A 57,671-nucleotide genomic window follows, 5' to 3' on the forward strand; every position below is an offset into this window, starting at 1 on the left:
TTTTAGTTTAGTTTGGCTTTTAGCATAAGCGAGGCTATATGGATATAATATTTATGTTGGTGTTTAAGCTCCTATATTTTTTTGTTTTATTTCCTAAACCCAGGCTTTATTTTAAGATTTTTTCTCTAGATTCAAAGATACTTAAACCCTCTTTCTCGCGCAAATGTGTCGCAAACTCCACGATCAAAATCGCATTTTTCGCGCTCAAGGCAATCAAAAGCAAAAGCCCCACTTGAAAATATATATCATTATCTAGCCCGCGTAAATTCGTCGCCACTATCGCACCAAACACGCCAAAAGGCACCGCAGTAAGCACCGCCAAAGGCATAAGCCAGCGCTCATATTGTGCCACCAAAATCAAAAACACAAACAAAAGCCCAAAGACAAAGGCGAGATTCCCACTTCCGCTACTTGCCCTCTCTTGATAGCTTGCCCCCGCATAGGCTATCTCAAATCCAGCGGGTAGCACTTCTGCCGCGACTTCTTCGAGCGCTTTCATCGCTTCGCCGCTAGAATAGCCGATGTTTAAAAATCCAGTGATTTGCGCGGCGGGGAAAAGGTTAAAGCGGCTTATGACTTCTGCGCCAATCACGCGTTTATAAGTCACAAGCGCGCTTAGTGGCACGAGATTGCCATTGTTAGATTTTACAAAGACATCATGCAGATTCTCTGGATCTTTGCGATAGTCTTGCGCGCTTTGAGCTATCACGCGGAAAGTCCTATCATAAAGCTCAAAATTATTCACATAATAGCTCCCAAAAGTCACTTGCATCGTGCGGAAAACATCATTTATATTTACGCCCAGCGCGCTTGCTGCCTCGCGGTTTAGGCTTACTTCATATTGTGGCGTCTCTACTGATAGGCTTGTGAAAATCCTGCTAAATTCTGCCCGCTCACTTGCGCGCTCCACAAGCAAATCTACATAATATTTCAGCTCCTGCATACTCGCGCCCTCGCGACTTTGCAGATAGGCATTCACCCCGCTAGAATCTAGCCCGATGATAGTTGGCCATTGCCCTAAGATAAAAGTGGCGTTTGGATATTCGCTTAGCTCTTTATTAAGTGCGGCGATGATTTCCCTATCGCTTTGCCCCTTGCCTTTGCGCTCACTCCAGTCGATTAAACGCTCAAACGCCACACCCCCATTTGTTTTGAAACTTCCCACCAAAAAGCTATATCCGCTGATAGTCGTTTGCTCATCGATAAGCGGATTTTGCTTTAGGGTGCTGATGAGATACTGCTGCGCTTCTATGGTGCGCGAGAGCGAGCTGCCCTCTGGCAAAATCGTATGCACGGTGATTCCGCCCATGTCTTCATTTGGCACGAGAGATGTGGGCGTTTTTATGATAAGCCCCCAAGTCGCAAAGACGATAGCCACAAAAAGCGCTAGCATCAAAAGCCCGCGCTTGAGTGCGCGCGAAAGGGTAAGCGAGAATCTAAAAGTGAGCTTCTCAAAAAATTCGTTAAATTTTTGTATCGGCAAGATTGGTTTGCTATGCCCGCCTTTTAGGAAAAGCGCGCAAAGTGCGGGCGTGAGCGTCAGCGCGACACAGCCAGAGATGACGACAGAGATGACTATCGTGATAGCAAACTGCTTATACATCTCCCCGCTAAATCCGCCCATAAAGCACACCGGCAAAAACACCGCGCTTAAAACTAGCACGATGGCAATGACAGGGCTAGTGATTTCTTTCATAGATTCTATGGTGGCTTCTTTGGCTTTTAGGTGCTTTTCGTGCATTATCCGCTCGACATTTTCGATGACGATGATAGCATCATCCACGACGATGCCAATGGCAAGTATGAGCCCAAAAAGCGTTAAGAGATTGATTGAAAATCCAAAAGCATAAAGCCCGGCAAATGTGCCTATGATAGACACAGGGATAGCGATGACTGGGATAATCGTCGCGCGTAGATTCCCCAAAAACACATAAATCACTAGCACCACAAGCACGATTGCCTCTATAAATGTTTTCATCACTTCATTTATGGAAGCGGTTACAAACTCGGTAGGGCGGAATGGATTTGAGTATTGCAAGCCCTCGGGGAATTTCGCGCTTAGTTCTTGCATCGCCTTATTGACATTGTTTGCGACATCTAGCATATTTGCGCCGGGTTGCAAAGTCACGCGGATTGGCACAGAGGGGATGTCATTGTAATAATTATCTGTGAGATAGTCCTGCGCGCCTAGCTCTACGCGCGCAATATCTTTTAGGCGCAGTGCCGAGCCATCGTAATTTGCGCGGATAATGATATTTTCAAACTCCTCGACACTTGTTAAAAGTCCCTTAGTGGTGATAGTGTAGGTAAAAGCGCTTTTGTCAATTGGTTCTTTGCCAAACTGCCCGGGCGCAAACTGCGCGTTTTGCTCCTCGATTTTGGCGATGACTTCTAGCGGAGAGAGTCCAAAGCTAGCGATTTTAGCCGGGTCTAGCCAGATTCTCATCGCATAGTCTTGCAAGCTCCACAGCTCGACATCGCCGATGCCTTGGATTCTCTTTAGCTCATCGATGATATTTAAAATCGCGTAGTTTGCGATAAAAAGCTGATTATGCGCTGGATTATCCGAGTAGAGATGATAGAGCCCCACAACTGCGGTGCTTTGCTTTGCCACCGTGATGCCCGAGCGCTGCACTTCTGCGGGCAGCTGGCTGATGACAGCTTGCACGCGATTATTGACATTGACAAGTGCCATATCTGCATCCACATCATTGCCAAAAAATACGCTGATAGCGAGATTCCCGCTGGCACTTGAGCTTGATTGCAGATAGAGCATGCCCTCCACGCCATTGATGCTATTTTCTAGGATGCTTGCCACGGTGGTGGAGAGCGTTTTGGCATCAGCGCCGGGGTAGCTTGCGCGCACCATGATTTGGTTTGGCACGAGTTTTGGATACTGCTCGATGGGGAGATTAAACATACACAAAAGCCCGGCAATCACGATAACGATGCTAACCACCGCGGAAAATGCGGGGCGATTGATGAAAAACTTTGAAAACATGGTAGTCCTTTGGTGTTTTTGTGGTTTATTTTGTCGTCTGTTTTGGCCTACGCGGGCTGGCTTAGGTGGCGCTGCTTTAGTGGCGTTGCCTTTGGTAGCGTTGCCTTAGCAGCATTTTGGCATCGCCGCGCGAAAAATAAAGGCGCAATTATAAAGGATGATAGTAGCTATCTGTCAAGGGGTAAAACGCAAAAATTTATAAAATCTAAAAATGTTGTGGGGTATAATGCGCCTTTTGCGCTTTTGTGCGCGGCGTGCTTTGTGAAGCGCGCTTTTGTGTATTGTATCGGCGCGTGTTTCTGGCGCGCTTTTGTCGTATGTGCTTTTGTGGCGCGACAAACTAGAATCTAAACGCAGAATCCAAATGAATTTCTAAGGAAAACAAAATGCCAAAAACGCTTTTAAATCCGCCAAGTCCAAAAGGTTTGCGAGCCTCACAAGCCTCGCAAATACTGCCAAAACTCTTTGTCCTACTACCTTGCTACAATGAAGAAGAAGTGCTGCCAAAAACTTATGAGGTGCTTAGCAAGAAGCTTGGCGCGCTTATGGAGCGAGGGAGTATCGCGGCGGATTCTCGTATGGTGTTTGTCGATGATGGGAGCAAAGATAGGACTTGGGCGGTGCTAAAAAGCCTAGTGGCGCACGCAGAATCTAGCGCAAACGATTTGGATTCTCGCGCGGGCGACAAACTAGAATCCAGCCCCTCTTCTCTTTTGCCCCCCCCCCCATTAAATGCTGCCTATAAGCCCAAAATCACAGCACTTAGACTATCAAGCAACAAAGGACATCAAAACGCCCTGCTGTGCACCATGGAATACGCCAAAGACAAGTGCGACTGCGCGATAAGCATCGATTGCGATTTGCAAGATGACATCGAGGCGATAGATGACTTCATCGCGCATTTCACGCAGGGCGCAGAGGTGGTGTATGGCGTGCGCCAAAGTCGGCAAAAAGACAGCTTTTTTAAGCGCAACACGGCGCTATTTTTCTACAAACTCATGCATATTATGGGCGTGAATATCATCTACAATCACGCCGATTACCGCCTGCTCTCAAACCGCGCGCTTGGCGCACTGTTGGAGTTTAAAGAGGTGAATTTATTTTTGCGTGGCATGGTGCCGCTGATTGGCTTTGAGAGCGCGCAGGTGTATTATGATAGGAATGAGCGCGAGGCTGGCGTGTCGAAGTATCCGCTACGCAAAATGCTATCATTCGCGTGGAATGGTATCACTAGCTTTTCTGTGATGCCGCTGCGTATGGTGAGCGTGCTGGGGCTTGTGTTTTTTGCGCTTTCGATCGCGCTGGCACTTTTTGCGCTGTATGTCAAGCTTTTCACCGATGATGCGGTGTATGGCTGGGCGTCGATGCTGATTCCGCTTAGCTTTTTTAGCGGCGTGCAGCTGCTTAGCCTTGGCGTGATTGGCGAATACATCGGCAAAATCTATATAGAATCCAAACACCGCCCGCGCTTTTTCATCGCGGAGGAGATAGGCGAAGGATGAGATGGGCGAGGAATAGGCGGTTTTAGCACAAATTTTGGTGGTTTGATTTTTGGATTCTTGCGCGTGTATGTTTGGTGTGCCTTGTTTTAGCGCGGTTTGGTAGCCTGCTAAATTATCAAGAGCGTGAAAACTTATCGCGTGGATTTGGCGTGATGTGCTATGTAGCGCGAGAGGATTTCACAGGCGGCGAGAGAATCTATGCGCCCATCTTTGTGCGCGCGTGCTTTGTCCTCGCGCGCCAGATGCGCTAGCCGCTCGCTTGCGATGTGGCTCGAGTAGCCCTCATCGACATAGACTATCGGCTTCTCAAACTCTAGCAATGACACAAAATGCCGAATCCTGCGCACCATCGCCTCGTGCTCATCTTGCGCGGATTTTGGTTTGCTAGAATCTATTTTGTCAGAATCTTGTTTAGCAGAATTCGCCCCTTTTGCAAAATCCCTTTCTTTAGAATCCGCTTTTTTAGAATCTATTTTGCCAGAATCTACCTCCACAAAATCCGCGCTTTTGGATTCTAAGTTTTGTGGCGCGCTGGTATTTGCGCTAGATTCTGCGTTTTCTATCTCCTCTATTTTTCGCGCTTTTTCACTCATCGGCAAGCCTACGATGAGCATATCGGCGTTTTGCTCGCGCAAAAGGCTTGATAAATCTCTGGCGGCTTGGTTGCGGTTTTTGCGAAGGATGGCTGGCAGTGGCAATGCGATGCCTTGCAGATAGATAGCCACGCCGATGCGCTTTAGCCCCACATCGCAGGCGATTATGCGTTTGGATTCTGCAATTTTAGATTCTCGCTCGCTGGCAGAATCTAGCTTTTTGGATTCTGCAATTTTAGATTCTCGCGCGGGATTCAAAAAGGCAGAATCTACTTTTAGCGCGGCGTTTGATGTGGCGTTTTTGCTAGAATCCATATTTTGCCTTATTGGCTTTGCACGACTATGCGCCCATTTACGCGCGCGACTTTGCCCTCTAGCTCGTATTCCAAAAGCGCATCGCCAAAGCGCAAATACGCCTCTTCAAAAAATGGATTGCCTTTGCAAAACTCTATAATCGGATCGCTAGAATCTTTAGATTCTGCATTTTGTGCGCCGCGCGCATTTGGAGTGCTAGCGCCGCTATTTTCCGCGCTCGCGCTTATTTCTTGCAGAAAGGATTCTATGCTAAATATGGGCTTCGCGCGCCCTTTTATAAGCAGCTCTTGCGTGCCGAGCGATTCGTTTATGCGGTGTGTGAGCACAAAAAGTGGCTTGGCTATTTTGGCGCAGATATCCGCGCTATACAGCGAGCCGCTGGCAAGGTCGGCTTGTGGTATCACGACAAAATCGCTCAATGCCACGACGATGCGATTGCGATGCAAAAAGTCGTATTTTTGGGGCTTTGGGTTGCGCTCGTATTCGCTTAGGATGAGCCCATTTTGCGAGATTTGCGCGATGATTTTGGCGTTTGTCGCGGGGTAAAATGTCTCTAAACTGCTAGGCAGCACGCAAATCGTGCGCGGCAGGGCGGCTTCATGCGCGATGATGTCTGTGCCTAGCGCACCTCCGCTGATGACGACGCCTCCGCGCGCGATGATGGCTCTAGTAAGGTTTGCGGTTTGCATCTGCGCGTAGGTGTTGGGGTGGCGCGTGCCGATGATGGCGACTTTTGGCGCAGAATCTAGCAGGCTCGTATCGCCTATGTAAAATAGCTTTTCTGGCGGTTTTTTCAGCGCAAAAAGTGAGGCTGGGAGATTTTCTAGTGTGGGGAAACTTTTTTGGTTTGATTGATTTGGCTGGCTAGGTTGGTGCTGGCTGTTTTGGTGTTGGTTTGTAGCGGATTGCATTAGCGCAAGCCTTGATTGCTAAAGTTGCTAAAAAAATTTGGCTGGAGTGGCGCGAGCACGCGCGCTGTTTGTAGATTCTGCGATATTTTTAGATTCTGCAGTTTTTGTATTATTGGATTCTGCGCTGGTAGATTTGGCGCTGATAAGTTTGAGAGTATCAAGCGCAAATCACTCGCTTGTCTTGATGAAATCATCAGAATCCAAAAAATCCCTCGGGCGCTTACCCGGCGCGCTAGAATCTTTATCATTTGGCGCGCTCCATTGGATATCGACGAAACCTTCTTGATTTTTGATAGGCTTTCTATCGCTCACGCACCCAGAGATAAAGGCTTCTGCTGGGCTTCTAGAGCATGTGTCATCGTTGGCGCCAGAGTTAATAGGACTTTTGCCAGCAGAATCTTTGCTAGCGCCACTTGATTTATCAGCAGTTTTGCCTTTTTGCGTGGGCTTTGTTATCGCTTTTTGCGCGCTGGCGTTTTTGCTAGCATTTGCTTTGGCATTGCTAGCTTTGGCGCGTTTGACTTCTTCAAACATAGTTTTGTCGATTTTGGAAGGTTTTGGCTCTTCTTCAAACTCTAGCTCGGAGATAAACATCGCATCGCCATTTTGCGCTGCAAACGCGCTGCTATCTAGCGGGGGCAGCTCGATGCCATTGCTCGCCAAAATCTCGCGCGCGATAGGCAAGTCTCTGATATACACCAGCTCGACATCTTTAAATAGCGTGTTTCTAGCCTGTGCGAGTGCCTGAAATGTGCTTGTATGCGGGTGGCATATCGCTATGGCATAGCCATTTTTCTTGGCAGTATCGACGGCTAGCTTTAGCTGTCCTAGGGTGTAGGGCACGCTTGGCGTGTTGTCTAGGAAGATGTTGCGCTCTAGCAGCTTCCTGCCCTGCTGCTCGTAAATGATGGGCACGATAGTATCCGCACTCGTGCGAGAATCCACAAACTCGATATTCGCCTCTTTTAGCACAGCAAGCAGATTCTCCATATCTTTCATACTTGCGGTGAATTTGCTTCCTGTGTGGTTGTTTAGGAAAAGCAGCGAGGGGAAGTCGCGCTTGATGGCAGCGATATTAGCACGCATGGATTCTATGGAGTCGCCTGTCATTATCCATTTGTGCGCGGATTTTTGCGGGATCATCGCCTCTAGCGGAAGGTGTATCATGTAGAATCCCACCTGTTTGGCTAGATTTGGCGTGTCTGGCGTGTCGGCACTGCGCGGGAAAAATGAAGGCGTGATAGGCAGGCGCAGCTTTTTTAGATTCTGCAGCTGGCTATTGTAGGACATATCATCCATGATTATCGCTAGATAGGGCTTTTGCGTGGCGATGGCTTTGATTTTGTCTGCGTTATATGGGTTTGTGCTGGTGGCGCTAGAATCGGATTCTGCGAAAATCTTTGATATAGAGGAGTCGCTGGCGTTTGTGTTTGCAGTGTTTGCATGCCCGGTGTGTGCGTTGGCATAGGGGTTTTCTTTGGCGCTTGATTTTGTGCTAGGCTGTTTGGCGCCGCTTGTCGCGCTTGCTTGCTTGGCGCTGGTGGATTTGTCGGTTTTGGCGCCTGTGTTTGCAGAATCTTTGGGATGCTTGGCGTTTTTGGCATCTGCCATTATCCCATCCCAGTCGATATCTAGCTCATCTTTATTAGAGTCTTTGCTGTCAGAATCTTTGCCAGAATCCGCGTTTGGGCCGCTTGCGCCATTTTTACCAGCTCCAGATTCTGCGGTGGCTAGTTTGTCGCCATTTGCGCCTTTGTCGCTAGAATCTAGGCTAGATTCTGCGCGCTTTTGCATCTCTTCTTGGTAGAATCCATAGCCAAAATACCCCCCCACGCCAAGCAGCGCCAAAATGACAAGAGTGGAGAGGATTTTTAGGGATTTGAAAACTTTGTTTGTCATGATGCTTCCTTTTGCTTTTTGTCCTGTTGCTTTTTATTCCAATCAGTTTCGATCGGCTTAGATTCTGCCTTAGCCCTTACGCCTAGCCTAGCAAAGCCCGGCCAAACCAGAATCCATTCGCCTAGCCCAGCGTGATTTCTATCTCTAGCGTGGAGATGTCTTGGTTGGAATCCGAGTTTGGGCGGACAGAGATATTATCAGATTGGGTGTATTTACGCACCACCTCGATAATCTCGCGCTTCATATCATCCATATATGGGATTTTCACGCTTCGCTCATGCGCTAGCACCAGAGTCAAGCGATCCGCTGCGGTTTGCGCGCTGTTTTTCTTGGAGAACATATCGCGCCAGCTCATTTAAACAACCTTTTGAAGGTTTTTAGGATGCTGCCTTGTGTTTTGAACTCGACAAACTCCACCTCTTCGCCAGCGATTCTGCGCACGATGCGTTTGTAGCACTCGCCACTTATGCTTTTGTCATCATAAATCACTGGCTCGCCGCAGTTGGTAGCGGAGACGACTTTTTCATCCTCTGGCACAAGTCCTATAAGCGGGATGGCTAGGATTTTTAGCACATCTTGTGAGCTTAGCATCTGTCCGCTTTCGACTAGCTCGGGCTTAATGCGGTTGATGATGAGGTGTTTTTGCACTTTTTGTCCGTGGGCTGCTTTGTCGGATTTCGCATCGATGATGCCGATGACCCTGTCACTATCGCGCACCGAGCTAACCTCTGGCGTGACGACGATGAGCGCGCGATCCGCCCAAAATATCGCATGCTCAAATCCCCCTTCAATCCCCGCTGGAGAATCTAGCAAAATATAGTCAAAATCCGCTTTTAGCTCCTCTATGAGCGCTTTTACTTTGGCTTTGTCTAGGATCGTTTTGTCTTTGCTTTGGCTTGCTGGCAGGAAGTAGAGCGAGGGTGTTTTTTTGTCTTGGATGAGTGCTTGGGAAAGCTTGCATTTGCCCTCCATCACATCGACTACATCATATACGATGCGGTTTTCTAGCCCTAGTATCATATCAAGATTTCGCAAGCCTATGTCAAAATCTATCGCGACTACTTTTTGCCCGCTAAGCGCTAAGCCTACCGCGATGTTTGCTGTGGCGGTGGATTTACCCACGCCGCCTTTGCCTGATGTGATAGTGATGACTTCTGCCATTTATTACTCCTTGTTTTGCTATATATTTATGTGCGTTATTTTGGCGTGATTTTGCTTATTTAGCGATTATGAAGCAATTTATATTCCTTAGCAGCTTTATAAAGCGTGCGCCTTATTTGTGCTCAAGCTTATTATCAAGCCCACTATTATTGCCCGCTATTATCAAGCCCGCCAAACACCTCATCGCATACTTCTTGCGAAGCATTGCTATGTGTTATCATCGAGCCAAAGCGCATATTTTCTGGCACCTCGCCACATACCAAAATTTCAAACTGATGCGTATAAGATTTTGGCTCACCTTTTTGGATGATGCTAAAAATAAGCCTTGGAAACGCGATAATCTCGCCCTCTTTGACACTGATAGATAGCATCGCCTCGCCGCGCTCGCTATCCCAGCCATCGCGCTTGGTATAATCGCCCGCTTGCGAGATAGCGATATTTCTAGGCGCTTCTACCTCAAAAGAATCCAAATAATACACGCCCGCATCAAGCCTTAGCGTCTCATCGCGCACTTTGCGGAAGCGAGAGGTATTCATCGCGCGATTAAACGCATTTGCGCCACCTATGGCAAATCTATCGCCCCTGCTGCCATCCTCTCCTAGTTTGCGCCAGTAGGTGAGCGCTGATTTGATGATGGCGCTGTCTGTCTTTGTGTCATATATCGCGCCGGCGATGTTTATGGTGATGGTGGCTGGATTAGCGGCTTTGGGCTTGGGCACGATAGCGCAAGATACCAAAAATAGCGTGCTAAATGCGGCTAGTAGCCAGATTTTTAGCCATTTTTTATAAAAGTGTTTTGGCATAATCATCCTTGAAAATAAAAATAGCATTATAGCCAAAAAGCCAGCCAAAGCTACAAACTTTGCGCGCCAAACATAAATTCTGCCAAACTTGGATTCTAAAGCGCTAGAATCTAAATCTATGCCGGAATCTAGAATCTAAGCGCGCGCAAAACCCAGCAGATTTGGACTGCAAAGATTTTACGCCAAAAAAATTCACATGCCAAGCAGCAGCACTTGATACGCGCGCTCCACCTCATCATCGCTAAGCTCTATCGTGCTAGCGCTACTTAGATAGGATTCTAGCTTGGCATAAGTCAAAATCTGCCCGCTAGCACAGACTTTGTGCGCGCTCAAAAATCCGCGCAAAATGGCTATCTCCATATTTTTATCTATCGATTCTACTGCTTTAGATTCTGGTGATTTGGATGCTAGCATATCAGAATCCAGCGTGCTAGGCAGCGGCTCTTTGTCAAGGTATTGCTCGCATATAAGACAGCGCATAGTTAGCGGATTGCGCCCCTCATGATGCAAGATTTTGGCATACATTTCTAGGGCTACGCGCTTTGGATTTTGCACTTCTAGCCGCTTCGCGCCCTCATCAAGTATCTCCATATAGCGCGCATCCAGCGCAAAAATATCGCGCAAATGATAGTGCAAAAGCTCCATAAACCGCTGCCACACATACACGCGCGCGACATCCCGCTCCCATTTAAACCCCACATGCAGCACCTGCCGAAGCTTTGGCATAAACACGCCATTGCTCTCTTGTATGAAGTCGATTTTGCGCCCGATATGCACGATAGAATGCCGCGCGCCATAGAATCTATACAACGTTTTTATCTCTTCACTAGTAAGCACGCGCACGATGAGGTCTTCGTTTTTTTGGCTTTGCGTCCATATGATGTAGCCTTGCATTTGTGGCGTGTCCTTTGGTTTGGCGTGCTTTGATGTGCTGGATTCTGGCGCGCTTTGCGCGTTGTTGGATTCTGGTGCGCTAGAATCTAGCTTGTTTGGATTTTTGCGCGCTTAGATTCTGGTGTTTTGGCGCGGATTGTTCCTAAAGTTTGCTTAATCTAAAACTAACTACAATACGCGCAATTTTTCGCGGCTAGATTCTAGTTTGCGGCGCGTTTGTGCTTTAAGGAGGCATGATGAGCAAATTTTTACAAGGCGTTATAAATGCTTCTTGCGAGATTATCCCCATACTTCGCAGCAGAGAAAGCAGGCTTTTCACTCGGCATGGCAAGGGCGCTGGGGGCGATGTGAGTATGGGCGCGGATTTGCTATGTGAGGAGATATTTTGCGCGCATTTGCTAGATATGGCGGATGTGGATTCTGAAGAAAGCGGGCTTATCAAACCAAAAGCGCGCGAGAATCTGGCGCATGAGAATCTAAAAGGCGAGAATCTAAAAGGCGGCAAATCCAAAAGCTCCAAAAAATCCAAAAAACAAAAATTCGCGCGCGATTGCATCGTGCTAGACCCGCTTGATGGCAGTGATAATTATCTTTCGGGTGTGCCATATTTTGGCGCTTCTTTGGCGCTTTGTGATGCAAAGGGCGCTATCAAAGAGGCTGCGGTGGTGAATTTCTGCACGGCAGAAGTTTTCTATGATAGCCACACGCAAAACAAGCCTCAAAAAATAGATATTTTTAGCGGCGCAGAGGTTGCATTGCAAGGTGGCGAGGCGAAATGTGGCGTGTTTGAAAAAGCCTATAGCAACCCAAAAATCGCCAAAAAGCTCTACAAGCACAATATCAAATTCCGCTCGCTTGGTGCTAGCGCGCTGTCTTTGGCGTATGCGCTAGAGAATAATTTTATGCTTTTTGGCGGAAGTATCCGCAGATATGACGCAAAAGCGGGGCTCTTTCTCTGTCGGAATCTAGAGATAATACACAAAAAAGATTTTTTGCTTGTAAGTCAAAACAAGGAAGTTTTTGGTATCATCTCACGCATTCTTTTGTGATAGCCAATAGCAAGCGCGCAATAATAAGCGATAAAAACGCGCAAAAAGCAATCAAAGCTAGGCTATAAGGAGCAAAAATGGGCTTTGTAGATTTTCTAAAAAACCTCAAACGAGACGAAGAGCGCAGCAGCAAAGACACGAGCAGCCACTGGGTGAAATGCAAAAGCTGCGGCGCGCTCATGTATTATAAAGAAGTCATGGCGATGGGACAAGTCTGCCCCAAATGCAACTACCACTTCAGAATCTCTGCCAATGACCGCATAAAGCTACTATGCGATGAAGGCAGCTTCGTAGAGTATGATAAAAACCTAGCGCCCATAGACCCGCTAAACTTCGTCGATAAAGAAAGCTACAAACAGCGCGTCAAAAGATACGAGCAAAAAACCGGGCGCCCTAGCTCTGTCATCGCAGGGGAGGGCATCATCGAGGGCGTGCCGATGCAAATCGTGGTGTTTGATTTTGCCTTCATGGGCGGGAGTCTTGGCAGTGTGGAGGGCGAGAAAATCGTGCGCGCGGTAAATCGCGCCGTGGATAAACGCCAATCGCTAGTCATCATCTCCACAAGCGGCGGCGCTAGGATGCAAGAATCCACCTATTCGCTTATGCAAATGGCAAAAACCTCTGCCGCGCTAAACCGCCTAGCCGAGCATTCACTGCCATTTTTTTCTGTGCTAAGCGATCCTACTTTTGGCGGGGTGAGCGCTAGCTTTGCTTTTTTGGGTGATATCATCATGGCGGAGCCCGGCGCTATGATAGGATTTGCCGGTGCGCGCGTGATAAAGCAAACCATCGGCACCGATTTGCCAGAAGGATTCCAAACAGCGGAGTTTCTCCTAGAGCATGGGCTTATCGATATGGTCGTATCTAGGAATGATTTGCGCAAAACACTTAGCGATTTGAGTATGTATCTAAACCCTTATAGTCATGAAAATTCTGCTTTACACCATATCTAAACCCGCCTCCAAATCCGCGCCTTTGCTTCCGCTAGAGGAACATTATCAAAAGCTTTGCCGCTCTTTTGGCGCGGAGATAGTATGCAAAAATATCTTCTCAAACCACATCGCTACCGCACAGAAACAAAACCCAAAATCCGCGCAAGAATCCTACACCAAGGCGCTTTTGCCTTTGCTTGTGGGCGCGGGTGCAAATGGTGTATCTGGTGGTAGCTCGCGCGGCGCTGGCGGATCTGGCGCAAATGGCGCATCCGGCGTTTCAAACGCTTCAAGCCGAGCCAGCATAGATTCTGGCGCTTTTATCATGTCAAATATCGCCCTGCACCCAGCGGGCAAGCGCATAGATAGCGAGGGCTTTGCCAAGCTTTTGGCAGAATCTTTCGCGCATCGCGCACAGCTGGCGTTTTTTGTCGGCGGGGCGTTTGGCTTTGAGGAGGCGTTTTTACGCCACACGACGCCTATCAGCCTAAGCCCCATGACTTTTAGCCACACTATTATAGGGGCGATGCTATTAGAGCAAATCTATCGTGCGCTTAGCATACTGGCAAACCATCCCTATCACAAATAGGCAAATCTCACAAGGAGGCATTCTCACATGGATATACAGGAATTTGAGGCGATTTTGCTAGCGCGCAAGCAGAATCTTTTGGAGATTTTAAATGCGCGAAACTCAAACATCAAAGAGCTAAACTCTAGCAGCATCAAAGATGATAGCGATTTGGTGTCAGCGCATATGCAAGGGCAGATAGACTCGCTTATGATGGAAAAGCACATGCAAGAGCTGCGAGAAGTCGAAAAATCGCTGCAAAAAGTGCAAGATGGCATCTATGGGATATGCGAAATGTGTGATGAGGAGATAGATGAAGGGCGACTGCGTATCAAGCCGCACGCGAGATTTTGCATCAACTGCCGCGAAGTGTTTGAAAAAAGCCAAGCGAGGTAGCGCTGTGTTTGGCCCTTGACCCTGTGGGGGGATTGCCGAAAGGTTTTGGGCCATCGTTTAAGGCGTGATTTGATGCACTATTTGTGTCATTTATTGCATATAGGCAAGCAACATTATTCACAAAATTCCTTAGTGTTGATTTTATTCTGCGACTACAAAACAAAATTTTGCAATTTTATCTAAAAAAATAGCGGTTTTCAAAGATTAAAAAGGATTAAACATGTAACAACAACATGTATTTTTTAAAACCCAAAAGATTAATATTTAAAGAGTGATCACCAAGGCAGGATTGTGTGTCTCCAATGGTCAAAAACTTTTAGAATAATTACTTACGTGGGTTTAATCCAGACAAGATGCCAACTAGGGATAAGGCATCCGCTTAGGATATATCCATTTGTGCCCCTGGTTTCGAGATAAGGGGTTGATCTTTTTGGCGCGCAAGATCTTATAGACTCACAAATCACTAGGCATTAACCCCTTCGCCCTCGCCGTATTTTTTGAAAATATCTTGCGTGATTTTGTAGCTGCAAAATTTCGGTCCGCACATCGAGCAAAACTCTGCCTCTTTAAACACCTCTTGGGGCAGCGCTTCATCGTGGTATTCGCGCGCACGCTCTGGGTCAAGCGCCAGCTCAAACTGCCTATTCCAGTCAAACCCATAGCGCGCATCACTCATGAGATCATCGCGCACACGCGCATTTATCCTGCCTCGCGCTATGTCAGCGGCGTGCGCGGCGATTTTATACGCGATGATGCCCTCGCGCACATCTTTGGCGTTTGGCAGTCCTAGATGCTCTTTTGGCGTGACATAGCAAAGCATCGCCACGCCCTTCCACGCCGCCACGCACGCACCTATCGCGCTCGCGATATGATCATACCCAGCAGCGATGTCCGTCACCAGCGGTCCTAGCACATAAAATGGCGCATCATCGCAATACTCCCTTTGCAGCTTCACATTACGCTCGATTTGGTTTAGCGGGATGTGTCCGGGTCCTTCTATCATCACTTGCACGCTCGCATCTCGCGCCCTTTGCGCCAGCTCGCCTAGCACTTTTAGCTCGCTAAACTGCGCCTCATCGCTCGCATCCGCCAGACAGCCCGGACGCAGAGAATCCCCAAGCGATAGGCTCACATCATATTCTTGGCAGATTTGCAAAATCTCATCAAACGCTTCATAAAACGGATTCTCGCGATGATAGTGCATCATCCAGCTTGCCATGAGACTGCCACCGCGCGAGACGATGCCCATTTTGCGCTTGGATACCGCCGGCATATGCTTTAGCAAAAATCCACAATGTATCGTAAAATAGCTGACCCCTTGTCGCGCTTGCTTACGAAGCACCTCTAGCATCGTGTCAATATCAAGCTTTAGCACATCATTTTGCACATCATGCAGAATCTGATACATAGGCACGGTGCCAATAGGCACGCTAGAGGCTTTGATGATAGCCGAGCGGATTTTATCCAAATCCCCGCCGGTGGATAGATCCATCACCGTGTCCGCGCCGTATTTGATAGAGGTTTGCAGTTTTTCGACTTCCTCATCGATAGAGTTTATTATCTGGCTAGAGCCGATGTTTGCGTTGATTTTGGTGCGTAAGGCGATGCCTATACCCATGGGTTTTAGGTTGGTGTGGTTGATATTGGCAGGGATGATGAGTCGCCCTCTAGCCACCTCATCTAGCACGAGTTCGGGCGTCACTTGCTCGATATTTGCGATGTAGCGCATCTCTTCTGTGATGATGCCTTGCTTTGCGAAGTGAAGCTGTGTTTTTATCTTTTCATTAGGATAGCGCGCGCTGCGCTCTTTTAGCCATTGTGTTCTCATATTGACTCGCTTTATTTTGTGATGAGGTGGCATTATAGCAAGTTTTTGGATTTTGGCGATACTTTGGGCGGTTGTATTATTTGTTTTTTTGTTGCGTTTTATAGAATCTATACAAATAGCGCCTTCTTAGTAATCAAGTTAGAATCCAAATGCCACAAAGAACCGAGCCTGGTTTATTGCAGTTTGGATTCTGACATTTTAAGCTTTGATGTAGTGAGTCCCAAACGCCTGCGCCTCTAGAGACATCGGGCGCCTCTACACCTCATACAGCGCTTTGATAAACGCTGCGTTGCCCTTGCCATCAAACTTTCTAAGCCCTAGCGTATCGAGGCTAAGCTCTAGCGCATTTATCACAAAGCTCGCTTCAAACGCGCGCACCAGCCCCATGTGATTGATGCGGAAAATCTTTTCTTTGATATGATCCTGCCCGGCAGCGACATTCACGCCATAGGCTTTCATCTTTTGGCGGATTTGCGCGGCGTGCGTGTCGTGATGTATCGCGCTCATCGCAAGTGCCGGCGCGTGCGGATACATAGCGATGCCGCTTGGTTTGCCAGCGCTATCTTTGCTTAGCTCTTTTACCGCTTCGCGCGTGGCGAGGGCTAGTCTCTTAGTGTGCGCGTAGGCGGATTCTAGTCCCTTTGCTAGCGCGGCTTCTTGCAGACTAGATTCTAGCGTGGTAGAATCTAGCGCACTATCCAAATCCATGCCATTCCCCATAGCCTGCACTATCTCAAAATACCGCACCAGCCCGCAGATAATCGTAGTCGGCGCCGTCCATGCGGTGGTGTTTTTGCGCTGGTTTTTTAGCTCGGTGGCAAAATCAAAATAAAGCCCGCTATTCCACGCCCTAGTGCTTTTCACGCCCTCACTTTTCTCGCCTTCGCAAAGCTCCAGCGCATAGCTAGAAAACCCCACGACACTAAGCCCCGGCGGCAGCATAAACGCCTTTTGACTCCCGCTGATGAGCGCATCAATATGTGTCGTATCGATAGATTCTACACCCATTGCTGTGATAGCATCAGCGATGACTACGATGTTTTTGTCATGCGTTTTTATGGCTTTGGCTATCTCTTCGGCTGGCTGGCGCAGTCCGCCGGCTGACTCACACACTTGCAGCGCCACCGCATCGATACTAGAATCCGCTTTTAGCGCGTCTATCACTTCTTGCGCGCTGGCTGGCGTGTCCCACTCATGCACTATCTCTGTGAATGGCATGCCATTTTTTTGAGCTATTTTGCCCCAGCGTTGCCCGAATTTCCCGCAATTGACACTCAATAGCTTCGTGCGGCAAAGCTGCAAAACGCTCGCTTCCATAGCGCCTGTGCCGCTGCTTGCTAGCATCAAAACTTCTGGCATTTTTAGCATCGTTTTTAGCCCCAAGCGCGCCTTGGCAAAAATCGCTTCAAACTCCTTGGTGCGGTGATGAAGCGTGGGTGTTGCCATCGCTTGGCGGATGGATTCTGGGATGGGGGTGGGTCCGGGTGTGAAAAGTAGCATGCGCTCTCCTTGCTGTATGCATTGATATGCATTGGCTTGTGATGTAAATGCGCGATTATACCACAGAATCCACCCACTCTTTCAAGCTATTTAAGCACGCGCAAGGTATAATCCCAAATCTTATTAGAATCCACGCTAGAATCTAATCTCGCAAATCCATCACAAAGGACAACCCATGAAAAAACGAGCGCTTCTAAGTGTGAGCGACAAAAGCGGGCTCATACCATTTGCAAAAGGACTCATCGAGCTTGGCTATGAGATACTCTCCACCGGCGGCACACTCTCCGCGCTAAAAGCGCAAAATATCCCAGCCACAGAAGTCAGCGAATACACGCAAAGTCAAGAGCTTTTTGATGGCAGGGTGAAGACGCTACATCCTAGAATCCATGGCGGGATTTTGTATCGGCGCGATTTGGATTCTGATGTGGCGCAAGCAGCGCAGGCTGGCATCGAGGCGATAGATATTGTGTGTGTGAATCTCTATCCGTTCTATGAGACGACTTTGCGCACGAGCGATATGGATGAGATCATCGAAAACATCGACATAGGCGGTCCTAGCATGGTGCGCGCGGCGGCAAAAGCGTATAAATATGTGCTAATCATCACTTCGCCAGATGACTATGAAAGCGCGCTAGATGCGCTAAAAAGCGGCAACAACACGCTAGAATTCCGCCAAAAAATGATGATAAAAGCATTTTCACACACAGCGGCGTATGATAGCTATATCGCTAATTTTATGAATGAAAAATACAATGGCGGCTTTGGTGAAGAGGTGTTTATCGTGGGTAAAAAGGTGCTACAAACGCGCTATGGCGAGAATCCACATCAAAAAGGCGCGCTGTATGAGTTTGTGCCGCCAGCACCGGTGGATTCTGGAGCAGAATCTAACTTGGATTCTGCGGATTCTGCTTCTGTGCGCACGCCAGAATCTAAACTAGAATCCGCGCCAGAATCTAGCCCAAAATCCGCCAAACCAAAATCTCCAAAAGGCTTCTACACGCACCAGCTACAAACGCTAAAAGGTGAGCCAAGCTTCAATAACCTAACCGACATCAACGCAGCGATAGCGCTTGCCAGCGATTTTGGCGATAGGGCGGCGGTCAGCATCATAAAGCATGGCAACCCTTGCGGCTTCGCGCTAAAAGACACGCTGCTGGATTCTTATGTGGCAGCGCTTGCTTGCGATAGTGTGAGCGCGTATGGTGGCGTGGTGGCGGTAAATGGCGTGGTGGATGAGGCTCTAGCGCAAAAGATGAATGAAATATTTATCGAGGTGCTGGTGGCTTGCGATATCACGCCGCAAGCGCTAGAGATTTTCGCGCCCAAAAAGCGGATGAAAATCTTTGTGACAAAGCAAAAAACGCTTGCATTGCCAAAAGATAAATACGACTTCAAGCGCATAAGCGGGGGCTTTGTCTATCAAAACACCGATAAAGTGGCGAGCGATGAAGTGGCAAACGCCAAATGTCAAAGCGCGCGCCAAGCAAGCGAAAAAGAGCTGCTAGACCTAGCCATCGCGTATAAAATCGCCGCGCGCACGAAGTCCAACTGCGTGGCGTATGTCAAAGACCAAGCGCTCGTGGCGATAGGCATGGGCATGACAAGCCGCGTAGATGCCTCAAGAGCAGCACTTGCCAAAGCAAAGGACATGGGGCTAGACATAGAGGGCTGCGTGCTGGCTAGCGAGGCGTTTTTCCCATTCCGCGACAGCATCGATCTAGCGGCGAGTGCTGGGGTAAAAGCGGTGATAGAGCCCGGCGGAAGCTTGAGGGATGAAGAAGTAATAGTCGCAGCAAACGAGCATAAAATCGCGCTATACTTCAGCGGCATAAGACACTTTTTGCATTAGTTTGGCGCCGATTTTGTATTGGTTTTGCGCCATGCCGCGCTGATTTTGTATCGACTTTGTGTCTATTTTGCGCTGATTTTTATGCGGCGCAGAATCAACGCGGATTTTATCACAATAGCAAAGCAGAGGACGAGCTTCTCTAGTAAAGTGTCGGCCTCTTTAAAGCAACCCACACAAACCACAAATTAGATTCTGGTCCAAAATCCAAAATCCAAATCCCCAAAGTCCAAAAATGCAGAATCTAAATATCTAGAATCTAAATCCGCAAAATCTTGTATAATCCCGCTTGTTTATTAGTTTATTTTAAGGAAGTATAATGTTACCTTTCAGCGATGAAGAGCTGCTAGAGCCCGTGCAGATGTCGATAGACAAGGTGCGCCCCATGCTTTTGCGTGACAATGGCAACATCACGCTGCTTCGCATCAAAGATGGCAAGGTGTATGTGCGCCTAGAAGGGGCTTGCAGAGGTTGCGCATCATCGCATATGACACTAAAGCTTGGCGTAGAGCGCCAACTAAAAAGCGATATACACCCTGACATAGAAGTGATAGAATCCACATAAATAAAGGACAAATATGACGCAAATCCCTTCATATAATCCACAAAAACGCAAATATATCAAAAAAGGTTTCAAAGCACTTAGCGAGAAGCGATATGACGCGGCGATCGCGCTTTTTGGCGAGGCGCTTAGCATGGATCCTAGCGATTTGGAGGCGAGGATTGGCGTGCTTATCGCGGATATCGCCGATGATTTCCCCAAAAAGGCGGAAGTATTCTGCGAGCTATACCACATCCTCACTTCCTCTAGCACGCGCGCCAAGCGCATAGATACGCAGCGGCAGATGCTTGAGATACTGGAGGGTTTTGATGAAAGCATCAGCCAAATCTCGCAAATCGTCGAAAAAGAGGAGAATCTAGAATCCGAGCAGCTAAATGGCATCTCTTATCGCGATTTTATGAAGCTGTGCGAGGAGCGCGGGTTTAAAGAGATGTTTGAGAACCTTATCTTTAGCAGCAAAATCATTTTCACCGAGCGCGATGATTTTTATCAGTTTTTGAAAGATCTCGTGGCGCATGGATTCGAGCATATCGCGCTGTCGTATCTCGAGGATATACCGCAGTTTGCGTATGATGATGAGATTTTGGAAATCATACAGCGCGCGTGCAAAAGTAAGGCGTGAGGGGCGGGGTGCGAGAGGCTGGGGCATGAGAGGTTAAGGTGCGAGAGGCGCAAGGCTGGCTAGAATCTGCCTGTCAGAATTCGCGCGCCTAGAATCTAGAAGTAGATTCTGCATAAAATCCGCGCTAGAATCCACCTCTAGAATTTGTCGCGCCCGCTAGAATCCAAGCTAAATGAGGAAAGATGAAAATAAAAAAGCACATAGTCTATGAAGGCAAAACATACGAGTTTTTGAGCGATGATTCTAGAGAGCTAGATAGCAGCACGCTTTTTGTGCGAACTAAGCGCAACGCGGCGTTTATGCCAGCCTCTAGCGCGCGCGCGGATTTGGATTCTGCCAAACTCGCGCCAGAATCTAGCATTACCGCAGAATCCAGCGCCCCAGAATCCGCCTCGATACCCTTCATAGACGCGCACGATTTAGCGCAGTATTTCGCCCCGCTGCCGCGCATCATAGGCATCACCGGGACCAATGGCAAAACCACCACCGCAGCCTTGATATACTCGCTTTTGCTTGATCTCGGGCACTCCTGTGCGCTACTAGGCACGCGCGGCGCGTTCAAAGACGAGGCGCGCATCCGCGAAAAAGGCTTGACGACGCCCGGCGTGCTCGAGCTATACGCGATCCTTGATGAGGTGAGGGGGTGCGAGTTTCTCGTCATGGAGGTGAGCTCGCACGCCATAGACCAAGAGCGCTGCGCTGGCATCGACTTCTACGCCAAAGTGCTGACAAACATCACCAGCGACCACCTCGACTACCACAAAACCATCGATGGATATGTCCGCGTGAAAAACAGCTTTTTCGCCGATGCCGCGCTAAAAATCATCAACGCCGATGAGCCAAAAGCGCGCTACAATCCCACCAACGCCCACACCTACGGCATCGAGCGCGCCGCCAATCTGAAAGTAGATGCGTATAGCTTAGATTCTGGGATCTACGCGCATGTGAGCTATGCGGATGCGGGCTGTGCTGCGGGCTATACTGGGGGGCTGGCAGGGCGTGTGGGAGCGGGTACAGACGCTGATGTGAGCGCGGCACCACGCACAGCAGAGCGCGAGCAGAGCGTCATCGAAGCCAAACTCTATGGCAAGCACAATCTTTATAATATCCTAGCCGCGCTTTTGTGCGTGAAAGAAGTTTGCAAAAAAAGGGCGGGGGAATGTGGCGCAGAATCTAAAAAAGTGGATTCTAGTGAGGCGGATTTTGAAAAAGCAGAATCTAGTTTGGATTCTGGTATTTTAGATTCTCGCGTGCGCGCCAAATCTGCGCCAAAAGCGCCACACATAGCCGACATCGCCCAAGAGCTGCTAAATTTTGGCGGCGTGGAAGGGCGCATGGAAATCATCAGCGAAGAGCCTTTGATAATCGTGGATTTCGCGCACACGCACGATGGCATGGAAAAGATTTTTGAGAGCTTCAAGGCGCGCGATGTGGCGGTGGTGTTTGGCGCGGGCGGGGATAGAGACGCTACCAAACGCCCCAAAATGGGCGCTTGCGCCTACCAATACGCGCGCAAACTCTACATCACAAGCGACAATCCGCGCAGCGAAGACCCGCAAAAAATCATTGATGAAATCCTCGCAGGACTGCCAAAAGAGCGCAAAAAACGCGTGGTGTGCGACACTGACAGGCGCGCCATCATCGCACGCGCAGTCGCCGAGCTAGAATCTAGCGAAGTGCTGCTAATCCTTGGCAAAGGCGATGAAAAATACCAAATTATCGGCGATGAAAAATATCATTTCGACGACAAAGAAGAGACGCTAAAAGCATTAAATACGCTAAAAACTACCAAAAATCGCTAGCGTCAAAATCGCCAACACCAAAAAACACTAGTGCTAAAAATCGCTCGCTAAAAAGACAAAAACGCAAAAATAAATCTCGGCAAACAAAACGCCGCAAAAGCAAAGTGCTAAAATTTGCTTGTTATTTTTGAAAAAGCACCACAAGACAATCTATGTAATCTATCTATTTAAACGCCACAAGATAATCCACAAAAGACACCATCTATAAGATTCCATAAAAACACTACAAAAACGCCACATAAAGCGCCACACATCACAAATTTACACCAGCACAATAAAGCACAAATTTAGAGCATTTAGCCTATTGTTTAAAATCCAAGTTTAGAGGGAATTAAACTTTAAACTCTGCGTGATATCTTTAATAAATTATCAAAGAAGCTGGTGCTTTACTTCGGATTCTATAAATCCTCGCAATGATGAAAATAAATCAATTGGATTCTGCAAGCAATTTAGTATCCGTAAATCGTCATTGCGAGGAGCGGAGCGACAAAGCAATCTATAAAAAGAAATGTGAGCTCTCAATTTATGGCAGAATCTAAATTTTTGCGATTTTATGGGTATCATAAAATGGATTGCTTCGCCGATAAATCAGCTCGCAATGACGAGCACCAAATGGGCACCCTGCGAGCAAAGCTAGATTCTAGTGCGCCAAAGCGCAATCAATTGCAGTGCCGCAGTAAGCGCACTAAAAATACATTACAATATAAAAATACATTGCAATAATATAAAAACACATCGTGAGCCACGACAGCGCACTTAAGCGCGATCTACTTGCGATGCCAGCGCAATCGCGACGCAATTACAACGCCACTAAAGCACATCAACGCATCGCCCCGCGCCCCAACGCGCATCAGCATGCAAGGCAGAATCTAGCAAACTCACAGCGTATTAAACAAATCCGTGGAGAGGTAGCGCTCTGCGGTGTCATTTAGCATAGTTAGCACTTTTTTGTCCGGGTTTGCCTGCGCGATTTTGGTGGCGATAGCGACATTTGCGCCGCTAGAGATGCCTACCATCACGCCGATTTTGCCAAGTGCTTGCGCGGTTTTTATCGCCTCATCATTCTCCGCGCACTCGATTTTATTGATGATATCGCGGTTTAGGATTTGTGGGATGAAGTTCGCGCCGATGCCTTGTATTTTGTGCCCTGCGGCTTGTCCTTTGCTTAGCAGTGGCGATGCGGCGGGCTCTACGCCGATGATTTGGATGCCCGGGATTTTTTCTTTTAGCACTTCGCCTACCCCGCTTATCGTCCCGCCTGTGCCAAATCCAGCGACGAAATAATCAAGCTTGCCTTCAAAGCTTTCAAAAATCTCGATAGCTGTCGTTTTGCGGTGCATCTCTTTGTTTGCTGGGTTTTCAAACTGGCTTGGCATGAAGGCGTTATCCATAGATTCTAGGATTTCTTGCGCCTTGTTTAGCGCGCCTTTCATCCCTTCGCTCGCAGGAGTTAGCTCAAGCTTCGCGCCAAAAAACGCCATCATCTTGCGCCGCTCGATACTCATAGATTCTGGCATAGTGATGATGATTTGTAGCCCAAGACTTGCGCAAATCATCGCGAGCGAGATGCCCATATTTCCGCTGGTGCATTCGACTATGGTGGTGTCTTTTGTGATTTTGCCTTCATCTATGCCTTTTTGTATCATGGCGTATGCGGGGCGGTCTTTTACCGAGTGGCTCGGGTTTAGGAACTCGCATTTGCCATAGAGGTTTGGTGCGAATTGGTGTAGGTGCAAAATAGGCGTGTTGCCGATGATGTCGGTGATGTTGCTTGCGATTTTCATGGTAATCCTTGTAGATGATGTGAGTGGCTTGGTGTAAGCCTGTTTGGGCTAGAAGCCAGCGCAGAAATTAGCACTATTTTTGTTTAAAGTCAATATTTACGCGCTTGAAATGCTTCAAAATCCCAGAATCCAAACGCCGCGCAAGAATCTAGCGCCAGAATCTGCCGCAATCCTACGCCAGAATCCACCGCCAAAAATGCGCGCACCAGAATCAAAAAGTAAAAAATCTTTTTAACTTTATAAAAAAATAATCCAACTTGGGCTATGATAATCCGCAACCAAATGCTTTCAAGGAGCATCTATGCAAGCAAACAACACAACAGATTCTGCCAGCGCCACCAAAAAGCCAAAAGTGCTCATCGTCGGCGGCGGCTATGGCGGACTAAAAGCAGCACTCGGACTACAACGCAAGCTAAAAACAGACGCGGACATCACGCTAATCAGCAAACACGACTACCACTACCAAACGACGCTTTTACACAAAGTCGCTATCGGCACGCTAAGCTCGCGCAAAGCCAGAATCTTCTACCGCAAGATTCTCAACCCGCGCAAAGTCCGCTTCATCAAAGACAAAATCACCAAAATCCTCCCCGATGAAAACAAAGTAATCGGCAATGGCGGGGAATACGCGTATGATTATCTGATAATCGGGCTTGGGTTTAGGCCCGATAGCTTTGGCGTCAAGGGCGTGGATAAGCACACTTACAAGCTTTCTAGCTTAAACGCCGCGCTAAAGCTTATGAAAAATATCGAAAACAAATTCAAAGAATACACGCACACCAAAAATGCGCAAGATTTGTCTGTAATCGTGTGTGGCACGGGATTTACCGGGATAGAATTCACCGCCGAGCTTGCCACGCAGCTAGATGAGCTTTGCTTGATTTGTGGTATCGATCGCTCCTTGCCAAAGCTTACTTGCATCGGGCGCTCGGCGCATATTTTGCCGGTGTTTGATGAGAAGCTAGCGCAAGTCGCAGAATCTAAGCTAAAAAATCTCGGCGTAGATATCATCTCTGGCGCCAGCATCGAAGAGATAAAAGAGGGCGTAGTGATAGCGCGCGAGTGCAAAAGCGACAAAAAGCTCGAAATCAAGGGCAATACGATAATCTGGAGTGCGGGCGTAAAGGGAAGTGACATCATCGAAAACTCCACCTTGCCAAACAAAAAAGGCAGAATCCCGGTAAATGCGCAGCTGCAATGCGAAGAATACCCAAATATCTATGTCGTGGGCGATAGCGCGCAAGCCAAAAACAAAGACATGATACACGCGCCCACCGCCCAGCTATCCGCGCAGATGGGTGACTATGTCGCGGAGCTTTTTGTCGCAAAGCTTAGCGGCAAGGAGTTTGAGCGTCCATTTACCTTTAACCACCGCGGCACGGTGTGCTCTATCGGGCATACAGATGGCGTGGGCGTGGTGTTTAAGCGCCCGGTGAAAGGCGAAATAGCGGCATTTATGAAAAACACGATAGAAAACAAATGGCTTTTTAGCCTCGGCGGCTTTGAAATGGTGTTTAAAAAAGGGCAGTTTAGATACCGCACGAGTAATTAGTGCTTGGCGCGTGAAATTAAAAACTTGGAACCTTCGAAGATTTGACTTTGTAGCTTTTGTAGTCTTGAAGTTTGCGGGCGGCTTGTAAATGATATGCCCTTGATTTGTTTTGCCTCGCTACTTTGTTAAGTGCGTTTAGGTGCGTGAGTGTGTATGGGCCAGATATGCGCCAAAATACAGCAAATCCGCAATCATTTTGGCATTTTTAGTAGTTTTTGCTATAATGCGCGCTTATTTCACAAGGCAAGGATGCGCCAAATGCCAAACAAACAAGACAAAAAAATGCCAGCCAAAAAAGCGCCCACTTACAAAGATTCTGGCGTGGATATCGATGAGGGAAATGCGCTCGTAGATGCGCTAAAACCCCTTGTCAAAAGCACTTTTAGCCCGCAAGTCATCGGCGGTATAGGCTCATTTGCTGGGGCTTTTGCCCTGCCAAAAGGCTATAGCGAGCCTGTGATTTTGGCAGCGACAGATGGCGTGGGGACGAAGCTGCGATTAGCGATTGATGCGGATAGGCTTGATTCTGTGGGGATTGATCTAGTGGCGATGTGTGTGAATGACCTTATTTGCAACTTCGCCACGCCGCTATTTTTTCTTGATTATTATGCTACAGGCAAGCTTGACAAAAAAGCCGCGCTTCGCGTGATAGAGGGCATCGTAAAAGGTTGCAAGCAAGCAAATTGCTCGCTCATAGGAGGCGAGAGCGCGGAGATGCCCGGAATGTATCATGGCAAAGATTTCGATCTAGCAGGCTTTGCGGTAGGTATCGCTGAAAAAAGCGAGCTAGAATCCCCGCCGCGCGTGAAAGAGGGCGACATACTTATGGGGCTGCCAAGCAGTGGCTTGCATTCCAATGGCTATTCGCTCGCGCGCAAGGTGCTTTTTGAGACGCTTGGGATGAAGTTTGAAGACAAGCTAGGCAAGCGCACGCTTATCGACATTTTGCTAGAGCCTACCAAAATCTATGTATCCACTTTCAAAAAATACCAGCATTTCATCAATGCCCTAGCGCATATCACAGGAGGCGGGATCATCGAGAATCTTCCGCGCGTGCTACCAAAGGGGCTTGGCGCGCAGATTGACACGAGCTCGATTCCAGAGCAAGAGATTTTCACGCTACTTAGCCAGCATATCGATAGGGATGAGGCGTATCGGGTGTTTAATATGGGCGTTGGAATGATTTTTGCTGTATCGCAGGAAAACACCATGCCGCTGCTGAAAAATACCAATGCCTTCGTGCTTGGCAAAGTGGTGAAAAAAAGCGGGGTGGTTTTGGTGTAGTTTCTGCTGTGTTGCTGCTGTAGTTTTTGTGACTGCGTGGTGGCGCCCGCTGTGGCTTGCTTTTATGGCGATGGCTTGCTTTTGTAGCGACTGCGCGGCTTTTGTGATTGCTTGTGATTATTTGTGGCAGCTGGCTGCAGCAGGTGCGGATTCTGCGTTGATTGCGCCTGTTTGCGCTTGCTGTATTTGTAGCTGTCGCTGTTTGGGTGCGCTGGCGTTTATTTGCATTATTTATTGTTTTTATGTTTTGCCATTTTATTTATAGGGGCGAATTTTGAAATTATTTATCAAAGCATATACGCTTCCGATTTTGATACTATTAATCGGCTTGGCAATATATTATTTTGTCTTTGCTGAAAGCGTGAAGCGGCGCGATATGGGGCATGGCCAAACGCTAGCAGAAGCGCCAAAAGAAGCGGGGGGCGCAGAATCTAGCGGAGAATCTGGCGCAGAATCCACACCAGATAAAAACGCGCCAACACGCCTTGCTGGCAATGATATCACATCCGCCTTGCCAGATGCGAGCGCGCAAACGCCACAAACAATTGATGCCTCTGCTTCTCCTGCGCCAAATAGCGCAGAATCCAATGCCGCGCAAACACCGCCAAACGCGCAAGATTCTAGCCAAGATTCTGACAAAACAAGCGCGACACAAAGTGCGACACAAAATACCACACCAAGCACGCCAAACACCACAGGCGACACCAAAAAAGAAGCGATTTATTATGTCACAGCCACGAGCGTAAATGTCCGCGCCGAGCCTAGCACGACAGCAAGGATCGTCAGAAAGCTCACGCTCGGACAAAGCGCGGTGGTTACACATATTCAAGATGATTGGGCGAAGCTTGATTCTGGCGGGTGGGTAAGCCTAGCGCTTCTTTCAGCCATAGAGCCCAAGCAAAAGCTCTACACCGTCATCCCAAACACGCTAAATATCCGCGAAGAGCCGCTGCCAAACGCCCGCGTGATTGGCGCGCTCTATAAAGATCAGCGCGTGCAAGTCGAGCAAGTCCAAGATGATTGGGCGAAGCTTGATTCTGGCGGGTGGGTCTCGCGCAGACTCCTAAAAGAACTCAAATGACATATCTTGGCGTCTTTGGCAATCCTATCGCGCACTCCCTCTCCCCACTCCTGCATAACGCGGTGCTTAGCACGCTAGGCATCAACGCAGTCTATGGTAGATTCAAGCTAGAAAATGGCGAGAATCTGCGCCAAAGCTTTTTTGATCTGCGTTTGAGCGGCGCAAATATCACGCTGCCTTTCAAAGAGCACGCCTACAAACAAGCCGATATCCTAGATCCCACAGCCAAAGAAATAGGCGCGATAAATACGCTCGTGCTAGATAAAACTACGCAAAAGCTAATCGGCTATAATACCGATACGAGCGGGTTTTTGGCGACATTGCTAATGGCGGGAAAGGGCGCTGGTGGCGCGGGCGGTGGCGCAAAATCCAAAAAATTGCCAGAATCTAAAAGCGCAGATTTTGGGGATTCTAGGGGCTCTAAAGATTCTAGCGACTCCAAAAATTTTGCAAATGTCTTGACAGATGATTTGCTAGGCGCGCTAAACAGCGGCGCGCCTAGTGATTTGCGCGCGTGCTTTGGTGTAGGTTTGGGAATAGATTCTGCGCTTATTTTGGGCGCTGGCGGAAGTGCCAAAGCATTAGCCTATATCTTGCATCAAAAAGGCGTGCGCGTGCTGGTTGCCAATCGCTCGCCAAAAGCGGAATATTTCGCAAGCAAAGGCATCGCGTTTTGCACTTTTGATGAGCTAGAATCTATCGCCAAAGTGGATTCTGGCGAGGCGGATTCTGCCAAAGTAGATTTTGGCAAAATGGATTCTGGCAAAGCAAAATCTAGCGAGGCGAATTCTAAAAAATCAGATTCTGACAAAATAGATTCTGCCAAACGAGATGCCAAATCAGACGCCAAACTAGATTCCACCAGCGCCACGCCAAACGCGCGCTTTGATCTCATCCTAAACGCCACGAGTGCGAGTATCAAAAACGACTTACCTTTGGCAGAATCCACTTTGCGCCCCCTACTATCGCGCGCGAAACTCGCCTATGATTTGATGTATGGCACGCCTAGCCCGTTTCTAAACCTCGCCAAAAGCCTTGACATAGCGTGCAAAGATGGCGCGGATATGCTTATCATGCAAGCGGTGTTTGCGCTAAAGCTTTTTATCCCAGAGATTGACATAAATCGTGCGTATAGCGTCATGAGCGCGGTTTTCCCGCGAAAATCTTAAGCCGCCGCGCGATGTGAGATAGATGAAAGAATTTTTGATAGGCTTAGCGCTAGGCAGGAAAGAAATCCCTAGGAAGTTTATGCCTCTTTATGAGCAGATAAAATCCTGCGGCGCGCTAGAAAAGCATGGTGCGAAACATGATACCAAATATGACAAAGCGCTAGAATCTAGCTACCTAGAATCTAGTGGCGAAGATGACACGCACGATGCCAACGCCAAATGCGCCAAAACTGCCAAATGCTCCAAGCACTCCAAATCCACCCGCGCGCAAAAGCATCAAAAATACCATAAATACCAAGAAAAAGCGCGCGATAAATATCAAAAATCTAGCGCGCAAGATTCTAGCCAAGCGCAAATGAGCGCAGAATCTAGCCACGCCAAACACACACCAAACCACCATGCGCCAAACCATTTGCCAAGCCACTCGCAACCCCCAAGCAAGCACGCCTACAAACTCTCTGATAAATTCATCATCGCGCAAATCATCATCCACAACCACCGCATTTTCGCCAAAAATATTGCAAAGCCTAACGACAAAGATTTGCTGCTAAAAGGGCGCTATGGGAATCTAAAAGATGGCGACATCGTGCTTTTGCTCTCCATCACGCGCACGCCAAAGCTTATCAAAATCCTTTCATCAAGCGCTAGCGCGCCGCGCCTTGTGTATCTGGAGCGCAAAAAGGGCGCGATTGTCGGTATAGACTGCAAGACGCTAGAATCCACCCGCCTGCCCTTCTCGCAAAAATCGCTCCTAGAGCTTCCTAAGCACTGCGTGCTAGCGCTTGAAAATGGTAAAATCAAGCAGATTCTAGGTAGTCTTGATGACCCAAGCGTGGATGAGCGCATCTCGCTTTTTCTAAGCCAGCGCGCGGAGGATTTTGGCGAGGAGGCAAAAGAGCTTGCTAGAAATTTTGGCACGCAAGTCGAGCCTAGCTTATATCTAGCGCCCAAAAATGCAGAATCTACAAGCCACGCAAGCTACACAAGCTACGCAAGCTACACAAGCTACGCAAAATCCACAAACTCCGCGCATTCTAGCGCGCCTTATCGCAGAGATTTGCGCGCACTTGATTTTATCACCATCGATCCCATAGATGCCAAAGATCACGATGATGCGGTTTTTTGGGATATGCACGCGCACACGCTGTATGTGGCGATAGCGGATGTGAGCGAGTATGTCACGCCGCATACGCCGCTTGATGATGAGGCAAAAGCGCGCGGATTTAGCCTGTATTTCCCGCACAAATGCTATCCGATGCTGCCGCGTGAGCTTAGCGAGTCGCTCTGCTCGCTACGCCGCGATGAGGTGAAACTCGCGCTCGTATGGGAGATACGCCTGCATAAGCGCACCAAACTTCCCATAAAAGTGCAGCTCTATGAAGCGCTCATCACGCCAAAGGCAAATATCAGCTATGAAGCGGTGGATAAAATACTAGAATCTAGCGCGCAAATGGATTCTCGTGCAAAAGTAGATTCTCATGCAAAAATAGATTCTAGCAAAAAGCTAGATTCTGCTATGCCTTATGCGATTTGGATACGCGATTTGGCGCGCGTCACGCAGACGCTAAAAACTAAGCGCCTAGAAAAAGGCTATGATTTTAGCACGCGCGAGATGAAGCTACACCTTGATAAAAACAGCGAGCTAGAATCCATAAGCACGCACAAAAGCACGCCAAGCCACAGCCTCATCGAAGAATCCATGCTGCTAGCAAATATCCTAAGCGCGCAATGCCTAGCCACCGCGCTAAATGGCGCTGGCATCTATCGCACGCACGAAGCGCCGATGAAAGAGCGCATCCACGCGCTTTTTGCTGATATAAGCGAGCTTGGCTACACTATCCCAAAAGGCAAGCTGCACGCGCAAATACAGGCATTGCAAAAAGAGGCGGATAGGCGGGATAAAAAAGCGCTAGTGGAGAAAAGGGCGCAGATACGCAAAAGCGAGGCGCGTGAAAATATAGCGAGTGAAAATCAAGCAAGTAAAAATTTGAATTCTGCATGCACTTTAGATTCTCGCGATTTAGATTCTGCGCCAGAATCCGCCAATGCCCTAGATTCCGCCGCTGCGCTAAGTCATAGAGAGCTGCTCGATCGCCTCATCATCCGCGCGCAAAAAGAGGCGCGATACAGCGATGAGGTGGCGCTGCATTTTGGGCTTGGCTTTGAGACATACACGCATTTTACCTCGCCCATACGCCGATACAGCGACATCATCGCGCACCGCTTGCTAAAAGTGCTGCTGGCAAACGCGCCTATCGAGCTAAAGCCCGAAAGCCCGCATATCGCGCCGCTTGCGCCAAAGCATGCCAAGCAGATAGCCTACATCCTAGAATCTAGCAGCGCGATAATCCCCATGCTAAACACCAAAGAGCGCGCGATAGCCAAAACCGAGATGGATTTCAAAGACAGAAAATACGCGCGCGCGGCGTGCAAACACATCGGCAGGGCGCTGCGCGTGCGCGTGATAGATGAGCGCTATCCGGCGATTTGCGTGGCGGAGTCGCTGATATTTGGCGCGCGGATTTTTGTGGAGGATTCTAGGCGCGAGCTGGAGCGGCATGGCATATATCAGGCGCGACTCACGCGCGCAGAGCTAGCAAATGGCAGAATCTTCGCAGAGATTGAGTAGCGCGCTGGCGTGGCGTTTACATGATTTGGTATTAGCATTAGCTTTTGGCTTTTGGGCTTTTTGACTTTTGGGCTTTGGGGGGCTTTGCTTATTTAGATTCTGCTTATTTAGATTCTGGGTATAAAATACTGATTTGCTTCATAGCGATGCTGCCGTAGCAAAACTTTGTGGCAAAACTTTATTGCTAGAAACTAACATTAAGGAGATGATATGAAAAAGCTTGCGATTTTAGCGGTTTTGGTTTGCTCTTTTCTTTTTGGCGATGATTGGCACGATGATTATTGGAAGGAGAGGTCTTTTATGAATAAGAAAAATCTTGGATTTGCTCTTTGCGTAAAAACATTTTACAAAGACTTGCCAAGCGAAATAGCAGATGCTGATAGGGCTTTTAACTCAATCGACTTTATTGACCCAGATGATCCTGAAAGAATCCTTAAATTTATCCATGCTAATATCGATCGCTATATACCAAACTTCAAGCACCCAGAATTCTACCCTAAAAAATGGTATTTTGTAGCTTGTTTGAATATGTATAATTCTGAAGAGTATGAAGATATGATACGAAGGAAGGGCAAATACGCTAAGTGAAAAGGCAAATAAATTTGCCAAAATACATGGAAAAAAGCTATGAAAATTTTTTATATGGTATTTGTATTGCGCCTATTTGCGTATGCGGATAATTTCAAAAATATTATAATCTTGAAATTAGACAAGCCAACTATCAAGCTTAGCGAAATAGACAAAGACGGGGGAGAATACTATATCAATGCAATACGAGAGACTTGCGATACTCAAATCGTGCAACATTTTCACAAAGAAAACATTATCAAGTTTTTTCAATTTGCCAAAGAATATGATAGCTATCAAGCCGCTAGTTATTGTCATTTTCCTTGCAGAATCACAGGAAAGGTAAAGCTAGATTCTGCGATATATGACTTTGAGTTAAACGAGGGAGGCTTCGCTGTGCTAAAAGACAGAAATGAAAAGCGATACTTTGGCGATGAAAAATTATATGGAGAATGTGGTATCTAGGATGAGATGCTATGCTGTGTGATATTTCAAGCCTTAAGTCTAAAAGGGGTTTTGTAGAGATGTCGCAGAGGTTTTGCAAGCGGGGTAAAATATTTTGGGAGCGATAAATGAAAAAGATGGTTTTGCTGTTAGGCTGTTTGGTTTTCGTGCATGCAGAATCAATCCACAAAAATGAATTGACCCCAGAAATAAAAGAAAGCTCCAAATATCAGCAAGAAGTTTGCGGCGATGATAATCATTGCTCGGCTAATGAAGAGTTTATCTCTAATGTGGATATTTCAGAGGCTTTTAAACAAGACTTGCAAAAAGAAATTAGATTTCCAAAATATGATATAAGAGCGTTAATTTATAAACAAATCCTAGCTATGAGCTTACCCAATGATAATGAAAGCGTAAAGAAAGCTATTGTTATCACGACAGAGAGCGGCGATTTAAACGCAGAGATAGAGATCACAAAGAGTGAAAATAAACTTGTGGTTACATATATTGTCGAAGCAGAAGAAAGCATAAAAACTTATATAAAAACTCCTAATGGAGTCAAAATCCTCAATCAAACTTCGATGCTGTAAATCAACAATATGAGGATGTGGCTGCTACTTTTAGGATTTTGCAAGAGGGCTATAAAAACACCTTTGGAGACGATGAGAAAATGAAATACAAAGTGCTAGAAAACATTGGTAAATTCCTGTTTGATTCTATTTATCAAACAGGCATAAATAAAAAAATAGCAGTTATCTTAGGCGAACAAGCATTAGATTTAAAAATACTCTTAACAAACCCATATATTACAAAAATAGACATTTTAGAATACTTTGAATATTGTATTTTACAAGAAGCGCAATCTGATTTTGAAATTGATGAGGGCTTTATGGGGCAATATGATATTTATCCGCTTGATGTTTTGAGTAAAAGTTTGTTTGAAAATGACCCTAAACCTAGCTATGCAAGCGAATATATAGGAATAATTGGAGAGTGTTTTTTGGGTAATTTGATAGATTTTACTTGCAAAGATGAGAAGAGAAGTTTGTCTTGCTCTTTTGACTCTCCATTTGAAGCTTGGAAATATTTTAAAGAAATATTCTTTTATCAATATCAAAATTATTTATATGATAACAGCAAAAAAGAGGAGTACTCTAAAATACTTTGGAGCAATTTTAAAGATTGGAATTCTTGGGATATAGGCGTATCGCTCACCAAAAAAGGCAGCAAATACCTCGAAGAAATCCTAGAGCCTAGATTCTATAACAAATACAAAGATTTGAGCGTGGAAATAGATGATAATGGAAATATCATAAGGTGGATAGGAGAGATTAATAGATAGGTTTTGCAATCCAAAAGCCGAAAAATTAGAGGATTTGATATAATTAAGGACATCTTTGGCAAATCTGGCGTGATGTGGGTATGACTTTTCTCTATTTTCTCGCTCAAAATTAAAAAGATAGGCTTGAATCCTATCCGCCCAAGGAGCAATAATGCGTTTAACACTTTTTGTATTTTTTATTGTGAATGTGATTTATGCCAATGTGCATAATGCGCATTTTCAAGATATGCTAAGTCAAACTCCCTACACCAGCACCCTGCACAAAGACAAAGAGACAGAATCTAGGATATATTACAAGGGGACAATAACGCTAAGTGGCGTGCTAGAATGGCAGATGTATCAAGACGAAGTGGATTTTTATTGGCGCTTGGTGTTTTTTCCTGATATGCCAAATGCTACTCCTAGGCTTTTTGACAATGAGAATGAGCCGATGCTTTTTGCAATATTTTTAAATGATGCGCTTAAAAGGGATGCTAGATTCCAAAAGAATAGCTTTTTGCAGATTTCTAATGTTTTGCAAGATAGGCTAAGTCAAGCAGATGAATATATTTTGGGCGGAGTAGCAGTGCGCGCAACGCTCACCTTAAAAGATTATTATATTGAGAAACATTTAGAGGGCGAAAGCGACACATACTATTATGCAAGCGTTGAGGCAGATTCTATAAAAATATTAGAGAATCCAAAAAGATGGTATATTGATAAGCGCGAACTTTCTAGCGAATATCTCCTTTTTCCTATCTCTAAAGATGCCTATATTAATTTGCGTCAATCCCCAAATGGCGAGATTACAAAGCAGATTCAAAAAACTGATATGCCAAAACCTTGTGAATACGAGGAGGATAAGGGCTTGATTTTGGAATTAGGCAGAGATTCTAGCAATCCCAAATGGGTAAAAGTAGCCTATATCCCACCAGAATCCAAAGACACAAGCAAAGCAATCTATGGGGTAATCCATGAAAGTCAGGTAAGCGCGGGGTGTGAATAAAGCAAGCAGGGAAAATGCGAATTTTGGGGTTGAAATTGGAGATTTTATTGCTAATGATTATTTTAGCCAAGAAATAGACAATTTTTAAAGGAACACAATCTTGATTAATCTCACGCAACAAGAGCTAGAAATTTGCTATGTTTTAAGTGAAATATTCAATACTAATATATCTTATGAGGATATATTGTGGGATATACAACAAGACACGCAAAGGTATCAAGAAGATAAAGAGTTATATCATAAATATGCTTATTTGAGTGGCAAGGAGGAATGTTTTGCTATTTTTAGAGTAAAAAGAAAATACAAAGAGGTAAAAAAGCAAATTTTATCCATAAAAAGTGATTTTACTCAAAAAGATTTAGAAAAGTTATTTTATATCACAGCCTTATATTGTTTAAAAAATAGAATGGTGATTGATGATGATTGGGTATTTGAGGAGGGTTGGAATAAGATAGAGTTTATGGAAAATATTGTAAAAATAAAGAAAATATCATTTTTTCAAAAAAAATATATCAATTTTAGGGTAAAAAATCATTATAAAATTCTATGTTTTATTTTTGGTTTTACGCATTATTGCTTTGAAGAACAAAAGAGTATAATCAAAAAGCACAGCTCTATACATTCGCATAGCTATACAATTTTTCTTATTGTGTGTATTCTTACTTTTGTTGGTGGCATTGTGTTTATATTTGTAGCTAGATATTTTATTGATTATGATAAATTATTCCTTATACTTGGTGCTTTTATTGGTATTATGGCTTTGATACGATGTTTTAAAAGTATATGGTTATGAATAAAAAAATAATCCACAAAATCCACAATAAGGCGGGAGAAGATGGCGATTGGTAGAGTAATGGCAGGAGTGAATTGTATCGCGTTTGATGAATTTTATGGCTTATTTGAAAATCGTTTAAAAAGATACGATGATGATTGGGACTTTGAGCTTTTTTTACAAATCCCAAACATCACAAAAGCAGATATTTTGGAGTATTTTGAAAATAATTTCTTGGGGACAATTATGGGGGATTCATGCGAATTTAGCGATGTGAGATTTCCTTTGTTTTTTGCAAAAAGCGAAAATTTGGCAAATTCTATACAGCCAAACTATAATAGCGAAAATGTTAGCATTATAGGGCAACTTTTTTTAGCGGGATATATCGACTTTGGTTCATATTATGATGACAAGGATAGAGACAGGATAGATTATCCCACAAACTTATCTTATTGGAAGGAAGACAAATATCAAGCTTGGATATATTTTAGGGATAATTTCTTTTATAAAAATGCTTTTGGTAAAAACTGCGATGAGGATATTCTAATTTATGAGGGCAAAGAATACACTAGAGAAAATTGTCCAAGCTACATAAATAAAGAAGGTAATCCTGTTTTGTGTGGCTATAGCACAATGTTTGGCGAAACCTCTTGGGACACTCCAAAATATTGGTCTCAATACAATATTTGGGTCGCAAGAACCAAAAAAGGCAGTAAATACCTTGAAGAAATCCTAGAGCCTAGATTCTATAATAAATACAAAGATTTAAGTGTAGAAATAGATGATAATGGAAATATCATAAGGTGGATAGGAGGGATTAATAGATGAGCTATGACGCATTTAGCAAGAGCCAAAAAGCAAGCAGAATCTAAGTATAATAGCAGAGGCAATCCGCCTTTTGTCTTCCGTCTTTTGCCTGCCGCTATCCGCCCTCAACAAAAGGATTCTAAAATGTTTGGTTTTATACTTAGCATAGGCTTAATGAGTATCGCTTTATTACTCATTAAAAATAAGGTTGCGTTATTTGTTTTTTGGCTTGTGTGCTGTTTTGCGCCATTTTTTGTATTTGTGTATAGGGGAGAATCTTCGAACCTGCACTATGCCTATGAAATGGGAACCAAAGAAGCCATAGAGGTGTGGTGTGGTATTTTATTTGTGAGCTTCTCATTTGCGCTAGGAATGCTGGCGATAGCGATATTTATCAAATATTTGTTTGGTAGATTTATCAATGCAAAACCAAATAATCAAGGCGCCTTATGGGCTTTTTTGACTAAAAAATATAAGATTTTTGAGATATTAAAACCTAAATTGGGAGAAAAAATGAGCAAAGATAATAAAGACAATATGGAATCTAGTGATCTCCCCACACCACGAGAAGAAATAGACCCTCTAGACTTGATTTGGTATGACAAAGAATATGCCGAAGATGAGTCAGGCAAAATGCGCTGGGAATTTGAGCTGTGGAATTTTGGCTATACAAATGCCTTTGAATATTGTAAGGATATATGGTTGGCATTTGGCTACAATATTGTTTTGATAGATTTTATGGATTGTGTAGATACTATGGTTTGGCGTTTTAAAATTAATGGTATGACTTGTATTTGGTTTTATGATGATTTTCCCCCTCGTCATTACATTCTTCCTTATAAAGAAACAGAAGAAAATCTTAATAAGCTTGAGGAATATATCAAAGTTATCCTTAATGAACTAAATAGACTTGTTATTGAAAAGAGGATTGAACCTTATTGATAAGTAAAGATTGGCTGTTAAAAGGATTCCAAATCCATAGCATTGGAGAAAGTATGATATACACAATGAAAGAAAAAAGGCTATCCGCTTTCAACAAAAGGATTCTAAATGCTAATATTTTTATTGCCCTGTTTGATGCTGTATTGTTTGTTTAAAACCAAAAATAAAATAAAAATACTTATCGCTTGGTTTATTCTTTATTTTGTGCCTAATTTTATTATGGTGCATGATGGGGAAGAGAATAATTTGGAAATGGTGCAGAATCTAGCTAAAACATATAATCATAAGAAAGCAGCAGATATAAGTCTCTATAGGCGATATCAGTGTTTGGGACTTCTAGCTTTATCAGCGGGATTTTCGCACCAAACTCGATGCGGTGCGTGCTGTCATAGGTGATGTTTAGCGCGCTGTTATAAAACGCGCTAAGCCCGCTTGCTGTGATAGAATCCGACGCGCTGCTATCTTGCGCCGCCTCTTTGCCATGCGTCCCATAGCCCACGCCCACGCCTTGCACGGTGCCAAACGCCCATTTGCCCTTGGTGTAAAAATCCAGCATCGCATCAATGTTTAGCACAAACTGCGAAGTGACGACGCTCTCCAAATCCACCGGGCGAATACTCATCACATAATCAAGATAAAGCCGCGCGCCAAATATTTTAAAGGGCTTGTATTGATACCCGCCACGCAGGGCAAAATCAAGCGAAGGAAGCCAAGCGCCATCGCCATATCCGCCGCTTTTGGTGATACTCTGCTGGTTTAGCGCGACTCCGGCGCCAAGCCCTACAAAAAGCGATGAGACGCTATGGTTGGGTGTGGTTTGTGTAGTCTGCGTGGTTTGTGTAGCTTGTGTGGCTTGCGCGCTTGGCAAAGGGTTTGGGCTAGTGGAATCTTGGCTAGCAGAATCTGCGCTGGTGGAATCTGCATTGGTAGATTTTGGCGCGCTAGAATCGTGGTTTGTAGATTCTGGTTGCGCGTTTAATGGTGTGGCGATAAAAACTACCAAAACAAAGCTAAGCGCTAAAAATGCTGACAAAAAACGCGTGTGTGATACTCTAGAATCTACCGCGCAAAATGCGGCAAACGAGCCAAATATATGAGAATCTAGCACACCAAAGCCTTTTGTCGCGCGCCATTTAGCCGCGCCACACCCTTTTGTCAATCTAGGCGCGCCACACCATTTTGCCAATCCACGAGCGCCAAAGCCACGCGCGAGCGCATCTCTCGCCCGGCAAAAACTAGAGATTTTCAAGCTAGGCATTTTCACAGCATTTGCGCCTTTGGCACGCGATAGAGTTTTTTGAGCCTGTCATCTATCGGTGCCAAAAATCGATAAAAAATAGGCACAATAAGCAAGCTCAAAAACATCGAAACTAGCAGCCCGCCAATCATACAAATACCTATCGCTGACTTCATCGCGCTTCCCTGCCCTGTGGCGATAGCAAGCGGCAGCATACCAAACACCATCGCAATCGTCGTCATAAGGATAGGGCGCAGCCTAAGCTCGCCCGCTAGCAGTATCGCCTCGCTTATGCTATGCCCTTCCTCGCGCTTCTCATTGGCGACATCAATAAGCAAAGTGGCGTTTTTCCCCACCATACCGATAAGCAGTATAAGCCCCATGAGTGAAAACATACTAAGCGGCTGCCCCGCAAGCCCCAGCCCAAAAAACGCGCCAGAGAAGCTAAGCGGCATCGTAACCATGATAATGATAGGCTCTAAAATCGACTCATAAAGTGCCGCCAAAATCAGATAAATAAGCACAAACGCCGTCGCCACCGCGATGCCAAAGGCTTCTTGTGTCTCTGTCAAGTTATCCGCCTCACCGGCAAATCGATAGCCCGCACCCTCGCTTAGCCATTTATCCTTGTTTTTCTCCACTTCTCGCAGAATCTGGTCTAGCGGGAGTTTAGATTCTGGAGCTGGGTTTGCATAGACGGTGACGCTTCGCTGGCGATTGTAGCGGCTTATGGTAGAAGGCGTGAGTCCATTTTCTATCTCGATAAGCCCATCGATAAACATCATATCGCCATTGGCATTACGCACCTGGATTTTTTTGATATCATCGATTGACACGCGGCTAGAATCCGGCACACGCAAAGTGATTTTATACTCTTTGCCGCCCTCTTTATAATACGCCACTTGTGTCTCGCCAGAAAACGCCGAGCTTATCGCTTTTCCTATGTCTTGCGCGGTGATGCCATATTGGTTGGCGTTTTGGCGCAGCACGCTTAGGCGGTATTCTGGCTGCATTTCTGATACGCTCGTGTGATAGTCGCTCACCTGTCCTTTGAGCGCGCCCTCCAGTAAGAAATGCTTGAGATTTGCTAGGCTCTCATCCACTAGCTTTTGGTCTGGCGAGTAGATGAAAATCTGCAATTTACTATTATCGCCCCCGCCGATTAGTGGCACTTCTGCGGGGATTATCGTAAGGTTGCTAGATTCTGGCAGGGCTTGCAGCCTCTTTGCCATATCTGCCATCCATGTAAATTGATCGACACTGCGCTCTTTTTCATCGCGCAGTTTTACATAGATTTTGGATTTGTTGATGTTTTGGGTTTTGCCATAGGCTACTTGGATAGAGACAAAATCCACATTAGCAGAATCTTCTTCGATGACTTTTTGCAGTGCTTGCGTTTTGCGCGTCATCTCATAGATACTGACTCCGGGCTCTGTCTGCACCCAAAAATACGCATGCGATCTGTCTTCTTGTAGCATAAACTCCATGCCGATTTTGCTAAGCACAACGATTGAGAATCCAAACACCGCAAAGACAAGTACGCTTACGATGATTTTTTGATTCATCACGACTTTTAGCGTTTTGGCATAGGCATTTTGCATCCATACAAAAAACGGCTCACTCCAATGGTAGAATCTAGACTGCTTGGGACTCACGATAAGCGAGCTCACCATAGGGATAACCGTCATCACGACAATATAAGAGATACCTATCGCTAGGGCTACGGTGATGCCAAAGCTTTGGAAAAATTTCCCAACAATCCCCGTCATATTCCCCACCGGGATAAACACCGACAAAAGCATCGCTGATATCGCAAAAATCGCAAAGGCTATTTCGCGCACGCCCTCATACGCCGCGGTGCGCTTATCCATGCCGGATTCTAGCTTTTTGTGGATGTTTTCTATCACGACGATAGCATCATCGATGATTATCCCGATAGAAAGCGTGATAGCCATCATTGTAAGCATATTTAGCGTGTAGCCCATCATCGACACTAGCGCAAAAGTCCCTAGCACAGAAATAGGCAGCGATATCGCAGAAACTAGCGTAATAGTGACATTTCGCAAAAACACAAACACAATGCCAACCGCCAAAATCCCGCCCAAAATCAAGTCTATCTCGATATCATGCAAGCTTTCGCGTATGTATTCTGTGGTATCTAGAAAAGTAGAGATTTCATATTGCGGGCTTACTGCTTTTATCGAAGGCAGCGCGTCATACACGCCATCTGCGATTGCGATGTCGTTTGCGCCAGAGATTTTTTGCACTTCAAAGATGACGCCTTGCTTGTTGCCAAATGCCGCGTAGGTTTTGTATTCCTCAAGCCCATCTTCGATAACAGCGATATCGCCTAGCAAGATATTGTTTGTGATTTGGAGTTTTGCTACTTCATCGATACTTTTTGGGTTGGCATCGGTGGTTAGCCAAAATTCTTTCATGCCATTGACGATGCGCCCGCCATCTATCTCGACATTTTCCCCGCCAAGCGCGTTTGAAATCTGCGTATAAGTGATGTCATATTTATTCATAAGCGTGGGGTCTGGGTAGATTCTCACTTGTCGTTCGCGATAGCCATTTAGCTGCACGCCGCCCACGCCGGTGATTTTTTGCAAAAGCGGCTTGATGATGTCGTTTGAATGCTTCATAAGCGTGGCGGACGAGACTTGATTAGAGCTTACAAATAGCGAGATGATAGGCTGTCCGCTGGTGTCTAGCTTGTCTATGGCTGGTTTGTAGATGTTTGGATCGGTGAAGGTGACGGATGATACTTTGTTGATGACATCGCTTACAGCTTGATCCATAGGCTTTTCTAGCTCAAACTGCACGATGACGAGGCTTATATTACGCACGCTAGTGGAGGTTACATATTTTATGCCATCTATCCCTAGCACTTGCTCTTCTATCTTATCAGTTACTTTACTTTCAATAGTCGAAGCACTAGCGCCCGGATATGTGGTGCTAACTAGCACGATAGGGAAGTCGATGTTTGGGAAAAGTGCTGTTGGAAGCTTTTTTAGCCCGAGCACGCCAAAAAATATTATCCCTAGCGCAAACATTAGCGTGGTGACGGGGCGGTTTATCGCAAATTTATACATAATAGCCCCTTATCTGTTGCCTTGCATGATATTGCTTATAGCGTTTTTGTTGGTGTTGTTTGCGTTGCTGGCGTTGTTAGTGTTTGATGCGGCGTTTTGGCTGGCGTTGGCATTGGCGTTTTGCGCGCCATTTTGGCTAGATTCTGCAGAATCTGCGCGCGGTTTGATGAAGCCATCGCCAAAGATTCCGGGCTTTATAGAGTCATCTATCATCGCTTCAGCGCTTACTTTGCGCGTGGATTCATTGATGGTGGGGTAGATTTTGGTGATGGTGGTAGTCCTTTTGATACCATCGCCCCCTAGATAAAACTCAAACACATCGCCCGGGCGCACGATATTTGCGTATTTGGAGTCAAATTGTATGAGGATTTTTTTCTCATGGCTCACTAGGCGAAACAAAATCGTATTATTGGCATTCACACCATCGCCAAGCTCTATTTTTTTCTCTGCTATCGTGCCCGCAAATGGCGCTTTTAGTATGCTTCTATTATAAAGCGATTGGTAATAATCATAGTCTGCTTCTAGCTTTTTGTAGTTGGAGTAGTATTGGTCTAGCGTGTTTTTATCGACTACGCTTTTGCTTTTTTGGTAGCGCTCGTATTGCTTTTTGGCGAAGATATACTGCTCTTTTACCGCTTGGAGTTGCGCGGCTTTATCGCTATTGGCAAGGCTCAAAAGCTCATCACCCTTTTTTACCACGCTTCCCACATCGACATGGATTTTATCTATCGTGCCACTAGAATCTAGGGTGAGGTTTGAATCCTGCACCGCTTTGGTGTTAAAAATAGCATACACATCCTCGCCCTGCAATGCACCAGCGCACGCGATAGCGCAAATCATCGTAGTGATAAACTTTTTCACAGATTCTCCTTTTGCTTGTTTTCTCTTTGCCTTTTTGGTTTTTTGGTTTTGTGGTGCTTTTGTTTGCGCTTTGCTTTTGTCAAAGTCTTGTTTCACAGCCCCATTTTGCACCCTTATTTTTTCACATATTCTTGTATGGTTTGCCCGCTATAAAAGATATAGTTTGCCTTTTGCAGCTCATAGTTATTTAGCGCTTGGTTATAAGTCGCTTCGGCGTTGTATTTGGTGCTTAGCGCGCGCAGATAGTCGGTAAAATTTACGAGCTGGTTATTATACCTTTTTCGCACATTATCAAATGAAATATTGGCAGATTTGAGACTCGCTTCAGATGAAAGGATCTGACTTCTAGCCACTTCTAGCCTGCGGCGGTAGAGAATCTCATCTTTTGTTTTTTCTGCTTGCCTGTAGGCTAGCTGTTTTTCTTGGGAGAGCTGGTTTAGCTTCATATATTGCTTTTGGAGCGTAAGTCCTATATCATCAAAGAGCTTTAGCGTAGCAGTGATGCTTAGCACATTAGAATGCGTAGGAAACTGTATCACAAGGAAAGGGTTTGCGCCCGTGGCTGTGACATAAGCAGGCTTTTGCACATTCCAAGTATAAGTATCTGCAAGCGTGATAGTTGGGAAATAGTTTAGCTGCTTGTTTTGGTATTTGAGAGATTTTATCTGCTCTTTTAGTGAGGTGATATCTGCTCTTTCTATGTCGGTTTTGAGCGCTGGTGTAGCGATATCCTCGCGTCTTAGCCCATCAAACTCGAGGTTTGTAAGATATTTTAGCATAAGGATATTCTCCTCCACGCTTAGCTTCATGCTAGCGATTTGATACTCGCTAGATGAGACTTGCGAGCGCAAAGACTCCATGTCATCGATAGTCGAAAGCCCGGAGCGATACAGCTGCTCTACGCGTTTTAAATCCGATTGCACTTCTTCTAGCTGTCTTGCGAGTGAGAGGAGCTGGGAGAGGTTGTTGAAATAGCTATAGTATTGTTGTATCACTTGCAGATATATTTGCTGTTTGGTATGCTCGGCATCTGCGATACTAGAGCGATAAGTCGCGCTGCGCTCGCGTATTTGGTTTAGTGTGCTAAATCCGCTAAAAAGATCAAGCGAAAAGCGCGCGCTTGCTGCTTGGTTTTGGTAATTTCCCATTTGTCCAAAATCCATTACATTATCGCCAAAAGTCGATCTAGCACTCTGCAAGCTTCTATAGGTGTATTGATACGCATAGTCTATATCTAGGCGTGGCAGGAATGATGCTTTGGCGATGGTGGTATTTTTTTTGGCAGAGGCTACTTGCAGGAGCGCTGCTTGTAGCGAGTAGTTGTTATCCGCGCCATTTAGCAGCTCGGTGAGCCCTACCATATTTTTGGAGTTTTTGGTAAGGTCTTGGATTTGGGAGAGCATATCATTGACTACCATTGTGGCTGACTCTTGCGTCGCCTCGGGGTTTTGCTCGCTGGATTCTCCCTCATACTCTGCAGAATCCCAAGAATCCGCCGAAGGCGTAGAAGTCGCGGCTCTGCCAGAATCTAGCGGCCTCGCAGCTAGGCATAAACAAAATGAAAATATCAACAAGGCAAAAAATCTCATAAAATCTCCTAAAATTATAAATTAGCACTAAAGCATAATATTTGCCAGAATCTAGCGCAAAAAGCGCGCGACAATACAGCGCGCACAGCCCATGCGATAAAGCGCAGAAGTATAGCACAAAATATTTAATGTATTCTTAAATACTTGTATATACAAGTATCTTGTCAAAGCGCGTATTTTGCGTGCTTTTTAGATTCTGGGCGTGGCTAGTTTTGTCACAAATCTCATTTGCTTTGATTTACTTTCATTTTCTGCTTTTGTTTATGCATAGAATCTAGATGCAAAATATAAGCCAAAAGTGGCTAGCTCGTGGCTAGATTCTGCGAGCGAGAAAGATGTTGTGCGCGAGAAAAAATCTGTGGGCGAGAAAGATGTTGTGCGCAAAATATTGAAAAATACCAGAATCTAGGCGCAAAACCCCTAGAAACGCCAAAATCTAAGCGCAAAAACTAGAATCTAGCGCGCCAAAGCCACATAAATCACAAAATCATCAAATCGCAAAAATTGCAAAAACCGCAGAATCCAAATCGCACAAACCCCATTTGCTCCAAATCCTAATCACAGCCCGCTATTTGCCCTCTTTTTTCAGCATCCTTCGCAATGAGACATAAAACTTCATCCACTCATCAAGCGGCATGAGCGGATGCCCGCCCCACTTGGTGTTTGGCGGCAGATTTTTACCCACGGCGCCGCGCCCAGCGATTTGCGTGAAATCGCCGATATGTATATGCCCGCCAGTGCCCGCCTGCCCGCCAAACACGACATTGCGCCCCGTAGTCGTCGAGCCAGCAAGACCTACTTGCGAGACGAGCAAAGAATGCTCGCCGATGACGCAGTTATGCCCGATTTGCACGAGATTATCGATTTTTGCGCCCTTTTTGATGAGCGTCTCGCCAAACACCGCCCTATCTATCGTGACATTTGCGCCGATTTCGACATCATCTTGGATATGCACGATGCCATTGTGCTCGATTTTTATGTGTCTGCCATCATTTGTGTGCGCGTATCCGAAGCCATCGCTTCCTATCACGCTGCCTGCGTGGATTCTCACGCGATTTTCTATGACGCTTTGGCGGTAGATGACGACATTTGGAAATATCGTGCAATCTTCGCCGATACGCACGCCATCGCTTATCACCACGCCGGGCATTATCGTGGTGTTTGCGCCGATACTCACATCCGCGCCGATGTAGGCGCCTTGCATTATCGTGACACTTTCATGTATAGCGGGGCTAGATTCTGCGCTTTTGGCGTGTGGCGTGGCAAACTCATCTAGTGCGAAATGATGCGATAAAAGCGCAAATGCCAAATGCGGATTTGCCACAAAAAGCGGCTGGATATGGCTAGGAAATAATGCTTTGTGCGCCTCATAGTCCGCCTCTCGCACGAGCACCGCGCCGACTTTGGATTCTGCGAGGCTGGCGAAATATTTGGCTTGGTCGATATAGCTGACATCGTTTGCGCTGCCATGCTCTAGTGGCGCGAGTGCGTGTATAGCGAAGTCGCTGGCAATGTCATTGGTGATGCCGATAGCTTCTTTTATCGATGAAAGCGTGGGGCTTGGCTTTGGGCTTTGGTTTGTCATTTGGCGTCCTTTGATGTTTGATATTTTGGCGTTTGGTTTTGTCAAGCCGCACTAGAATCTAAAAATCGTCATTGCGAGGAGCGAAGCGACGAAGCAATCTATTAAAGAAAATGCTTTGAAGCTGAAATATGGATTGCTTCGGATTCTGCGAATCCTCGCAATGACGGATGGGCGATTTATGCGTTGCTCGCAAAACAAAGTTTCTTTAAGCAAAACAAGCAAAGCGCAGTTTCTTTAGTCAATGACAGCCAGAATCTACTTTTGCGCTTTTGCTCCTTCTGCTTTTGTCCCCTCTTGTATGATGTCATAAAAGCCCTGTGGTGTGAGTGCTGCGCTTCCTACTAGCAGCCCATCGACATTTTTTACGCTTAGGATTTCTCTAGCATTTTTGGCATTCACACTCCCGCCATACAGCAGCGGCGCGCTCGTGAGACTTCGCAAAAACGCATGCGTCTCCTCTATCTCCTGCGCGCTCGCACTCACGCCGCTTCCGATAGCCCAGATAGGCTCATAGGCGATAGTGAGATTTGGCAAGCTAGAATCTATCCCGGCAAACTGCTCGCGCAAATGCGCCTCCACAGCGCGCATGCCAGACTTTCGCACCGCTAGATTCTCGCCCACACAATACACCACGCCAAAGCCCGCTTGCGCGAAGACTTCGCATTTGCGCGCGAGGAGCTTTTGAGACTCGCCAAGCGCGCGCCGCTCGCTATGCCCCACAAGCACGATGCCTATGCCACTAGATTCTAGCGCTTCTATGCCTACTTCGCCGGTAAATGCGCCCTTTTGCTCGGGATATGCGTTTTGCGTGCCTATCTTGCCTACTTTGGCAAAATCAAGTGCCGCGCCAAGCGATAAAAACGGCGGAAAAAACACTATCTCATGCTTATCAAAAAAGCCGGCATCAAAGGTGAAAGCATTGAAAATGTCAAAATACGCTTTAATCGAGCTTGGCGTGTGATTGCATTTAAAATTTGCCATAAATTTCATAATATCCCCCAAATAGCGCAAAATACGCGCGCTTATGCGATGCGGCGGGCGCGCAAAAGGCGCAAAAATAAAGAAAGGCATTATACTCTAAAGTTGCATAATAGCAGATAAATAGATATAATCGCGCTTTTATAACTAGAATCTAAATCTATCAAAGGCCACCAATGCAAAATGGGCTACAAATGCAGACGCAAATAAATGCTTGCCAAATTAGCAGAATCCAAAGCAATATCGCCGATAAAAATAAAAAAGTCGCCAAGGCGAGATTCTGCGCGCGCGTGGCGTTTGTAGTGGGGATTTGCGCGCTAGCACTTTTCATAAGTGCGTGTGATAAAAAAGAGAATAATGAGTTTAACAAGCCCGCGATGTATTGGTATCAAAGCATTTTGAAAGAGATAAAGTTTGGGAATCTTGAGGGCGCGGATAATTTTTATGCGTCATTGCAAAGCGAGCATATAAACTCGCCATTGCTGCCAGAGGCGATGCTGATTTTGGGGCAGGCGCATATGAAAAAAGAGGAATATATACTAGCGGAGTTTTATTTTGATGAGTATTTGAAACGCTTTGCCACGGCTAGAAATGCCGACTATGTCGCGTATCTGAAACTCCAAAGCCGCTTTTATGGTATCAAAAATTCTAGCAAAGACCAAGAGTTTTTTTCTGTTAGTTTAATGGAGTTTGATACATTTCTGGAGCGATTTCCAAACAGCCGATATGTGCCTTTCGTGCAGACGATGCAAGTGCGGTTTGTGCTAGGGCAAAACGAGCTAAACAAGGGCATCGTCAATGTCTATAAAAAACAGCGCAAACAAGAGGCGATGGAGAAATATCAAGATCGCATCGACAGCGACCTAGAATCCGCCACAAAGCCAAAGCCCTCGCATCTGCCGTGGTATGTGCGGATGTTTAATTGGTAAGCACAACTTGGTAAGCTTAACTTGGTGGGCGTAAATTGATAGGCAATTGGCGGGCGTAATAATTTGGCGAGCCTTTAAGCTTAGCAAGCATGATTAGCCCGCCAGAATCTAGATTTTAGATTTTAGAATCCAGAATCTAGATTCTGCCTCACGCTGCCTGCTTCACAAATCCAACAACAAATAATAAAAGGAGTATAAATGCAAAACAGCCTAAACGATTTTCCAACGATTTTACCTGTCATAATAGAGGATGATTTCACCTATCCTTTTGCTATCGTGCCTATTTTCACCTATGGCGAGCGCAATATCAAAGCCGCCAACAAAGCGCTTGATAGAAATGACCTCGTGCTCGTGTGCTGTAGCAAAAATAGCGATGAAGACAAGGGTGAGTTTTATGATGTGGGCGTGGTGTGTAAGATTTTGCGCAAAGTGTCATTGCCTGATGGCAGGATAAAGATTCTCGTGCAAGGCAAGGCGATAGCCAAGGTGCTAAGTATTGAGAGCGATGAGGAGGATGAAGCAATAGAGGCGATGGTGGATATCATCGAGTATAAAGGCTTCAATGTAGGGCGCGTCGAAGCGATGATGAAGTTTTTGTATGAGAGCGTGCAGAATTATGCCAATATCAGCCAATTTCCACCAGAGATGCTAAAAACGCTCGAGGAGACAAACGACCCAAATCGCATCATCGACCTTGTCGCCTCGACTTTGCGACTCAAAAAAGATGATGCGTATAAGCTATTTGCGAGCGATAGTATCGAAGATCGTATGATGATGCTAATCGATCTCATAGCCCAAGAAATCCAAGCGCAGAAACTGCAAAAAGAAATCAAATCGCGCGTGCATTCCAAAATGGAAAAAACCAATCGCGAATATTTTCTAAAAGAGCAACTCCGCCAAATCCAAAAAGAACTAGGCACCGACACCCAGCGCGATGAGGAGATCGAGCGCTACAAAGAAAAGCTAAAATCTATCAAACCCTATCTAAACGAGGATGCTTACAAAGAGATAGATAAGCAAATATCGCGGCTATCGCGTATGCACCAAGACAGCGGCGATGCGAATATTTTGCAAAACTATGTCGAGTGGGTGCTAGAAATCCCTTTTGGAAAATATGCCAAAGAGGAGCTATCAATAAAAAAGGTGCGAAAACAGCTCGATAACGATCACTACTCGCTAACTAAGCCAAAACAGCGCATTATCGAGTATTTTGCAGTAAGAGAGCTGCTAGCAAAGCAGGCGAAAAAGGCGGAGGCTGGAAAAGTGGATTCTGGAAAAGATGCCAAAACAAAAAGCGGCGCAGAATCCAAATTAGAATCTATAAAGGTAGAATCCACAAAGGCAGATTCTAACAAAAGCTCTGACAAGTCAGATTCTGGCGCAAACACCGCAGAAAAAACGCGCGCTAAGGGCACGATTTTGTGCTTTTATGGACCTCCGGGCGTGGGCAAAACAAGCCTTGCCAACTCCATCGCCAAAGCTATCGGGCGCCCGCTTGTGCGCGTGGCGCTCGGCGGACTCGAGGATGTGAATGAGCTTCGCGGACACAGGCGCACCTACATAGGCGCAATGCCCGGGCGCATCGTGCAAGGGCTCATCGAGGCAAAAGAGATGAATCCCGTGATGGTGCTAGATGAGATAGACAAAGTATCTCGCGGTGTGCGCGGCGACCCTACTAGCGTGCTTTTGGAGATCTTAGATCCCGAGCAAAATGTCGCTTTCCGCGATTATTATACGAATTTTAGCCTTGATTTGAGTCAAGTGATTTTCATCGCCACTGCCAATGAAGTAGCCACTATCCCGGCACCTTTGCGCGATAGGATGGAGTTTATCGAGCTATCTAGCTACACACCGCAAGAAAAAGAGCAAATCGCGCACAAATACCTCATCCCCCAAGAGCTCAAAAAGCATGGCTTGAGCGACAAAGATATGGAGCTAAGCGCGCAGAGTGTGCGTGAAATCATCGAGCGCTACACGAGGGAGGCGGGCGTGCGCGGGCTTAGGCGCACACTAGCTAGCATCATGCGAAAAGTCGCCACGCAGATTTTGGAGAATCCAAAGTTCAAAAAGCTGACTATCACACCAAAAATGCTGCCGGATTTTCTAGATAAAATCGTGTTTGAAATCGATCCGGCGCGCAAAAAGCCGCGCATAGGTATCATAAATGGTCTGGCATGGACGAGTGTGGGCGGTGATATGCTAAAAATCGAGGCTATCAAGCTGCAAGGCAAGGGGGATTTGATGCTTACAGGAAGCCTTGGCGATGTGATGAAAGAATCCGCTAAAATCGCGCATTCTGTGGTGAAACTCCTGCTAGATGACAAAAAGCTAACTCCCGCCAAATCCAGCGTGCCAAAATCCAAAAAAAGCGGCAAAGGCGCTAGCGGAGCAGAATCTAAGCCATTTTATAACTACTATGATATACATCTGCATGTGCCAGAGGGCGCCACGCCAAAAGATGGTCCAAGTGCTGGCATCGCTATGGCTTGCGTCATTGCTTCGATTTTGTGCGACATCCCTATCCGCGGCGATGTGGCGATGACTGGCGAGCTGACGCTAGCGGGCGATGTGCTGCCTATCGGCGGGCTCAAAGAAAAACTCATCGCCGCGCACAAAGCCGGGATAAAAAAGGTGGTAATCCCGCGCAAAAACTATGAGCGCGACTTGGGCGATATCGACGCGCAGGTGCTAAAAAGCATGGAGATAATCCCCGCTGATGAAATAAGCCAAGTGCTAGAAGCCGCACTTGTGAAAGAGAGGAAATAGGCAATCTTGCAAATCTTGCAGGGCTTGCGACTTTTGTTTTACTATTTTTGTTTGCAATTTTTGCTTTACTATTTTTTGTCTTGCAATCTTTTGTTTTATAATCTCGCGCCTTGCTGGATTTTGTTAGATTCTGCTAGAATCTAAAGCGCGATTTTGGCGATTTTTGTTTCTATTTCTAGGCTTTTATGCAATGTTTGGATGACTTTTTGAAAATGGTTGTAGTCTATCTCCTCGCCTTTGTGGGATTTGAGATATTTATCTAGCACTTGATAGCCACCGATTTTATACTCCCACACTTGCGCGCTGACTTTATCAAAATACAAACTTTTATTGACAAAAAGCCTTCGCTCGCGCTCATTGTAGGAGATTTTTTCGATAATGTTAATTTTGTCGCCTAGGTTATATAATGGCTCACCTATGGATTCTATATCTTGCATGATTAACCCCTGTTATAAAGATACAGCGGGAAGGCATAGCTACCGCTTCCTACTAAGTGTAAATCAATAATATTGCTTGAAACAAAGAAATTATCTATTTGTTGTAACTTGCAACCTCTATCACAAATTAAGGCTATTTGCATAAAAACTTCCTCGCCCTCTGCGTGTTGTAAAGATATAGGGGGAATATGTGTCCTGCCCCTGTGTTGCCCCCTCCCATCATTGATAAATCCACTAGCAGATTTGTCGCCATCGCATATTGCCAACTCCCCTGAAGTTTCGATTGTCTGGCTACATTTAGCCCAATATTGCAATAAGCCACTTCTATTGCCCCCCCCCCAATAAATGCGCGCATTAAATGCAAATCTATCAACTCTTGTCCTAGCTCACTTAGGGCTAAAAATTTTTCTTTAGATTCTACAAATGGAATCTTTGGGAAATCTATTTTTAGAAAATCCAAATATTTTTCTCTATAGTCTTTATGAAAAAGGACTGCATAAATATAGCCCAAAATCGCCTCCGGGCTAAAATGCTCGCCGTATTTAGAATCTATAAACTCTCTAAATTCTGGTGTAAAATTTTCTATTTTATCTTTACCTTGAAATATGTCATCTTCTTCAAAAAGGTTTGTTTGCTTTTTTAGATTCTTTTGTGCTGTTTTTGTGTTTTTTAGATACAGCGGAGAGACAGCCTCGCCACCTCTGCGATAAAAATTTAAATCTACTATTTTATCACTCACAAATGTAGTATTAAACTCATCATCTCCTATAACCTGTGTTTGCCTTGAGGTAAGCAAACTTAAATTATCACCATGTTTAGAATCTGATTTGTTGCAATTATGGATTGCTTCGGCTTCGCCTCGCAATGACGATTTATGCGTGCTTGGTAAAAAGTGCTCGAATACATCATAAACTGGTCTAGCCATAAAGCCACAATTTTTATTAATATAAAAAGTCCAGCGCATATCAAAAGGTCGATAATTACACTGTATTATGTGGTTATTCAAATCATCTTGATTTTCTTTGACTGCATTTATTGCCCATTCTAATTTCCAGCCGCCAGAATCTGTTCCGATATCCCATTTTGTTCTGATATATTCTTTTTGATTGAGTTATAAAATCTTGCAATAATTCTTTTAATTTTTCTTTAGAATTTTGAAATACTATATGGTCTCTTTTGGAGCAAATTCCCACACCAGAAATCCTAAAAATATCCTTCACACTCCAGCCTTTATCATATTCCGCTTTTAGATTCTCATTTTGTGGGATGAAAAGATAAAATGGTGGCTTTGGATTGATTTTTTGCCAAGTGATAGATTCTAGGCTTTGGTCTTGCAAAAATGCGTATTTATCCTTTCTTTTGCCAAATAAATCATAATGATATACTTCGCATTTTGGCTCATTTGCGTAGCTTTGCCACTCGATTTGTGGCTCTTTGTCGCTAAAGATTTTTGCAGGTTTTGCTTTGTGTTTGGAATCTAGCTTTATAAATACGCTTATCGCCACGCCCTGCTGTATATCAAAGACATTTTCATCCTTGCTACCATCTGGGGCTTTTTCCTTTTTCTTTACATTGCCATGCAAATCAAGGAAATACGCCTTATCAAAGCTATTTAGCAAGTGCCAGCGCATACCGCGGAATGTGGGATTATCTAGGAAGCTGTGATTTGTGATAATGGCGATAATGCCAGAATCTTGCTCTTGGATTTTAGATTCTGCAAAGCGGATAAATTTTACATAATCATCTTGCAACCATTTTGGATTTTTCTCATTTATATGTATTGGATTTTTGCTTTCATCAAGTCCGCAGTAGAAATAATGCGCTTGGATTTTGCTTAGCTTTTGGGCTTTGCCATTTTTGGTAAATGTGTAATCATAGGCATTGATGCTTGAGCCATTATAGGGTGGATTCCCAGTAATTATAAGAATCTCTTTTTCTTTGGTTTCTTGCGCTTTTTCAAATTCTTTCTCTAGCTCGCTTTTAAAAGTATCAAACACACTTGCTTGGTCTTTTTTGTAAGTTTGCAAATGCAGATATTGCAAGGTATTTGTGAGATACACGCCGATTCGTTCATTGTCTTTTAGTGGCGCGTTAAACTCGTTTGCCTCGCTAAAGGCTTGAGAAATACGCAAATGCGAGATGATATAAGGCGCGATGAGAAATTCAAAGCCAAAAAATCGATTTAAAAGCGCTTTTGGATTGTATTTTGGGCTATTTTTTGGAATATTTTGCAAGGCTCTTTTAAACGCTTCAAACAAAAATGTCCCGGTGCCTGTGGCAAAATCTAGCAGCGTGATAGATTCAGAATCTAGCGCGCTTTTTAGTCCGCTTTGTTTGAAGTCTTTTTTCAAAATCAAATCAATAGAATCTATGATAAATCCAACCACTGCACTTGGTGTATAATACACACCTCTAAGCTCGCGCAAGCGCGGATTGTATTGCGAAAGAAAAGTCTCATAAAAATGCAAATATGGGTCTTTGTGAAGTTACTCGCCTAGCAAGTTTTTCTCGCTTTGCTTGTTTAGCTCGGTGATGATTTGGGCTATATCGATATGATTTACAATCGTCACAATCTCGCCCAAAAGCCATTTGATAGAATCCAAATCATCAAGCGTATTGAGAAAATTGCTTAGCTCACGGATAAGGGGGAAAGATTTTGGAATATGCTTTTTGGCATTATAAAGGTCGATTTTCTCACCTTGAGAATTTAGACGCGCTAAGAAAAGACTATAAGTCAAAGTCTGCGCGAAACTATCACAAAAATCATCCAAGCCCAAATCTTTATAAAGCTCTTTTTGAAACTCTGCATACACTCTAGCCACATTTTTATCTAAAATTTCAGAATCTAGCTCGAGTTTTAGCGTGGCAAGGAGATTTTCATTTAGCAATCTTGTGCGTAAAGCTAGGGCGTTGGCAAACTCTAGCGCGGTGTTTATGGGCTTTGGCGTGGCAGAGAAAAATATGGCAAAAAACTGCTCTAATTCTTTGGATTTGGATTCTAGGAGAGATTTATTTTTGAGGGTTGATTGTAGTGCGGAGTATTCGCAGATTCTAATTTCTTGCGCTATAAACGCTTTAGAATGGGTGGTTTTGCCCCCCCCGGATACTATCTAGGCTATTTGTTGATTTCTCATCAGTGCGGATAAGCAAGAATCGTAGATAATCAGTCAAAATGATATTAGGGCTAAGCTCTAGGTATTTTTGGATTTGCGCGCTTTTGGCGACTTTGTATAAATCATCATTTACCCGCTTATTTTCTATATAGCCTAAAGCAAGAGAATCTAGCGTGATGAGAAAATCCGGCGCGCCTCTGTCTTCTTTGTCGTTATTTGGTTCGTGCGTGATTTGGATTTTGGCATTTATGCTATCTTTTAGGCTGTTTAGTAGCGTCTCTAGTGCGCTTCTATGCGTATGCTCTTTGTCACTTGGTGTGATATGCGCGATGGATTCTAGGTAGGTTTTTAGTGCATTCATGTTTTGCCTTTTATTTTTATTATTGTGTATTTTGATGTGCTAGATTTTGGACTGGGCTTGCCTAGATTCTCGCATTTTTGGCTTTTGTGTAGAATCTAGCAGAATCTATTTAGATTCTATAAGCCAGCAAGATGACAAGCCAAAAACCACACCACTCCTAATACCTCGATGCGAGCATTTTGTATCGCAAAAGCATCTTATCTAGCGCGGTAGAGATGAGTGCGCGCGCCTCGGTGAAAAATCCCTCCACATCATTGTTTGGCAGGTGCAGTGCTGCTAGCATTAGATTCTGGCAGATATGCGCCAAACTCCCTTCAAACAATATCCCAACATAGGGCGATTTGGCACTTTTTTTCGCACTCATCTCAAACACCCTATCCACCCACGCAAAAAGCTCTTTTTTGCTTTTTATCTGCGCCTCAAGGCTTGCTTGGATTTGCGATTTAAACTCACTCACCTCGCCCAGACAAAAATCATCCCTAAAATCGCTAAACACCACCGCGTGATCCTCGCTGAAATAGCTTTTGATTTGCTTGATAAATTTTGATTTTTTATTCGCTTTTAGCGCAAATTCATGCGGTTTCGTCGGGCGCGCACCCTCGATATATGCGCCCTCACTTAGATTTAGCACGACTTTTGGCTTTAGCGTGTTGATAGCCTGCGTGAAAGTCTGCGCGGACAGCAGATAGAGCGCATCGCTATACACCTCATGCTCGAAGTTCCCGCGCACGCGCATAGTGCCTGCTGGTATGCTCGCCTCCTCCTCCCCATACGCCGAGCCGCTGGCATGTTTGCTGCGCCCTTTGATATAGCCACAATCAAGCCCGCACATTATCACCTCATTGCCAAGCTGCGCAGCTAGCCCAAATCCCGCATTCCCCACAAATGGCGCGCAAAACTCCATCACATAAGGGCTTTTAAACATATATCCGCTAGCGCTCCCCCCGCGCATAAACAAATACCGCTCTTTTGCAAGATTTAGCGCGCGCGGATTTACCATATTGCCACATAGCAGGGGCGTTTTGCCAAGCACGGGCTCAAGGTATTCATGCAAATAGTCCGTGCGCTCTATCTCTATCTGAAAATCCGGCTCTATGCCATAGCTTTTGAGTGGTTTTAGCGCGGTGCCACAGCTAAAGATTATCATACGCTCTTGATTTTCTTTGATAAATGCTAGATTCTCATCCAGACTCGCGCCATTTCCCACGACGCAAATCGGCATATCTACGCGCTTGGGATTCACGAGAAAGTAGTTTTTTTTCTTTTTATCCGGCAGGTTTTGCAAGGTATTGCCTATGCCTACCATCTCATCTTCGAAGCTCCCCCAGCCGCGCGCATTGCTCGCGTATTCCTCGTTTATTATTTGTTTGGCAGAATCCATTTTGGGACTGTCATAGAGGCTGATTTCTAGGCGCAAAAAATTATTAGTGATTTTTTGGCGTGAGAAAAAGCTGCGGATGAAAAAGCGATTTACCAAATCTTTGACAAACAAATAGCAAGCACCTTGTGAGACGCTAGCAAAAAGCGCTGGATAATCCACAAAATAACAGCTGATGCGAAACATCTCCACATCTTCTTCAAATATCAAAAGCGAGTGAAAAAACACGCCCCGCTCGCGGATAAACTCCAAAAATAGCCCGCCCAAAAGCCCATAAACGCTCGTGCAAGGCAAAAAATCTTTACTCAAAAAATACTCTTTTATCCCGCCATATTTGAAAAGCAAATCAATAAAGCCATTGCACGCCTCGCCCGTGATTGGCAGCTTTGACTCATCTAGCTTATCAAGATAAATGCCATTAGAATGTATGCGCCATTTTTCGTTTTTTAGCGGGGATTGGCTTAGCTCTTCATTGACTCTAAGCATGCTTGAGCGCCCATTTTCTAGCGGATACACTGGCGCTGAAGTCGCGAGATTTATGATGTTTATGCCACTTTCATTTATGAGGAGGTTGTATTGTTTGGGCTCATCTTTTAGCGCGTCAAACAGCTCTGGCGAAGTCTTGTGAAAATACTCCATATTGCGCACGAAGCGCTTGGAAATTTCTTGCTCGATGGCTTGCGTGTCGTTGCTTTGCAGGATTTCAAGTAGCATGCGTTGCCTTAAGGGTATAGAATCTTATAGCGCAATTGTATTATATTTTTGCGCGTTTTGTGCTTTTTGCGCGGGGGGATTGGTGATAGATTATTGCACCTAACGCATTTCTTTGCAATCACTATTGCAAAGAAATATAAGCTTTTGGAACAAGCCTCATTGCTTCAAAAGCAGGAGCATTATTTGCTAAAAACTTCTAGCACTTTTATAAGCCTCCAGCACTTCTATGATTTTTTCTTTTGGGATGTCATCTAGTATCGCGCATTGTCCCAATCCTCGCGGAAGCACGAAGCGTAGCTTGCTTTGGCTTGATTTTTTATCCAAGAAAAAGAGCTGGTAAAACGCCTCGACATCCTCTATCTCATAGTGCATATCTAGCCCATAGCGCGCCAGCAGCGCATCGATGCGGTTAGATTCTGCCTCGCTTAGCATATTTAGCTTTACAGCAAGCGCGTTTGCCATACGCATGCCAATGCCTACCGCCTCGCCATGCAAAAAGCGCGCATAATGCGTCAGATTCTCGATGACATGCGCGAAAGTATGCCCGTAGTTTAGCCCCGCTCGTATGCCGCTTTCGCGCTCATCTTGCGCCACGACTTTGGCTTTTATCTCAATAGCACTTTTTACATGCGTATTTAGCGTGGCTAGGTCGTTTAGCTCCGCTTTTTCTAGTGCCTCAAACTCGCGCGCATCAAAGCATACCGCCATTTTTATCATCTCGGCAATCCCTGCGCTATACTCGCGCCTAGGCAGCGTGGAGAGGAAGGCAGAATCCACATACACCGCCTTTGGCTGATGAAATAGTCCCACTAGATTCTTGCCCCACTCATTGTTTATCCCGCATTTACCGCCCACAGAGGCATCTACTTGCGCTAGCAGCGTCGTGGGTATGGAGACAAAATCGATACCGCGCTCATAGATTCCGCTCGCAAAGCCCACCATATCGCTTATCACACCCCCGCCAAGCGCTATCATGAGCGATTTTCTATCAAGCCTATGCTGAAACGCGCACGCTAGAATCTGCTCGATGCTCGCCATATTTTTATACATCTCCCCATCCGGGATGATACAGACAAAAACCTCGCT

The 57,671-nt window shown here is 45.6% G+C and carries 44 protein-coding genes and 5 pseudogenes (1 of these 49 running past the window's edge); 25 read left to right on the plus strand and 24 right to left on the minus strand.

What is annotated here, in order from left to right; genetic code table 11:
• Positions 1-106 precede the first annotated feature (106 nt).
• On the minus strand, positions 107-3,001 hold the full coding sequence (locus tag BKN38_RS03835; RefSeq protein WP_082942443.1) for an efflux RND transporter permease subunit: 2,895 nt from the start codon (positions 2,999-3,001) through the stop codon (positions 107-109).
• Between the two features lie 386 nt (positions 3,002-3,387).
• Between BKN38_RS03835 and BKN38_RS03845 the strand changes: the two genes are divergently transcribed.
• Entirely contained in the window at positions 3,388-4,503 is a 1,116-nt protein-coding gene (locus BKN38_RS03845) for a glycosyltransferase family 2 protein (protein WP_083329084.1), read from the plus strand.
• A gap of 131 nt (positions 4,504-4,634) precedes the next feature.
• Here the strand turns inward: BKN38_RS03845 and ruvX (BKN38_RS12250) are convergent, their stop codons facing one another.
• From ruvX (BKN38_RS12250) to recO, 9 genes and pseudogenes are all read right to left on the minus strand, one after another.
• Positions 4,635-4,853: a Holliday junction resolvase RuvX gene (ruvX, locus tag BKN38_RS12250; protein ID WP_233712901.1), complete on the minus strand. Its 219-nt coding sequence runs from the start codon at positions 4,851-4,853 to the stop codon at positions 4,635-4,637.
• A gap of 177 nt (positions 4,854-5,030) precedes the next feature.
• Positions 5,031-5,264 (minus strand): annotated as a pseudogene (gene ruvX, locus BKN38_RS11725) (Holliday junction resolvase RuvX); the annotation flags it as partial.
• Positions 5,265-5,419: 155 nt separating this feature from the next.
• Complete coding sequence (locus BKN38_RS03855) at positions 5,420-6,322, minus strand: DNA-processing protein DprA (RefSeq protein ID WP_083329086.1); 903 nt, start codon at positions 6,320-6,322, stop codon at positions 5,420-5,422.
• A complete protein-coding gene (locus tag BKN38_RS03860; RefSeq protein ID WP_066454051.1) occupies positions 6,322-6,516 on the minus strand; it encodes a hypothetical protein in 195 nt (64 codons plus the stop codon). The genes BKN38_RS03855 and BKN38_RS03860 overlap by 1 nt, the downstream gene beginning before the upstream one ends.
• The gene (locus tag BKN38_RS03865) at positions 6,491-8,221 is read right to left on the minus strand and encodes a divergent polysaccharide deacetylase family protein (RefSeq protein ID WP_066454050.1); all 1,731 of its coding nucleotides are present in this window, start codon (positions 8,219-8,221) and stop codon (positions 6,491-6,493) included. Before BKN38_RS03865 ends, BKN38_RS03860 begins: the two co-directional genes overlap by 26 nt.
• A gap of 121 nt (positions 8,222-8,342) precedes the next feature.
• Positions 8,343-8,576 carry a cell division topological specificity factor MinE gene (minE, locus tag BKN38_RS03870; RefSeq protein ID WP_066454048.1) on the minus strand — a complete coding sequence of 78 codons (234 nt, stop codon included), beginning with the start codon at positions 8,574-8,576 and terminating at the stop codon, positions 8,343-8,345.
• On the minus strand, positions 8,573-9,382 hold the full coding sequence (gene minD / locus BKN38_RS03875; RefSeq protein WP_066454046.1) for a septum site-determining protein MinD: 810 nt from the start codon (positions 9,380-9,382) through the stop codon (positions 8,573-8,575). Before minD ends, minE begins: the two co-directional genes overlap by 4 nt.
• A gap of 146 nt (positions 9,383-9,528) precedes the next feature.
• Positions 9,529-10,185 carry a hypothetical protein gene (locus tag BKN38_RS03880; RefSeq protein WP_066454044.1) on the minus strand — a complete coding sequence of 219 codons (657 nt, stop codon included), beginning with the start codon at positions 10,183-10,185 and terminating at the stop codon, positions 9,529-9,531.
• A 192-nt stretch (positions 10,186-10,377) separates the two neighbouring features.
• Positions 10,378-11,079, minus strand: a complete 702-nt coding sequence (recO, locus tag BKN38_RS03885) for a recombination protein RecO (protein WP_066454042.1) — start codon at positions 11,077-11,079, stop codon at positions 10,378-10,380.
• A 236-nt stretch (positions 11,080-11,315) separates the two neighbouring features.
• On the opposite strand from recO, the gene BKN38_RS03890 reads away from it, so the two are divergent.
• The 4 genes from BKN38_RS03890 (at position 11,316) to dksA (ending at position 14,024) form a co-directional block, all read left to right on the plus strand.
• Positions 11,316-12,128: an inositol monophosphatase family protein gene (locus BKN38_RS03890; RefSeq protein WP_066454039.1), complete on the plus strand. Its 813-nt coding sequence runs from the start codon at positions 11,316-11,318 to the stop codon at positions 12,126-12,128.
• Positions 12,129-12,205: 77 nt separating this feature from the next.
• Positions 12,206-13,081 carry an acetyl-CoA carboxylase, carboxyltransferase subunit beta gene (gene accD / locus BKN38_RS03895; protein WP_066454037.1) on the plus strand — a complete coding sequence of 292 codons (876 nt, stop codon included), beginning with the start codon at positions 12,206-12,208 and terminating at the stop codon, positions 13,079-13,081.
• Positions 13,053-13,649 carry a 23S rRNA (pseudouridine(1915)-N(3))-methyltransferase RlmH gene (locus tag BKN38_RS11730; protein WP_066454034.1) on the plus strand — a complete coding sequence of 199 codons (597 nt, stop codon included), beginning with the start codon at positions 13,053-13,055 and terminating at the stop codon, positions 13,647-13,649. Before accD ends, BKN38_RS11730 begins: the two co-directional genes overlap by 29 nt.
• Before the next feature lie 27 nt (positions 13,650-13,676).
• Positions 13,677-14,024: an RNA polymerase-binding protein DksA gene (gene dksA, locus BKN38_RS03905; protein WP_066454031.1), complete on the plus strand. Its 348-nt coding sequence runs from the start codon at positions 13,677-13,679 to the stop codon at positions 14,022-14,024.
• A gap of 463 nt (positions 14,025-14,487) precedes the next feature.
• Here the strand turns inward: dksA and thiC are convergent, their stop codons facing one another.
• On the minus strand, positions 14,488-15,969 hold the full coding sequence (gene thiC, locus BKN38_RS03910; protein WP_371113551.1) for a phosphomethylpyrimidine synthase ThiC: 1,482 nt from the start codon (positions 15,967-15,969) through the stop codon (positions 14,488-14,490).
• A gap of 138 nt (positions 15,970-16,107) precedes the next feature.
• Entirely contained in the window at positions 16,108-17,352 is a 1,245-nt protein-coding gene (locus BKN38_RS03915) for an alanine--glyoxylate aminotransferase family protein (protein WP_066454026.1), read from the minus strand.
• Between the two features lie 175 nt (positions 17,353-17,527).
• Here BKN38_RS03915 and BKN38_RS11735 point away from each other — a divergent pair, with 175 nt between their 5' ends.
• From BKN38_RS11735 to BKN38_RS11740, 4 genes are all read left to right on the plus strand, one after another.
• On the plus strand, positions 17,528-19,201 hold the full coding sequence (locus tag BKN38_RS11735; protein WP_233712899.1) for a bifunctional phosphoribosylaminoimidazolecarboxamide formyltransferase/inosine monophosphate cyclohydrolase: 1,674 nt from the start codon (positions 17,528-17,530) through the stop codon (positions 19,199-19,201).
• Positions 19,202-19,517: 316 nt separating this feature from the next.
• Positions 19,518-19,763, plus strand: coding sequence for a NifU family protein (locus tag BKN38_RS03925; RefSeq protein ID WP_066454023.1), 246 nt, complete (start codon positions 19,518-19,520; stop codon positions 19,761-19,763).
• 13 nt (positions 19,764-19,776) lie between these two features.
• Positions 19,777-20,382, plus strand: a complete 606-nt coding sequence (locus BKN38_RS03930) for a tetratricopeptide repeat protein (protein WP_066454020.1) — start codon at positions 19,777-19,779, stop codon at positions 20,380-20,382.
• A 182-nt stretch (positions 20,383-20,564) separates the two neighbouring features.
• Positions 20,565-22,184 (plus strand): UDP-N-acetylmuramoyl-L-alanyl-D-glutamate--2,6-diaminopimelate ligase, encoded by a 1,620-nt coding sequence (locus BKN38_RS11740; RefSeq protein ID WP_066454017.1) that lies wholly within the window; start codon positions 20,565-20,567, stop codon positions 22,182-22,184.
• 878 nt (positions 22,185-23,062) lie between these two features.
• Here the strand turns inward: BKN38_RS11740 and cysK are convergent.
• Together cysK and BKN38_RS11745 are read right to left on the minus strand one after the other, a co-directional pair.
• Entirely contained in the window at positions 23,063-23,968 is a 906-nt protein-coding gene (cysK, locus tag BKN38_RS03945) for a cysteine synthase A (RefSeq protein WP_066454007.1), read from the minus strand.
• A gap of 89 nt (positions 23,969-24,057) precedes the next feature.
• Positions 24,058-24,183 (minus strand): hypothetical protein, encoded by a 126-nt coding sequence (locus BKN38_RS11745; protein ID WP_256325527.1) that lies wholly within the window; start codon positions 24,181-24,183, stop codon positions 24,058-24,060.
• Between the two features lie 86 nt (positions 24,184-24,269).
• On the opposite strand from BKN38_RS11745, the gene BKN38_RS03950 reads away from it, so the two are divergent.
• The 14 genes and pseudogenes from BKN38_RS03950 to BKN38_RS11750 all read left to right on the plus strand — a co-directional run bounded on the left by BKN38_RS03950 (position 24,270) and on the right by BKN38_RS11750 (position 37,542).
• Positions 24,270-25,520 carry an NAD(P)/FAD-dependent oxidoreductase gene (locus BKN38_RS03950; RefSeq protein WP_066454004.1) on the plus strand — a complete coding sequence of 417 codons (1,251 nt, stop codon included), beginning with the start codon at positions 24,270-24,272 and terminating at the stop codon, positions 25,518-25,520.
• Positions 25,521-25,778: 258 nt separating this feature from the next.
• Positions 25,779-26,804 (plus strand): phosphoribosylformylglycinamidine cyclo-ligase, encoded by a 1,026-nt coding sequence (gene purM, locus BKN38_RS03955; RefSeq protein WP_233712898.1) that lies wholly within the window; start codon positions 25,779-25,781, stop codon positions 26,802-26,804.
• 274 nt (positions 26,805-27,078) lie between these two features.
• Entirely contained in the window at positions 27,079-27,885 is an 807-nt protein-coding gene (locus BKN38_RS03960) for an SH3 domain-containing protein (RefSeq protein ID WP_066454002.1), read from the plus strand.
• Positions 27,882-28,127: pseudogene (locus BKN38_RS10575) on the plus strand (shikimate dehydrogenase); the annotation flags it as partial. The gene BKN38_RS03960 and the pseudogene BKN38_RS10575, both read left to right, overlap by 4 nt.
• A 291-nt stretch (positions 28,128-28,418) precedes the next feature.
• Positions 28,419-28,577: pseudogene (locus BKN38_RS12255) on the plus strand (shikimate dehydrogenase); the annotation flags it as partial.
• A gap of 499 nt (positions 28,578-29,076) precedes the next feature.
• The gene (locus BKN38_RS03970) at positions 29,077-31,683 is read left to right on the plus strand and encodes a ribonuclease R family protein (RefSeq protein WP_070957694.1); all 2,607 of its coding nucleotides are present in this window, start codon (positions 29,077-29,079) and stop codon (positions 31,681-31,683) included.
• A gap of 210 nt (positions 31,684-31,893) precedes the next feature.
• Positions 31,894-32,271 carry a hypothetical protein gene (locus BKN38_RS03975; protein WP_066453994.1) on the plus strand — a complete coding sequence of 126 codons (378 nt, stop codon included), beginning with the start codon at positions 31,894-31,896 and terminating at the stop codon, positions 32,269-32,271.
• A gap of 39 nt (positions 32,272-32,310) precedes the next feature.
• On the plus strand, positions 32,311-32,715 hold the full coding sequence (locus BKN38_RS03980; protein WP_066453991.1) for a hypothetical protein: 405 nt from the start codon (positions 32,311-32,313) through the stop codon (positions 32,713-32,715).
• 107 nt (positions 32,716-32,822) lie between these two features.
• Complete coding sequence (locus BKN38_RS03985) at positions 32,823-33,284, plus strand: hypothetical protein (RefSeq protein ID WP_066453988.1); 462 nt, start codon at positions 32,823-32,825, stop codon at positions 33,282-33,284.
• A 38-nt stretch (positions 33,285-33,322) separates the two neighbouring features.
• On the plus strand, positions 33,323-34,036 hold the full coding sequence (locus BKN38_RS03990; RefSeq protein WP_233712897.1) for a hypothetical protein: 714 nt from the start codon (positions 33,323-33,325) through the stop codon (positions 34,034-34,036).
• Positions 34,037-34,187: 151 nt separating this feature from the next.
• Positions 34,188-35,021: a hypothetical protein gene (locus BKN38_RS03995; protein ID WP_066453986.1), complete on the plus strand. Its 834-nt coding sequence runs from the start codon at positions 34,188-34,190 to the stop codon at positions 35,019-35,021.
• 100 nt (positions 35,022-35,121) lie between these two features.
• Positions 35,122-35,814: a hypothetical protein gene (locus tag BKN38_RS04000; protein ID WP_233712896.1), complete on the plus strand. Its 693-nt coding sequence runs from the start codon at positions 35,122-35,124 to the stop codon at positions 35,812-35,814.
• A 42-nt stretch (positions 35,815-35,856) separates the two neighbouring features.
• On the plus strand, positions 35,857-36,621 hold the full coding sequence (locus tag BKN38_RS04005; RefSeq protein ID WP_066454814.1) for a hypothetical protein: 765 nt from the start codon (positions 35,857-35,859) through the stop codon (positions 36,619-36,621).
• Between the two features lie 3 nt (positions 36,622-36,624).
• Positions 36,625-37,542 (plus strand): hypothetical protein, encoded by a 918-nt coding sequence (locus BKN38_RS11750; RefSeq protein ID WP_233712895.1) that lies wholly within the window; start codon positions 36,625-36,627, stop codon positions 37,540-37,542.
• A gap of 268 nt (positions 37,543-37,810) precedes the next feature.
• On the opposite strand, the gene BKN38_RS04015 is transcribed toward BKN38_RS11750, so the two are convergent.
• The 6 genes and pseudogenes from BKN38_RS04015 to BKN38_RS04040 form a co-directional block, all read right to left on the minus strand.
• Entirely contained in the window at positions 37,811-38,800 is a 990-nt protein-coding gene (locus BKN38_RS04015) for an outer membrane beta-barrel protein (protein WP_156528148.1), read from the minus strand.
• Positions 38,801-38,802: 2 nt separating this feature from the next.
• A complete protein-coding gene (locus BKN38_RS04020; protein ID WP_066454820.1) occupies positions 38,803-41,874 on the minus strand; it encodes an efflux RND transporter permease subunit in 3,072 nt (1,023 codons plus the stop codon).
• Positions 41,875-42,030: 156 nt separating this feature from the next.
• A pseudogene (locus tag BKN38_RS04025) lies at positions 42,031-42,714 on the minus strand (efflux RND transporter periplasmic adaptor subunit); the annotation flags it as partial.
• 134 nt (positions 42,715-42,848) lie between these two features.
• Positions 42,849-44,324: a TolC family protein gene (locus BKN38_RS04030; protein ID WP_066454824.1), complete on the minus strand. Its 1,476-nt coding sequence runs from the start codon at positions 44,322-44,324 to the stop codon at positions 42,849-42,851.
• Between the two features lie 568 nt (positions 44,325-44,892).
• Positions 44,893-45,909: a UDP-3-O-(3-hydroxymyristoyl)glucosamine N-acyltransferase gene (gene lpxD / locus BKN38_RS04035; RefSeq protein ID WP_082942491.1), complete on the minus strand. Its 1,017-nt coding sequence runs from the start codon at positions 45,907-45,909 to the stop codon at positions 44,893-44,895.
• Between the two features lie 255 nt (positions 45,910-46,164).
• Entirely contained in the window at positions 46,165-46,899 is a 735-nt protein-coding gene (locus tag BKN38_RS04040) for a triose-phosphate isomerase (protein WP_066454871.1), read from the minus strand.
• Positions 46,900-47,063: 164 nt separating this feature from the next.
• Between BKN38_RS04040 and BKN38_RS04045 the strand changes: the two genes are divergently transcribed.
• Positions 47,064-47,816: an outer membrane protein assembly factor BamD gene (locus BKN38_RS04045; RefSeq protein ID WP_233712894.1), complete on the plus strand. Its 753-nt coding sequence runs from the start codon at positions 47,064-47,066 to the stop codon at positions 47,814-47,816.
• A 198-nt stretch (positions 47,817-48,014) separates the two neighbouring features.
• The gene (gene lon / locus BKN38_RS10585; protein WP_070957696.1) at positions 48,015-50,582 is read left to right on the plus strand and encodes an endopeptidase La; all 2,568 of its coding nucleotides are present in this window, start codon (positions 48,015-48,017) and stop codon (positions 50,580-50,582) included.
• A gap of 140 nt (positions 50,583-50,722) precedes the next feature.
• Here the strand turns inward: lon and BKN38_RS04055 are convergent, their stop codons facing one another.
• From BKN38_RS04055 to aroB, 4 genes and pseudogenes are all read right to left on the minus strand, one after another.
• Positions 50,723-51,019, minus strand: a complete 297-nt coding sequence (locus BKN38_RS04055) for a type ISP restriction/modification enzyme (RefSeq protein WP_066454829.1) — start codon at positions 51,017-51,019, stop codon at positions 50,723-50,725.
• A 133-nt stretch (positions 51,020-51,152) separates the two neighbouring features.
• Positions 51,153-54,493: pseudogene (locus tag BKN38_RS12260) on the minus strand (type ISP restriction/modification enzyme).
• A gap of 157 nt (positions 54,494-54,650) precedes the next feature.
• A complete protein-coding gene (locus tag BKN38_RS04080) occupies positions 54,651-56,585 on the minus strand; it encodes a 6-hydroxymethylpterin diphosphokinase MptE-like protein (protein ID WP_066454839.1) in 1,935 nt (644 codons plus the stop codon).
• Positions 56,586-56,771: 186 nt separating this feature from the next.
• Positions 56,772-57,671, minus strand: the 3' portion of a protein-coding gene (aroB, locus tag BKN38_RS04085; RefSeq protein WP_066454841.1) for a 3-dehydroquinate synthase. 201 nt of this gene lie beyond the right edge of the window; only the last 900 of its 1,101 coding nucleotides appear in the window; the start codon falls outside the window, past its right edge; its stop codon occupies positions 56,772-56,774.

The organism is Helicobacter sp. CLO-3, from assembly GCF_001854545.1.
Classification (GTDB): Bacteria; Campylobacterota; Campylobacteria; order Campylobacterales; family Helicobacteraceae; genus Helicobacter_B.

Coding starts and splice junctions, on each gene's coding strand:
- BKN38_RS03835 (WP_082942443.1), bottom strand. CDS start 3,001: ATGTTTTCAAAGTTTTTCATCAATCGCCCCGCATTTTCCGCGGTGGTT.
- BKN38_RS03845 (WP_083329084.1), top strand. CDS start 3,388: ATGCCAAAAACGCTTTTAAATCCGCCAAGTCCAAAAGGTTTGCGAGCC.
- ruvX (WP_233712901.1), bottom strand. CDS start 4,853: ATGGTGCGCAGGATTCGGCATTTTGTGTCATTGCTAGAGTTTGAGAAG.
- BKN38_RS03855 (WP_083329086.1), bottom strand. CDS start 6,322: ATGCAATCCGCTACAAACCAACACCAAAACAGCCAGCACCAACCTAGC.
- BKN38_RS03860 (WP_066454051.1), bottom strand. CDS start 6,516: ATGATTTCATCAAGACAAGCGAGTGATTTGCGCTTGATACTCTCAAAC.
- BKN38_RS03865 (WP_066454050.1), bottom strand. CDS start 8,221: ATGACAAACAAAGTTTTCAAATCCCTAAAAATCCTCTCCACTCTTGTC.
- minE (WP_066454048.1), bottom strand. CDS start 8,576: ATGAGCTGGCGCGATATGTTCTCCAAGAAAAACAGCGCGCAAACCGCA.
- minD (WP_066454046.1), bottom strand. CDS start 9,382: ATGGCAGAAGTCATCACTATCACATCAGGCAAAGGCGGCGTGGGTAAA.
- BKN38_RS03880 (WP_066454044.1), bottom strand. CDS start 10,185: ATGCCAAAACACTTTTATAAAAAATGGCTAAAAATCTGGCTACTAGCC.
- recO (WP_066454042.1), bottom strand. CDS start 11,079: ATGCAAGGCTACATCATATGGACGCAAAGCCAAAAAAACGAAGACCTC.
- BKN38_RS03890 (WP_066454039.1), top strand. CDS start 11,316: ATGAGCAAATTTTTACAAGGCGTTATAAATGCTTCTTGCGAGATTATC.
- accD (WP_066454037.1), top strand. CDS start 12,206: ATGGGCTTTGTAGATTTTCTAAAAAACCTCAAACGAGACGAAGAGCGC.
- BKN38_RS11730 (WP_066454034.1), top strand. CDS start 13,053: ATGAAAATTCTGCTTTACACCATATCTAAACCCGCCTCCAAATCCGCG.
- dksA (WP_066454031.1), top strand. CDS start 13,677: ATGGATATACAGGAATTTGAGGCGATTTTGCTAGCGCGCAAGCAGAAT.
- BKN38_RS03915 (WP_066454026.1), bottom strand. CDS start 17,352: ATGCTACTTTTCACACCCGGACCCACCCCCATCCCAGAATCCATCCGC.
- BKN38_RS11735 (WP_233712899.1), top strand. CDS start 17,528: ATGAAAAAACGAGCGCTTCTAAGTGTGAGCGACAAAAGCGGGCTCATA.
- BKN38_RS03925 (WP_066454023.1), top strand. CDS start 19,518: ATGTTACCTTTCAGCGATGAAGAGCTGCTAGAGCCCGTGCAGATGTCG.
- BKN38_RS03930 (WP_066454020.1), top strand. CDS start 19,777: ATGACGCAAATCCCTTCATATAATCCACAAAAACGCAAATATATCAAA.
- BKN38_RS11740 (WP_066454017.1), top strand. CDS start 20,565: ATGAAAATAAAAAAGCACATAGTCTATGAAGGCAAAACATACGAGTTT.
- cysK (WP_066454007.1), bottom strand. CDS start 23,968: ATGAAAATCGCAAGCAACATCACCGACATCATCGGCAACACGCCTATT.
- BKN38_RS03950 (WP_066454004.1), top strand. CDS start 24,270: ATGCAAGCAAACAACACAACAGATTCTGCCAGCGCCACCAAAAAGCCA.
- purM (WP_233712898.1), top strand. CDS start 25,779: ATGCCAAACAAACAAGACAAAAAAATGCCAGCCAAAAAAGCGCCCACT.
- BKN38_RS03970 (WP_070957694.1), top strand. CDS start 29,077: ATGAAAGAATTTTTGATAGGCTTAGCGCTAGGCAGGAAAGAAATCCCT.
- BKN38_RS03975 (WP_066453994.1), top strand. CDS start 31,894: ATGAAAAAGCTTGCGATTTTAGCGGTTTTGGTTTGCTCTTTTCTTTTT.
- BKN38_RS03980 (WP_066453991.1), top strand. CDS start 32,311: ATGAAAATTTTTTATATGGTATTTGTATTGCGCCTATTTGCGTATGCG.
- BKN38_RS03985 (WP_066453988.1), top strand. CDS start 32,823: ATGAAAAAGATGGTTTTGCTGTTAGGCTGTTTGGTTTTCGTGCATGCA.
- BKN38_RS03995 (WP_066453986.1), top strand. CDS start 34,188: ATGCGTTTAACACTTTTTGTATTTTTTATTGTGAATGTGATTTATGCC.
- BKN38_RS04005 (WP_066454814.1), top strand. CDS start 35,857: ATGGCGATTGGTAGAGTAATGGCAGGAGTGAATTGTATCGCGTTTGAT.
- BKN38_RS11750 (WP_233712895.1), top strand. CDS start 36,625: ATGACGCATTTAGCAAGAGCCAAAAAGCAAGCAGAATCTAAGTATAAT.
- BKN38_RS04015 (WP_156528148.1), bottom strand. CDS start 38,800: ATGCCTAGCTTGAAAATCTCTAGTTTTTGCCGGGCGAGAGATGCGCTC.
- BKN38_RS04020 (WP_066454820.1), bottom strand. CDS start 41,874: ATGTATAAATTTGCGATAAACCGCCCCGTCACCACGCTAATGTTTGCG.
- BKN38_RS04030 (WP_066454824.1), bottom strand. CDS start 44,324: ATGAGATTTTTTGCCTTGTTGATATTTTCATTTTGTTTATGCCTAGCT.
- lpxD (WP_082942491.1), bottom strand. CDS start 45,909: ATGACAAACCAAAGCCCAAAGCCAAGCCCCACGCTTTCATCGATAAAA.
- BKN38_RS04040 (WP_066454871.1), bottom strand. CDS start 46,899: ATGAAATTTATGGCAAATTTTAAATGCAATCACACGCCAAGCTCGATT.
- BKN38_RS04045 (WP_233712894.1), top strand. CDS start 47,064: ATGCAAAATGGGCTACAAATGCAGACGCAAATAAATGCTTGCCAAATT.
- lon (WP_070957696.1), top strand. CDS start 48,015: ATGCAAAACAGCCTAAACGATTTTCCAACGATTTTACCTGTCATAATA.
- BKN38_RS04055 (WP_066454829.1), bottom strand. CDS start 51,019: ATGCAAGATATAGAATCCATAGGTGAGCCATTATATAACCTAGGCGAC.
- BKN38_RS04080 (WP_066454839.1), bottom strand. CDS start 56,585: ATGCTACTTGAAATCCTGCAAAGCAACGACACGCAAGCCATCGAGCAA.